This is a genomic window from Bradyrhizobium sp. SZCCHNGR1005 (genome assembly GCF_032489995.1).
In the GTDB taxonomy this organism is placed as follows: Bacteria; Pseudomonadota; Alphaproteobacteria; order Rhizobiales; family Xanthobacteraceae; genus Bradyrhizobium.
On record NZ_JAUEZC010000002.1, the window covers coordinates 460452 to 515897 of the forward strand.

Consider the following 55446-nt stretch of genomic DNA (forward strand, 5'->3'; position numbering starts at 1 on the left):
GAACACGGCATCAACGCTTGCGATGTCCTCGACATCGCAGGGCAGCACGAGATCCGATCCGAGCGTCTGAGCCAGCGGCCGCAGCCGCCGCGCCTGCGCGTCACCCTGATAGGTGAAGGCCATCTCGGCGCCATGGGCGGCGAGCGTCTTCGCAATGCCCCAGGCGATCGAATGATCATTGGCGATGCCCATGATCAGCCCGCGCTTGCCCTTCATCAGCTCGTGCATGGTGCAGTGCTTCCTAGTTTGCTGGAGGACGTCTCGGCCACGTCGAGGCGGCACGTGCCTGCACCTCGCCAGCAGTCGCCCGAGCCGTCAAGGGCTTGCTGGCCTGGACATGTCCGATGTCCTCACCAACGAGAGCCCGGTCCGATCCCTCGGATCGCCCAGGCCGTGCGATGGGGTTAGGCGTCGAGGTGCTTGAAGACCAGCGTGGCGTTGGTACCACCGAAGCCGAACGAGTTGGACAGCACCGTGCCGAGCTTGGCGTTGTCGATGCGCTTGCGTACGATCGGCATGTCCGCGAAGATCGGATCGAGCTCGGTGATGTTGGCGCTTTCACAGATGAAACCGTTCTTCATCATCAGAAGCGAATAGATCGCTTCCTGCACGCCGGTCGCACCGAGCGAATGCCCCGTCAGCGCCTTGGTCGCCGAGATCGGCGGACATTTCTCGCCCCTGCCGAACACCTTGCGGATCGCCTCGATTTCCGGCGGATCGCCGGCCGGCGTCGACGTGGCGTGCGGGTTGATATAGTCGATCTTGGTCTTGACCGTAGATAGCGCCATCTGCATGCAGCGCTCCGCGCCCTCGCCCGACGGTGCGACCATGTCATAGCCGTCGGAGGTAGCGCCATAGCCGACGAGCTCGGCATAGATCTTGGCGCCGCGCGCCTTGGCGTGCTCGAGTTCCTCCAGCACCACCACACCGGCACCGCCGGCGATCACGAAGCCATCGCGCGTGACGTCGTAGGGACGCGAGGCGGTGGCGGGCGTGTCATTGTGCTTGGAGGACATCGCGCCCATGGCGTCGAACAGCACCGACAGGGTCCAGTCAAGCTCCTCGCAGCCGCCGGCGAACATCACGTCCTGCTTGCCGTACTGGATCATCTCGTAGGCATTGCCGATGCAATGATTCGAGGTCGCACAGGCCGAGGAGATCGAGTAGTTCACGCCCTTGATCTTGAACCAGGTCGCAAGCGTGGCGGATGCGGTCGACGACATCGCCTTCGGCACTGCGAAAGGTCCGACCCGCTTCGGGCCCTTGGTGCGGGTGATATCCGCCGCTTCGACCACGGTGCGCGTCGACGGACCGCCGGAGCCCATGATGATGCCGGTCTTGATGTTGGAGACCTCGTTCGGCTCCAGCCCCGAGTCCTGGATCGCCTGCTCCATCGCGACGTGATTCCAGGCTGCGCCCTCACCGAGAAAGCGCATGGCCCGGCGGTCGACGACCTCGGCCGGATTCAGGGTCGGCGCACCTTGCACCTGCGAACGAAAGCCGAGCTCGGCATATTTCTCGGCGCGGGAGATGCCCGACTTCGCCTCATGGAGGCTCGCCAGCACTTCCTGGGTGTTGTTGCCGATCGATGAGACGATGCCCATCCCGGTGATGACAACCCGCCTCATGTCCGCCTCGCCTTACCCTTGTGTCCTTGCGCAATCACGGTTGCTACAATGTCTGTGTTTGGATGCGACCGGTTCAAGACGGCGCAGTCCCTTGTTTGAACAAGCCGACCTTCAGATCCTTGGCGCGATAGATAATCTCGCCGTCCATGGAAAGCCACCCATCGGCAATACCAAGTACCAGCTTTGAGCGCATCACGCGTTTGATGTCGACGTTGTACTCGACCTTGCGAACGTGCGGCAGCACCTGGCCGGAGAACTTCAACTCGCCGAGGCCGAGAGCCCTCCCGCGGCCTTCGCCGCCGATCCAGCCGAGGTAGAAACCCACCATCTGCCACAGCGCATCCAGGCCGAGGCAGCCCGGCATGACCGGGTCGTTCTTGAAATGGCAGGCAAAGAACCAGAGATCCGGCTTCACGTCGAGTTCGGCGCGGACCAGGCCCTTGCCGAATTCGCCGCCCGTATCGGTAATTTGCGTGATGCGATCGAACATCAGCATCGGCGGCAGCGGCAGCTGGGCATTACCCGGACCGAACAGCTCTCCGCGCCCGCAGGCCAGCAAGTCCTCATATTCATAACCGCTGCGCCGATCCAGCATGCTCAAATAGCCTCCTCAACATCTCCGATGGAGATTTTCGCGCGAAATCGGACCTGCCTCGCTGCCCAAGCGCCCGTTCACCAACCGTGTCGGAGGCAGCTTGAGCCAGGCCTCCTGGAGGTAAAAACCTGCAGTCGAACACCTGATGACGACGCCGGACGGCAAGCTCAAGGCAAAATGGCGATCACCATTGCCAAACGGGCCGTTCCGGTCCGGCCGCTCTCTAACATAGGGGCGTTCGGCGGCAAAGCACCGAGACCGGTTAAATCGCCGCATCTTTTTCCGGTCGTTTCCGAGGCGCTCGCGCGATTTAGGAGCGTTCTAGATAGGCTCAGTTGCGAAGAGCTTGCATCTGTACCGCTTTCTCTCCATATATCTTTTTAAGAGTATCAACTTGCGGTGTTTGAAGTGGACGCGACCGACAACGCATCGATCGTGAGTGACGACCGGACGAGCCGTGACAGGCTCGGAACCGGGCGCCAACCTGCGCTCAACGGCTGCCCCTGGCACGACGTCAACGAAATGCTGCAGGCGGCGGGCCTGCGTCCGACACGGCAACGCATGGCGTTGGGCTGGCTCTTGTTCGGGAAGGGCGCGCGGCATCTGACGGCCGAAATGCTCTATGAGGAAGCGACGCTGGCCAAAGTTCCGGTCTCGCTCGCCACCGTCTACAATACGCTCAACCAGCTCACCGATGCGGGGCTGCTGCGCCAGGTCAGCGTCGACGGCACGAAAACCTATTTCGACACCAACGTCACCACGCATCATCATTTTTATCTCGAGAACAACCACGAGCTGGTCGACATTCCCGATCAGCATCTGGCCTTGACCAAGCTTCCAGAGGTCCCGGACGGTTACGAGATTTCCCGCGTCGACATGGTGGTGCGCCTGCGCAAGAAGCGCTGAGCCGCTGGCACACTCTGCGGCGCTCGGACTTGTCGTCATGGCCGGATTGTTCCGGCCATTTTGCGTTTCAGGGCAAGACGAAGATCGGAATCGAGCCGCCGGTGATCGGCGCGGCGACACGGGCGCTTAGTTCACCTGCTCGTCGGCGTAGACGCCCCACAGCCTCTGCTGCTCGATCCAGCCATCAAAGCCGTTGCCGGAGACGTGGCACCAGGAGCCGTTGCACTTCTTGACCTGAGCGATCACGCCGGCCTGCAGGCGCGCGGTGACTGAGCTTGTCGCATCGGCGCTGTCGTAGAGCGAGGCGAGGTCATCCTTGTTCTTCATCGTCACGACAGCGGTGCGGCGGCCCGACAAAAGCGAATGATACACCCACCCCTCCGCGCCTTCGGAATCGCGCACCCGGCGCCAATTCTCATATTCGGCGGTGATCTCCACCGGCAGGCCCGAGCGGGTGTAGACCCAGGCGACATCGTTGTCCTTGGTCGGACCGGCCCGCACATTCACATGGTCCGATTTCAGGCTGACGTAGCGCGGCACGGGCAGGCCGCTGGTGGTCGGTGTGGAGTCCTTGGCCGAGGCAGGCGGGTTGAGCGCAAATCCCAGAAAGGCCGCGACCAGCATCACGAACGAAGAAAAACGCCCCAACGCCATCAAACGCAACTCACTCTCCCTCGCCGAATCGACGCCTCGACCGATTTCGCACGTGCAATCGTTCGCCCGCTCCCACCGACCCCGCCGGATCCCCCTGTGCGGGCGGGGACCTTCCGGCGGGCGTCCTGCGCCTTGTCTTGGGCCTGCCTTCTGCTACAGAGGACCGAACACAACGGCCAGGACGCGCCTCAACGTCCGGCGAATCCTTGCAAGGGACGGATCGGGAACCCCAAAACAGATCCGAGAGACCATCCCCTGGGAACGCCGGCATAGGCTGCGACGGTAGTTTCGGCGAACCCGGTTAATGAGGTCTGAAGGATCTCATGAGAGCAAGACATGTCGGTTAGGAAAAAGCCCCTGGTCGTGGTGACGCGCAAGTTGCCGGACTCGATCGAGACCCGGATGCGCGAGCTGTTCGACGCCCGGCTCAATCTCGACGACGAACCGATGAGCGCGGAGCAGTTGGCCGAGGCTGTGCGGACTGCCGACGTCCTGGTTCCGACGGTCACCGACCACATCACCGCCGACATCCTGAACACGCCCGAGAGCAAGCTGCGGCTGATCGCGAATTTCGGCAACGGCGTCGACAATATCGACGTGGCCGCAGCGATCGCGCGCGGCATCACCGTGACCAACACGCCGAAAGTGCTCACCGAGGATACCGCCGACATGACCATGGCGCTGATCCTTGCCGTGCCACGACGGCTGATCGAGGGCGCTTCGATCCTGACCGAGGGCAAGAACTGGGCGGGCTGGTCGCCGACCTGGATGCTCGGCCACCGTATCGGCGGCAAGCGGCTCGGCATCATCGGCATGGGCAGGATCGGTCAGGCGGTGGCGCGCCGCGCCCGCGCCTTCGGCCTGCAGATTCACTATCACAACCGCCGTCCGGTGGCCCCTGTCATCGCCGAGCAGCTGGGCGCGACCTATTGGGAAAGCCTGGACCAGATGCTGGCGCGGATGGACATCATCTCGGTGAACTGTCCGCACACGCCGGCCACGTTCCATCTGTTGTCGGCGCGGCGGCTGAAGCTGATCCGCAAGGACGCCTACATCGTCAACACCGCGCGCGGCGAGGTGATCGACGAAGAGACGATGACCAAGCTGATCGAATCCGGCGATATCGCCGGCGCCGGGCTCGACGTGTTCGAACATGAGCCTGCAGTCAGCCCGCGCCTGGTGCGGCTTGCCAAAGCCGGCAAGGTCACGCTGCTCCCGCACATGGGCTCGGCCACGATCGAAGGCCGGGTCGAAATGGGCGAGAAGGTCATCATCAACATCAAGACCTTCCTCGACAGCCATAAGCCACCGGATCGGGTGCTACCCAGCATGCTGTGAGCTTGCCCTGCCGTGCAGGGCGGGGGCGATCTTGCGTCGCTCCGAAGCCGCGGCCACGCTGATTGTTCGGCATTCCGAACGGTCCGTTCGGAATTGTCCGGCTTATCGAACCGAGGAAAACGATCGATATCCGCGTTGTCCAGTCGGCCCCAGCGGCCGCTGTCCCAGCGAAGGAGAACGATCATGGAAATCCGTCAACTCGGCGCGACCGGCCCACGCGTATCCGCCATTGGTCTTGGCTGCATGGGCATGTCGGACTTCTACGGTCCGGCCGACCGCTCCGAGAGCATCGCCACGATTCATGCCGCGCTCGATGCGGGCATCACGCTGCTCGACACCGGCGACTTCTACGGCATGGGCCATAACGAGACGCTGATCCGCGAGGCGCTTGCCTCGGCCGGGCCTCGCAACCTGCAGATCTCGGTCAAGTTCGGCGCGCTGCGCGATCCCGCCAAGGGTTGGCACGGCTACGATAGCCGGCCGGCTGCCGTGCGCAATTTCCTCGCCTACTCGCTGCAGCGGCTCGGCGTCGAAGCGATCGACATCTATCGTCCTGCCCGGCTCGATCCGTCGGTGCCGATCGAAGAGACCATCGGCGCCATGGCAGAGCTGAAGCAGGCCGGCTACATCAAGCATATCGGCCTGTCGGAAGTGGGTTCGGAGTCCATTCGCCGCGCCCACAAGGTGCATCCGATCAGCGACCTGCAGATCGAATATTCGCTCGTCTCGCGCGGCATCGAGGGCGACATCCTGAAGACCTGCCGCGAGCTCGGCATCGGCATCACCGCTTACGGCGTGCTCTCGCGCGGCCTGATCAGCGGCCACTGGTCGAAGGACCGGGCCGTGAAGGATTTCCGTAGCAGCGCGCCACGGTTTCAGGGCGACAATCTCGACAAGAATCTCGCGCTGGTCGAGACCTTGCGCGGAATCGCCGATGATATCGGCGCCTCTCCGGCACAGGTGGCGATCGCTTGGGTCGCGGCCCAAGGCAAGGATATCGTGCCGCTGGTCGGTGCAAGGCACCGCGACCGCCTGTCGGAAGCTCTCGGTGCGCTCGCGCTGAAGCTGACCGAGGCGCATCTCTCCGCGCTCGACAAGGCTTTCCCGCCGGGTGTTGCCGCCGGCGCCCGCTATCAGGAATCGCAGCTTGTCCATATGGACAGCGAGCGCCGACTGACGGCGTGATCGTCGCTGCCTCTCCCGCGTGCGGGAGAGGTCGATCTCACCGATGCGCGCTCAGATCGGCGATGACAGGCCCATCGCCATTCAGGGGATTGGTCGGATCGCGGCTGTAGCGCAGGGTCTCGAAGCGCATGGTGCGCGCGTCCAGCATCAGCAGCCGGCCGACCAGGCCGTCACCGAAACCGACGACCTCCCGGATCGCTTCCAGCGCCATCATCGAACCGAGGACGCCGGCGAGCGCGCCCATGACGCCGGCCTCCGCGCAGGCCGGCACGGTGCCGGGCGGCGGCGGTTCGGGAAACAGGCAGCGATAGGTCGGATTGAAAATGCCTTGCGCATTCGTCTCATGCGCGCGGATCGTGGTCAGCGAGGCATCGAAGGTGCCGAGCGCGCCGGTAATCAACGGCTTCCTCGCCAGGAAACAGGCATCCGACACCAGATATCGCGTGTCGAAATTGTCGGAGCCGTCGAGCACGAGATCATAAGCACCGACCACATCGAGCACGTTGTCGGCGTTCAGCCAGGTCCGATGCGCAACGACATTGACGTGCGGGTTGAGCGCCTGGATGCGCTCGGCCGCGCTCTCGACCTTGGGCCGGCCGATATCGGGCGTCGTATGAATCACCTGACGCTGCAGGTTGGAGAGCGACACGACATCATCATCGACCACACCGAGCGTGCCGACACCGGCCGCGGCGAGATACATCAAGGCCGGCGCGCCGAGCCCGCCGGCGCCAACCACCAGCACCGAGGCTCGCTTCAGCGCCGCCTGCCCGGGGCCGCCGACGTCGCGCAACACGATGTGGCGGGCATAACGCTCGAGTTCTTCCTCGCTCAGCATCGTCTCACACGTCCTTCCGCGAACTCTGACGGAGCCATCGGCCTTTCGGCAGCCTGAACCCGCGCCCGATTCGACCGACCAAGCAGATGGGTTTATTTATTTGCGCCGCAAGAGTTTGGGATTTGTCATGAGACCATTGGCCTGGGCAACATCGATCTCGGCGACCTTGCTGCTTGGCGTCAGTCCTGCGCTGGCCCAGCTGAGCACGCCCCCCTCCTCCGGCGTCCAACCCAAAACGGGAGCTGCCGCGCCGGCGCGCCCGGCGGCCCAGCCGCCGGCAGACCCGGCCAACGCGATGACGGCGGCCCAGCGGCTGGCGCTGCAATCCGATCTCGCCTGGGTCGGGCAATATAACGGCGCGATCACCGGCGAGGCCAGCGCGCGCATGGTGAATGCGATCAAGGCGTATCAGAAACTCAAAGGCGGCGAGCCGACCGGCGTCCTCAATCCGCAGGAGCGCAGCGCGCTGGCCGATGCCGCCCGGCGCAAGCAAGAGGCGGTCGGCTGGAAGATCGTCACCGATCCCGTGACCGGCGCGAAAATCGGACTCCCGACCAAGCTGGTGCCGCAACAGGCGAGCGATGCCGGGGGCTCCAAATGGAGCTCGCCGACCGGAACGGTGCAGATCCTCCTGGCACGGCGCAAGGAAGCCAATCCGACCACCGCAGCACTCGCCGAACGCGAGAAGAAGGAGCCGGCCGGGCGCACGGTCGGCTACACCGCAGTCAAACCCGATTTCTTCGTGCTCTCCGGCACGCAGGAGCAGAAGAAGTTCTATGTCCGCGGCACCTTCAGGGGTGACGAGGTGCGCACCCTCACCATCCTCTATGATCAGGCGATGGAAAGTACCCTGGACCCGGTGGTGATCGCCATGTCGAGCGCATTTGCCGCGTTCCCGACCGCGGCCGCAGCGCCGCCGCCGCGGCGCACGGTCGATTACGGCACCGGCCTCGTCGTCAGCGAGGACGGGGCCGTCGTGACCGATCGCGAGATCGTCGACGGTTGTCTCGCGATCACGATCGGCGGCTTCGGCCATGCCGATCGCGTGGCCGACGACAAGGCGCATGGCCTGGCACTGCTGCGCATCTACGGTGCCCGCGGCTTGAGGCCGCTCAACCTGGCCCCCGGCAGCGCGAAATCCAGCCTCGACATCGTCGGCATTGCCGATCCGCAAAATCAGGGTGGCGGGTCCGCGGTCAGCGCGGTCAAGGCGCAGGCGACGGCGCAGGGAACGTCTGCCGGAAGCGGCGAACTTTCATTGACGCCCTCGCTCGGTCTCGGTTTCTCCGGCGCGCCCGCGATGGATGCCGACAGCCGCTTTACAGGGCTTGCGCTGGCGAAACAGGCGGTGGTCGCGGGGGCAACGTCGGCCGTGCCGGGCACCCAGGCGGTGCTCGTATCGGCCGCAGTCGTGCGCGACTTTCTCACCGGGAACGGCGTCGGTCTCGATGGCAAATCGGCGGACGCGAAGGCCGCGACGGTGCGCGTGATCTGTGTTCGGAAGTAGCCGCGAACAGACGAACGCCGCGACGTGCGGCGGTCTCGCCTTGCCGCCTCAATCGCCAGTTGCCGGGGCCGGGAGCGGCACGCTCACTGCCTTCGTTTACCCAAAATTAAGCAAACCATTTTACACAAAATTAGGAAGCTCTTTGGCCGCAGAGCCCGCATCCTGCAGATGACGCCATCATCGCAGAACGGCTTTTAAGTCCCGAGCGGCCGATCGACGGCCCTTCAAGCCGTTGGATTCCGACGCACCTTGCTATCAACTCAGAACGAGTCCTGCCGTAGTCGAACGGGATGTGGTGACACCTGCGGCGTGACATAGTTCGATCAGATTTGTCGGCGTGCTGATTCGGACCACCGCGATTCCAAGTGCCTGTTGCAAGTGCCTTTGGGTCGGACCGGACCGTCCTGAGCGAGAATAGCTCCGCATCGCAGGTTGCGCGGTGCAACTCAGCTGGCGTTCCATCAAGTTCCGTCAACAGCCGAAGGACTACTGACCGATGTATACGATCGTTCTGGCCACCCAGAAAGGCGGAAGCGGCAAGAGCACGCTGGCCATCGGCCTTGCAGTGGCTGCCCAACAGGCCGGACACAATGTGCGCGTGATCGAGACCGACCGGCAGGGCACGTTGTCGAAATGGCAGGCCAGGCGTCATCAGGCCGAGCCCATCGTCGAGGCCGTATACGACGCCAAGATGATCGAACAGCGCCTGGAGGCACTCGCGCGCGGCGGCGTGACGGTCTGTATCATCGATACCGCAAGCGGCGTCAACGCGGCGTCGACCGCGGCCATCCGCCACTGCGACCTCTGCCTGATCCCGGCGCGTCCGAGCGTTGCCGACATCGAAGCCACCGCGCCGACCTTGAGCGTGGTGCGCGCCTGGCGCAAGCCGTTCGCCTTCGTGCTCAACCAGACGCCGATCCGCGGCGGCCATCGTGTCACCGACGCCACCACGGCGCTCGACAATGACGCACCGCGCGACATCGCCGAAGTACTGGCGCAGCCCTTCATCATGATGCGCAACGACCATCAGGATGCGCTCGCCGCCGGCCTCGGCGTCTGCGAATTCGCGCCCGAGGGCAAGTGCGCGCAGGAAATCAGCAGCCTGTGGCGCTGGACCATCGGCAAGATCGCCGGTGACCAGGTGGTGCAGGAAGCGAACGAATTGATGGACGTGGAATTTCCGATCCTGCTGCGGCCGACCGCCGAAGAACGCGAGGCAACCGCAGCCCGCGCCTATCCGACCTGGGCCGACAGCAACATCACCTGGGAGACCGGATTCTAGAACGGCAGGTGTACTTTACCTGCACTTCACCGAGCCAATCGCGCGGTCGACGCCCAGCCCCGGCCGCGGTCGGGCGCTTACTTCTGGCACTTCGGACACCAGAAGGTCGAGCGTCCGTTCTGGGTGAACCTCTTGACGACGCCGTCGCATCCCTTGCTGCGGCAGGGCTGACCTTCCCGGTCATAGACCTGGAACGAATGCTGGAAGTAGCCGAGCTCGCCCGAGGTCTGGCGGTGGTCGCGCAATGACGATCCCCCCGCCTTGATCGCCTCGTTCAGCACCGCGTGGATCGCCTCGACCAGCTTCTCGGCACGGTCGGTCGGCTCCGCCCCGGCAACGCCCTTGCGTTGTCCGGCCTTCGTGGCCAGGGTGGCCGCCAGCCGGCGTGGCGACAGATGCGCGCGGAACAACGCTTCGCAGACATAGATGTTGCCCAGTCCCGCCACGACCCGCTGGTCGAGCAGCGCCGCCTTCAGGCTGGTCTTCTTGTTGGCGCATGAGCGCGCCAGCATCGCCGCGTCGAACTCATTGCCGAGCGGCTCGGGCCCGAGGTCCTTCAGGAGGGGCTCCTCGTCCAGCGCGTTACGCGGAATCACTTTCATGTAGCCGAAGCGGCGCGGATCGTTGAACACAACGTCGGCGCCGGAGGACATGTGAAACACGACATGGTCGTGATTCTCGTCCTTGCCGCGCGGGTGATGAAAGGCGCCGGGCGCAGTGGCCTCGTCCGGCTTCAGCACGCGAAACGAGCCGGACATGCCGAGATGCATCAGAAGCACGTCGCCGGAGCCGAGATCGGCGAGCAGGTATTTGGCGCGGCGGCCGAGCCCGGTCACGGTCTGGCCGTTGAGGCGCGCCACGAAATCCTTCTGGAATGGAAACCGCAGATCCTTGCGCCGCGCCTCGGCCGCCACGATCCTGGCGCCCTCCATCACCGGCTGCAGGCCGCGGCGGACCGTCTCGACTTCGGGCAGTTCAGGCAATCAATTCACCTCTGTCGCCATTCACCTTATCGAAGTGACGTGATAGCGCCATTGCGACGGGCACGCTATGGTCCCGTATCGGAGTAGGGTGATGGATCGGCCGGACCAAACCACGCATTTCGGCTTCAGGGATGTGCCCCTGGGCGAGAAGCAGACGCTGGTAAACGACGTGTTTCACAGCGTGGCGTCCCGCTACGACCTGATGAACGACCTGATGTCGGGCGGGCTGCACCGCGTCTGGAAGGACATCATGATCAATACGCTGAACCCGCCGAAGGGCGATCAGCCATTTGCCCTGCTCGATGTCGCCGGCGGCACCGGCGACATCGCCTTCCGGGCGGCGAAGGCGGCCGGAGCCGGCTTCCATGCCACCGTCTGCGACATCAATGGCGACATGCTCGAGGTCGGGCGCCAGCGCGCCATCAAGCAATATCTCGAAGACAAGGTCTCCTTCGTCGAGGGCAATGCCGAGGCGCTGGCTTTCCCCGACCGCTCCTTCGACGCCTATACGATCGCCTTCGGCATCCGCAACGTGCCGCAAATCGATCTCGCCTTGCGCGAAGCCCATCGTGTGCTCAAGCATGGCGGCCGCTTCCTGTGCCTCGAGTTCTCCACGGTTCAGGTCCCCGGCCTCGACAAGCTCTACGACATGTTCTCCTTCAACGTGATCCCGCAGCTCGGCCGCGCGGTCACCGGCGACGCCGAGTCCTACCGTTACCTGGTCGAGTCCATCCGCAAGTTTCCGACCCCCAGCGCATTCGGCGAGATGATCTCCGACGCTGGCTTCGCCCGCGTTTCCTGGCAAATCCTCTCCGGCGGCATCGTCGCGCTCCATTCCGGCTGGCGTTTGTGATCTCGGCACTGACCCATATCGTGCGGCTCACCCGGGCCGCTTTCGTCTTCGCGCGCGAGGGCGTGTTCGGTGCCGTCGACCCGGCTCTCGTGCCGCCTTCCGGTCAGATACCGCTGAAGCTGGCGCGCCTGATCGAACGCCCGGGCGCCAAGTCCGGCCCGCGGCTGTCGCGCGCCTTGGAACGAATGGGCCCGGCCTATCTCAAGCTCGGCCAGTTCCTGGCGACGCGTCCCGACGTGGTCGGCGTCATCATGGCGCGCGACCTGGAGTCGCTGCAGGACCGGCTGCCGCCGTTCTCGCAGGCCGAAGCGGAAGCCGTGATCGCCACCGCGCTCGAACGCCCGATCAACCAGGTGTTCTGTCAGCTCGGTCCGCCGGTCGCTGCAGCCTCGATTGCTCAAGTCCATCGTGGCGACGTCGAACGCGACGGCATCCATACTCCCGTTGCCGTCAAGGTGCTCAGGCCGAACGTCGCGTCGCGCTTCCGCCGCGACCTCTCCGATTTCTTCTTCGTCGCCGAAAAAGCCGAGGCGCATTCGGCGGAAGCGCGGCGGCTGCGGCTGGTCGAGGTGATCAACACGATGTCGCGCTCGGTCGCGATGGAGATGGATCTCCGTCTCGAAGCGGCCGCGCTCTCGGAGATGGCCGAGAACACCAAGGACGATCCCGACTTCCGCGTGCCGGTCGTCGACTGGGACCGCACGGCGCACAACGTGCTCACCATGGAGTGGATCGACGGCATCGCGCTGAACGACAGGGCGCGGCTGGAGGCCGCCCATGTCGATCTGCCCGATCTCGGCCGCAAGGTGATCCAGAGTTTCCTGCGCCACGCACTGCGGGACGGCTTCTTCCATGCCGACATGCACCCGGGCAACCTGTTCCTCGACAAGGAGGGACGGCTGGTCGCGGTGGATTTCGGCATCATGGGCCGGCTCGGCATGAAAGAGCGCCGCTTCCTGGCCGAGATCCTGCTCGGCTTCATCACCCGCAACTACCGCCGCGTCGCCGAGGTGCATTTCGAGGCCGGCTATGTGCCGCCGCATCACTCGGTGGAGAATTTCGCGCAAGCGATCCGCGCCATCGGCGAGCCGATCCATAATCGCACGGCCGAAGAGATCTCCATGGCCAAGCTGCTGACGCTGCTGCTCGAGGTCACCGGCCTGTTCGACATGCGCACCCGTCCGGAGCTGATCCTGCTGCAGAAAACCATGGTCGTGGTCGAGGGCGTGGCGCGCGGCTTCGATCCCAAGCTCGACATCTGGAAGATCGCCGACCCCGTGGTGCGCGAATGGATCGAACGCAATCTTGGGCCGATCGGGCGCATCCAGAGCGCAGCATCCGGCGTCGGCGATCTGGCGCGGCTGGCCGTGACCTTGCCGGAGCTGGCCTACCGCGCCGCTTCCGTGCTGGAGCATCTCGAGGTGATGACGCGCGACGGCCTGCGGCTCTCCCCCGAATCGATCGCCGCCATGGGCCGCACCGAGGGCAGGAAGAGCCGGTGGCGCGCCATCGCGCTGTGGATCATCGCCGCCACGTTCATCGGCATCCTGATCGCGGTGTTGCGGCTGGCCTAAGGTCCGGGAGGGCGACCACTGCTGATTGCAACGCAATCAAAATATGATAGCATTGCAATCACAACAATGATGCCCGGGAGGCCGCGATGGCCAGCCTGACCATCCGCAAGCTCGACGACGCGCTGAAGAGCTATCTTCGGCTACGCTCGGCGCAGAATGGCCGCTCGCTCGAGGAAGAGGTTCGCGTCATCCTGCGCGGCCTGATCGAACCGGCCGAGCCGCGCGCGGCCCCGCCGACCGGCGAGCCGGAGACGGCCATTTCTCCCCTGCCCGCCTCCACGCGCGAGCCGCGCGTCACGCTGATCATCGGCGGCGGCATCGCCGCCTATAAGTCGCTCGATCTGGTCCGCCGGCTGAAAGAGCGGCACATCAAGGTGCGCTGCGTCCTCACCAAGGCGGCGACGCAATTCGTCACCGAGCTGTCGGCCAGCGCGCTCTCCGGCGAACGCGTGTTCACCGACCTGTTCGATCCCCGCAGCGAATTCGATGCCGGGCACATCCGCCTGGCGCGCGACTGCGACCTGATCGTGGTGGCACCGGCCACCGCCGACCTGATGGCGAAGATGGCGCAGGGACATGCAGACGACCTCGCCAGCGCGATCCTGCTGGCTGCGAGCCGCCCGATCCTGCTCGCGCCGGCGATGAACCCGATGATGTGGAGCAATCCGGCCACGCGCCGCAACGCCGCGACCCTCCAGCGCGACGGCATTCAGATGGTGGGGCCGAATGCCGGCGAGATGGCGGAGGCGCGCGAGGCCGGCGTCGGCCGGATGGCCGAGCCGCTCGAAATCGTCGACGTCGTTCAGCGCATGCTCAAGCCGGTCCCGCCGCGGCCGCTCGCCGGCCGGCGCGTGCTGGTTACCGCCGGCCCGACCCACGAGCCGATCGACCCGGTGCGCTATATCGCCAACCGTTCCTCCGGCAAGCAGGGCTATGCGATCGCAGCCGCAGCCCACGCTGCGGGCGCCGATGTGCAGCTGATCTCGGGGCCGGTGGAACTCGATGCACCGAAGGGCGTCACGATCACGCATGTCGAATCGGCGCGGCAGATGCTGCAGGCGGTCGAGGCCTCGCTGCCGGCCGACGTTGCGATCTTCGCCGCTGCCGTTGCGGATTGGCGCGTGGCCAGCGAAGGCGGCCAGAAGCTGAAGAAGACCGACGCGGCGATACCGCCGCTGCAGCTGGTCGAAAATCCCGACATCCTTGCCACCATCTCCAAGCTGAAGGAGAACCGGCCGCCGCTGGTGATCGGCTTCGCTGCGGAGACCGAGCATCTGATCGAGAACGCCAAGGCCAAATTCGCGCGCAAGGGCTGCGACTGGATCGTTGCCAATGACGTGTCGCCGGCGACCGGCGTGATGGGCGGCGATCGCAATACGGTGCATCTCTTGACCCGCGAGGGCGAGCGCGTTCACGTCGACTCCTGGCCGATCATGACCAAGGATGAGGTCGCGACCGCGCTGGTTGCCCATATCGCCAAAGCCGTAGGAACAACGCCACCGTGACCAGCACCATCGCCATCGACGTCCAGATCCTGCCGCACGGCGAAGGCCTGCCGCTGCCGGCCTATCAGACCGCGCAGGCCGCCGGGCTCGATCTGCTGGCCGCGATTCCCGAGGCCGAACCTGTCGTGCTCGCGGCGGGCCGCCACGCGATGGTGCCGACCGGCCTGTGCATTGCACTGCCTGTGGGCTACGAGGCGCAAGTGCGGCCGCGCTCGGGCCTCGCCGCCCGGCACGGCGTCACCGTGCTGAATTCGCCGGGCACGATCGATGCCGATTATCGCGGCGAGATCTGCGTGCTCCTGATCAATCACGGCGAGGCACCGTTCACGATCCGCCGCGGCGAGCGGATCGCGCAAATGGTGATCGCGCCGGTCACGCGCGCCGAGTTCGTCGTTGCGACCTCGCTGTCGACGACTGCGCGGGGCGAGGGCGGTTTCGGTTCGACAGGCCGTTGAATCACGGGCATCGCACGCGCCGATTCGTTCGCGTGCAAACACATCCGGTGCATTTTCCTCAGGCACTGTCCGCGTTCACGGTCTGGACTCTTACCGCTGGAGTCCCGAAGCGGTTATTGTTGATTGATTCGCGCAACGGCACGATCGACGCGATCGGCGCCGCGCGAAACTTCGTGCGGTTTTGGGGCAAAGATGTCAGGCGTGATCGTGGTGATGCGTCGGACGCTGCTGTCATGCACGTCTCTCGCGCGCGTAGGCCGATTAAGCCTGGCCGCAACTGTGCTTGCGCCGGTGGACGCGGCCTTTGCGGGCGACGGCATGCCGGCCGATGTCATCGCCAATCTCATCGAACTGAGCCGGCAGGACGTCGCGGCGATGACTGCGGCGCTTGCGTTGCTCGGCTTTTCCGTGGTCGCGGCGATCGCGCTGGTGCGCACGCGGATCCGCGCCGGGCGCAAGGAGGCACGGCTGCGCACCGACATTGCCGAGCTGCAGCTGCAGGCCGATCGCTATCGCGCATTGCTGTTCGCGGAACCGCAGATCCTGATCGCATGGCCGGCCGGCGGACACCGCCCGCAGATTTCCGGCGATACCTCCTTGCTGGTTCCGGCCGACCAGCCGCAGCGCATTCTCGCCTTCGGCACTTGGCTGCCGTCGGAGCCGGCGCTGCAGCTCGACCGCGCGATCGATTCGCTGCGCGAGATCGGCGAGGGCTTCCTGATGCAGCTCATCACCTCGCACGGCCACGCCGTCGAAGTGATGGGGCGTGCCATCGGTGGTCAGGCCATCGTGCGCATCCGCGAGCTCTCCGGTGTCCGCCGCGAATTGGCCGAGACGCAGCTGCGGCTGAGGGCCCTGTTCGAAGAGACCGAGCTGCTCCGTGGGCTGACCTCGGCCTTGCCCTGGCCGATCTGGGCCAAGCAGACGGGTGGCGCGCTGCTCTATGCCAATCCCGCCTACGCGCACGCCGCCGAGGCGCGGGACGTTCACGACGCGATCAGCCGGAACGTCGAACTGCTCGACAGCGACGATCGCAGCGAGATGCAGCGCGCACTCGGAAATTCCGGCAGCTTCGCCGCGCGCTTGCCGATCGTCGCCGGCGGCGAGCGGCGCATCTATGACGTGCGCGCCTTCAGCCTGTCCGGCGGCAGCGCCGGCGTCGCGGTCGATGCCAGCGAGGCGGACGAGCTGCGCGCCGCGCTGGTGCGCATGGCCGAGGCGCACCGGCGGACGCTGGATCAGCTCTCCTCCGGGGTTGCGGTGTTCGACGGCCAGCGCCGGCTCGCCTTCTACAACGATTCCTATCGCCGGCTGTGGGACCTCGAGACCAGCTTTCTCGACGGCCAGCCGGACGATTCCAGCGTGCTCGACCGGCTGCGCGCCGCGCGCAAGCTGCCGGAACAGGCCGATTTTCGCGCCTGGAAGGCCAAGCTGCACGAGGCCTATCGCGCGGTCGAGACTGCCAAGGACACTTGGTTCCTGCCCAATGGCCGCGCGCTCTCCGTCGTCACCACGCCCAATCCCGAAGGTGGCGTGACGTACCTGTTCGACGACGTCACCGAGAGCTTCAACCTCGCCCGCCGCTATGACGGCCTGATCCGGGTTCAGCGCGAGACGCTCGACAGCCTCGCCGAGGGCGTCGCCGTGTTCGGCAGCAACGGCCGTATCGAGCTGTTCAACCCGGCTTTCGCCAGGATGTGGCGGCTTGCCTCCGACGCCTTGCGCGAACGGCCGCACATCGACACGGTGGAGGCTTGGTGCCGGCCGCTCTATGACGACCCCTCGCATTGGCGCAGCCTGCGCGAGGCCGTCACCGGGATCGAGAACCGGCGCGACCTCGCGCTCAAGCTCGAGCGCAAGGACGGCAGCGTGCTGGACTGCATGAGCCGCCCCTTGCCGGACGGCGCCACCATGCTAACGTTCCAGGACATTACCGATACCGAGAATGTCGAGCGGGCGCTGCGCGAGAGCAACGAGGCGCTGGAAGCCGCCGGCCAGATGAAGATCGACTTCGTGCACCACGTCTCCTACGAGCTGCGCGCCCCGCTGACCACGATCATCGGCTTTGCGCATTTCCTGTCCGATCCCTCGACCGGCCCGCTGACCGACAAGCAGGCCGAATATCTCGACTACGTCACCAAATCGACCAACGCGCTGCTCGCGCTCACCAACAACATTCTCGACCTCGCCACCATCGACGCGGGCGCGATGAAGCTCGAACTCGGCCCGGTCGATGCCACCCAGGCGATCGCGGCCGCCGCGGAGGGCGTTCAGGACCGGCTCGCCACCGACCGCATCCACCTCACCGTCGAGGTCGCTGCCGATGTCGGCACGTTCGTCGGCGACGAGCGGCGCGTCGTGCAAGTGCTCTATAACCTGCTCGCCAATGCAGTCGGCTTCTCGCCGCCGGACACCCTGGTCGTCGTCAGCGCTCGCCGCACCGACCACAGCGTCAGCTTCTCGGTCACGGACTCCGGCCCGGGCATCCCGCCCGAGGTGAAGGACAAGGTGTTCGAATGGTTCGAAAGCCATTCGCAGGGCTCGCGCCATCGCGGCGCCGGGCTCGGCCTGTCGCTGGTGCGCTCCTTCGTCGAACTGCACGGCGGCAAGGTGCGGATGGATTCGGTGGTCGGGCGCGGCACCACCGTGACCTGCGAATTCCCGACCGACCACATCGCGCAGCGTAACGCCGCGGAATGACGGAGCCCACCACATTCACCGTTGCGCTCGCGGACGAGGCCGCGACCGCGAACCTGATGGCCGACCTTGCGCTGCTGATCGGTCCCGGCGACCTGATCACGCTCTCGGGCGACCTCGGCGCCGGCAAGACCGCCGCAGCGCGCGCGATGATCCGCTATCTCGCCGGCAGCGCCGAGCTCGAAGTGCCGAGCCCGACCTTCACGCTGGCGCAGAGCTACGACCTGCCGAGCTTTCCGCTCGTTCACGCCGACCTCTACCGGATCGGCGATCCGTCCGAGCTGGAGGAGATCGGGCTTTCGCCGCTGCCCGAGGCCACCGTCGTGCTGATCGAATGGCCGGAGCGCGCCGGCAGCACGTTGCCAATGGACCGGATCGACATCACCTTTCGGCACGACGGCGCGAAGGGCGACGACGCCCGCATTGCCGAAGTCACAGGCTCCGGCAAGGCCGCTGCGATCGTCGCCCGCTTGCGAGCTTTGCGGCAATTCCTGACCGAAGCCGGGCACGCCGGTTCGCGACGCCAGCGCATGGCGGGCGACGCCTCGATCCGCTCCTATGCGCGGCTGTTCAAGGGCGAACGCGCCTATATCCTGATGAATTCGCCGAAGCGACCCGACGGTCCCGCGATCTACGGCGGCAAGTCCTACAGCGCCGCCGTGCATCTGGCCGAAGACGTCCGCCCCTTCGTCGCCATCGCCGGGAGCTTGCGCGCCCGCGGCATCTCCGCCCCCAAGATCAACGATGCCGATCTCGAGCATGGATTTCTGATCACCGAGGATCTCGGCAACGAAGGCGTGATCGAAGGCGATCCGCCGCGCCCCATCGTTGAGCGCTATGAAGCCGCCACCGACCTGCTGGCCAAGCTGCACGACGAGACAACTCCCGACGTGCTGCCCTTGGCGCCGCATGTCAGCTACGCGGTTCCGGCGTTCGATGCGGATGCGATGCTGATCGAAATCGGCCTGATGCTGGAATGGTATCTGCCCGATCGCGGTGTGCAGCCGAGCCAAGCGCTTCGCGCCGAGTTCATGGCGATGTGGCGCGAGCTTCTGGCCGAGCCGCTGGCGACAAAGCCGACCTGGGTGCTGCGCGACTATCATTCGCCCAATCTGCTCTGGCTGCCGGGGCGCGAAGGCATGGCACGGGTCGGCGTGATCGACTTCCAGGACGCGGTGATGGGGCCGCCGGCCTATGACGTCGTCTCGCTGCTGCAGGATGCGCGCATCGATGTGCCGGAGGAGATCGAGCAGGCGCTGCTGACGCGCTATATCACGGCCCGCGAGGCCGCCGATGCGGGCTTCGACCAGGAAGCCTTCCGCGCGCATTACGCCGTGATGTCGGCGCAGCGTAATACGCGGCTGCTCGGCACCTTCGCCCGGCTCAACCGCCGCGACGGCAAGCCGCATTACCTGAAACACCAGCCGCGGATCTGGGCCTATCTGTCGCGCGCGCTGGCGCATCCGGCGCTGGGCTCGATCAGCGATTGGTATGCGGCCAACGTGCCGCCGCCGGTGGCGAGTTAAACAGCCGGCGCGGGCAAGCTGGCGATCGCGCAGGCCGCGCGCAGCGTGTTGACCAGGAGACAAGCCACCGTCATCTGGCCGACGCCGCCCGGCACCGGCGTGATCGCGCCGGCGACTTCGGACACTTCCGCGAAAGCCACGTCGCCGACCAGCTTCGTCTTGCCGTCAGATGTTGGAATGCGGTTGATCCCGACATCGATCACGGTCGCGCCCGGCTTGATCCAGTCGCGCCGGACCATCTCGGGCCGGCCGACCGCGGCATAGACGAGGTCGGCGCGCGCGACGAGCTGCGGCAGGTCGCGCGAGCGCGAATGCGCGATCGTCACCGTGGCGTTCTCGTTGAGCAGCAATTGCACCAGCGGCCGTCCCACCAAATTGGAGCGGCCGATCACGATCGCATTCATGCCCTCGAGCGAAGCATGCACGCTCTTGGTCAGGATGATACAGCCGAGCGGCGTGCAGGGCGACAGCGCCGGAAGACCGCCGGCGAGCCGCCCGGCATTGTGCGGATGCAGGCCGTCGACATCCTTGGCCGGATCGATCGCGTTGATGACGGCCTCGGTGACGAGGCCCTTGGGCAGTGGCAGCTGCACCAGGATGCCGTGCACGGCGGGATCGCGGTTGAGCTTCGCAATCAGCGCCAGGAGCTCATCCTGGGAGACATCGGCCGGCAGCTTGTGCTCGAACGAGGCCATGCCGGCGGCTTGCGTCTGGGTGTGCTTGCTACGGACATAGACTTCGCTCGCGGGATCGTTGCCGACCAGCACCACGGCGAGCCCGGGCGTCAGGCCGTGATCGCGCTTGACACGTTCGACCTCGCTCGCGACGCGCGCGCGCAAATCCGCCGCGATCGCCTTTCCGTCAATGATCCGCGCGGTCATGTCTCGTCCTCTGCGGTTAGGGCTTGCGCGTCGGCTTAGTCACCGAAGCGAGGCCGCGCAAGGCCTCTTCGAGATGCGCCGGATCGCCCGAGATCGCGACCTGTTTCAGCCGTGAGGTTGCCCCGGAGGTCAGCCGCACGCTGGCCTTGGGCACGCCGAGCGATTTCGCCAGAAGCTCGGTCACGGCGCGATTGGCCTCGCCGCCGTCGGCGATCGCGCGCACCCGCACCTTCAGCACGCTGCGGCCATCGGACAAAGTCTCGATCCCGTCGACGGCGTCGCGGCCGCCGCGCGGCGTCACCCGCAGCGCGACGCTCAGCCCGTCACCGCTTGCACGCCAGGGAGTCATGCCTCCGGCGGCCGGCATCACAGGTCAGAACACGACCGGGTAGATGTAGTACTGGATCACCCGTTCGATGAACATGATGATCAGGATCACGATGATCGGCGAGATATCGAGGCCGCCGAGATTGGGCAGCATGGACCGGATCGGCGCCAGCACGGGCTCGGTGATCCGGTACAGGAACTCGGCGACCGCCGACACGAACTGGTTGCGCGTGTTGACGACGTTGAATGCGATCAACCAGGATAGGATGGCCGACGCGATCAGAAGCCAGACATAGAGATCCAGAACGATCAGGATGATGTCGAGAACGGCGCGCATGCAGGGCTACTCGGGGGCTCGGTCGCGAATTCGACCTTGGATATCCGCTAGATATCGGTTCCGCCGCACGCAAACAAGGGAAGCCGCCCGTCAAGGCTAATGAGGCATGTGACGTTCTTGACTTGGCCTCAGCAGGGACTGTAAATGACGCGACTTGCCGGTCGCCATCCCAATCATCTGCAGCGACCGGGCGTATGTTCCGAGCCGTCAAGGCCGGTTGTCATGCAAAAGCTCAAGGGGCCATAGCTCAGCTGGGAGAGCGCATCGTTCGCAATGATGAGGTCGGCGGTTCGATCCCGCCTGGCTCCACCACGCTTCGCCCTTCGGGCTACGCGTGGCACCGCCACGCAAGAGCCTGAAGGGCGAGGCGTGGTGCCCGGCGAAGCCTCTTGGCGAAGCCGGGCTGTCCATCGACATCCAAAGCAATATGGCGAAGGGCGAGCGCTATTGCCCCCTACTCCGCCGCCTCCGCCAGCATCGGCATCGGCTCGCGCTTCAGCCAGCCGTCGATGAAATGCTTCAGCCAGGCGCGCTCGGCGGCATCATGCACGGCGCGGCCCTCGAAATGGCAGTGCCGCGGCCGGGCGCCGGGTGCATCCAGCCGGTCGTGGCCGCGTGTGGTCCAGCGGCACATCATGGCGAAGGTCACATCGGGGTGAAATTGCAGCCCGAAGGCATTTTCGTACCGGAACGCCTGGATCGGGAAGTCATCGCCCTCGGCGAGCAGGTCGGCCCCGCAGGGCAGCGCGAAACCCTCGCGGTGCCAGTGATAGACGTGGTCGGGCCAATGCGGGCAGAGCTTCCGGCCGTCCGGGGTCGGGCGCACCGGATAATAGCCGATCTCGGCCCGGCCGTGCGGATGCGGGGCCACCGCGGCACCCAACTGCTTCGCCAGCATCTGCGCACCCAGACAGATGCCGAGAAACGGCCGCTGCTCCCGCAACGGCACGTCGATCCAATCGATTTCGCGACGGATGAAATCGTCGGCATCATTTGCGCTCATCGGCCCGCCGAAAATAACGGCACCGGCGTGCCCATCCAGCGTCTCCGGCAGCGCATCGCCGAAGCGCGGCCGGCGGATATCCAGCGGATGGCCAAGCGCGCGCAGCGCGTTGCCGACCCGTCCGGGGCTCGAGCTTTCCTGATGAAGCACCACGAGGACCGGCCGTTTCGGCCCGCGTGCGGCGCCGGCGGTCGGGAGAAGTTGCCGAATGTCGGCCTCTGCGGCCCCTTTCGGTCCAAGCGAGGGGTTTTGCCTGAGCATCACCTGCTGATCTTAGCTAAGCGAAGGTTAACGGCGCGTGAGCGTGCCCCTCTCACAAAGCAAGCGGCGGGCCAGAGGCGATCAACTTCGCTTCAGCTGCAGGCGGCCGACCGCGGCCAGGATGAAGCCGCGCGGAAACCAGCGCAGCAGGAACGGCACGACCTTGATGCCGATCCCAGGCAGCACCACACGCTTGTCCGACATCAGGCCGCGATAGGCGGCCGCCGCCACCGCCCGCGGCGACACATTGAGGATCATCGAATCGATCCCAGGCTTGAAGCCGGCGCGCGCCTGAAACTCCGACGGCACCGGACCCGGGCAAAGCACGGTGACGCGCACGCCGTGGGGGCTGAGCTCCTGGTGCAGAGCCTCGGTGAAGGAAATGACATAGGCCTTGGAGGCGTAATAGACCGCCATCCCCGGCCCCGGCAGATAGCCCGCGACGGAGCCGACATTGAGAATTCCGCCGCGGTTCTTGATCAGCTGGTCGGCAAAGCGCAGCGAGAGGTCGGTCAGCGCCCGAATATTGACGGCGATCATGTCGAGCTGCTCGGCCCGATCGAGCTGGACGGCCTTGCCGAACAGACCGAATCCGGCGTTGTTGACGAGATGGTCGAGTTCGACACCGGCCTCCGCCAGCGTCGCCGCGATGTGGTCGCCCGCGTCGGGCGCCGTCAGGTCGCACGGAATGACGATGGGCGCTGGGCCGCCCTTTGCGGTGATCTCGCGCGCCAGCGCCGTGAGCCGGTCCTCGCGCCGCGCCGCCAGGGCCAACCGATGCCCTTTCGCGGCGAAAACGCGGGCCAATTCAGCGCCAATCCCTGCGGAGGCGCCGGTCACGAGCGTCACACGTTCACTCACGGTACAGTCTCTCGGAACAACTTTCGAACATCATTTAACCGGGAGAGAGAGCATAAGCGCGCAGGAACTTGCAAGCGGTCCGGAACTGGCTGCGGGCCGCAAAGAGGGTCCGTAATGCCTGGAATCCTACGGGCTTAACCGCCCCGCCCGATTCCGCGCCACATTAAACTTTATCCATGAACACCGTCTCCGGCGTTCCTGGGCGCGGATCTATGCTTCCGGCGATACGCCCTGCCGCCTGGCGGCAACGCGGTGTTTCAGATCGACACGATCGCGCGAGGAGATGCCGAGCAGTTCGGAGGCGCGCCACACCACATTGTCCTCGAATTCCGTCACCTTGCCGTCGGCGTAGACGAGCTCCCACATCATCTCGACGATGCGCAGCCGTCCGGCTTCGTCGACCTCGCGCATGATCACGCTGGTGAAACGGTAGAGATCGACGGCCTCGCCTTCGGCCAGCATGGCCGAGCTGATCAGCCGGTCGGCGGCGCCGGGAGCGAGCCCGAAACGCAGCTCGAGCAGGCTGTGCAGCTTGTGCTTCTCGACCTCGCTCGGCCCGCCATCGAGCGAGATGACGTGGATCAGCAGTGCCGTCGCGGCGAGCTGATAGCCATTGTCGTCGAAGGCCGGCGTCTCCTGGGGCGAGACCACATCGGCGATGAATTGGCGCAATCCGTCCAGCATGGCGTCCTTTGAGGTCTCTGTTGTCTCGCTCTCGCCGGTCACCGTCGGAGCGGCGTTCTCATCTCAGATATGCGGTTCATCGGCTGCCCTGGCAATCCGCCGCGGCATTTCGCCCGCATGACATTTCGGTAAGTGTTTGCGCCCCGACTTCGTTTCCGGGGCACTCGCCCGCTCAAGGAATCTCGTACACCATCATCTTGTCGGCGACGCCGCGCAGGGCGGCGTGCTTCTGGATCGGCGTGATGTGCGCCTTCTGCAGGATGTCGACGACGCCGGGCGCCTCGATGACAGGCGCGGTGAGGTGGATCTCCTGCGCGGTCGACAGGCTCTGCACGCGCGCGGCGATGTTGACGGTCTGGCCGAAATAATCCTGACGATCGTTCAGCATCACCGCCAGGCACGGCCCCTCATGGATACCGATCTTGACGACGAGATCCTCGGTGCCGCGCTCTTGGTTCAGCTCCTTCATCGCCGCGCGCATCCGCAAGCCGGCGGCAAGCGCATTCTCGGGCCTGATGAAGGTCGCCATCACCGCATCGCCGATCGTCTTCACTACCGCACCCTTTTCGGCATTGATGATCTCCAGCAGCGCGCGGAAATGCGCCCGCACCAGATCGAACGCCGCGAGATCGCCGACCCGCTCGTACAGCGCAGTGGAACTCTTGAGGTCGGTGAACAGAAAGGTCAGCGAGGTGATCTTCAGCCGCTGATCGATGTTGAGCTGGTCGGCCTTGAACACGTCGCGAAAGGTCTGGTTCGACAGCATCCGCTTGGCGGTCAGGAACGGCTTGCGCCTGCCGGTCAGATGATGCAACGCCTCGGCCGCGACCATCACGGTCGGCAGCACGCGCAATCCCGACTTGTTGTCCAGCGCGAGTTGCAGCGGACCAGGACGCAGCACCGTGGTCTCGACCGGCGCGCGCACGCCGTCATATTTCAGCGCGAGCTGCTGCAGCTCGCCGGTCGGCTCGCCCTGCACGTCGATGAAGCGGGCAGCATGGGTCACCGGCTCGAACACGATGATGAATTGGTGCGGCAGGCTCAGCGACACGGTGTCGTGATCGCCGGCCGCCAGCTCCCGCGCATCGAGCACGACGTCGTTGGAGAGCGAAGCCATCGACGCCTCGTCGAAGTCGACGCCCGAACTCCAAAACACCTGCTTGAAATAGTCCCAGATCGGCAGCGAATGCGGATTATGCGCCGCGATCGACCTGATCCGCGGGCTGACGGTGAAGGCCGCCTCGACCTGCTGATCGACGGTCGCCTCATAGCCGCAGGCGCACAGGCCGCAGTGATATTCGTCCGAGCGCAGCGATTTCAGCGTGCCGTGCGCATCGAGCACCCCGCCACAACCGGGACACAGCACATTCCAGGTCAGATCGAACAGCCCGATCCGCGCGGCGTGAATGAAACCGGAGATCACGCGCTCCTCGTCGAGCCCGGTACGTTTGGAGAAATCCAGCGCATTGACGCGGTTGAGCTCGTGATCGGCACCATCGGCGATCAGCTGCGCGATCGCATCCGCGACCGCGGGATCGGCGGATTCCTGCAGGGCCGAAAACTGGACTGCCGTGGCGTTCATGGATTGACCGATGTCCCTGGGTGCGCGCGAAGATGTGGGCATGTACCAGCTGAAATGCGAGGGGGAACGTTCTCGTTGCCTCATCCTGGAACCGCACCACTGTCTCAATCACCTGACGCAGGCGGTCAAGCCACCCGCTTACCGCGGCGTGATCCGGAACATCGGCGAGCGATCCGGCTGCGTGGTCACCACGCCGACCGGGGTCACCGGCACGGTGTCGATCAGCTCGATCCGGAACGCGGCGACCAGCCGGGCCAGCGCGAGCACGGCCTCGACCAGCGCAAAGTGTGCGCCGATGCAGACGCGCGCGCCGGCGCCGAACGGCAGATAGGAGAACCGCTCGGGCGGCGGCGCATTCGACAGGAAGCGCTCGGGCATGAACGCGTTCGGCGCCCGCCACAGTTTCTCATGCCGATGCAACAGCCACGGTGCAATCAGGATGACGTCGCCGCGCTTGACCGGAAAGCCCGCAACCGCATCCGGTCCCAATGCCGCGCGTGCGATCAGGAAGGCCGGCGGATAAAGCCTGAGCGTTTCGTCGACGACTGCACGGGTAAACGGCAAGCGCTCCGGATCATCCGTCGCCGGATTGTCCTTCGCTTCCCGGGCCAGCCTGTCCTGCGTGAGCGGATCGAGCGCGAGCAGATACAGCGCCCAGAACAGAGCGGTCGCAGTGGTCTCATGTCCCGCGAGGATCATGGTCGCGACCTCGTCGGCGAGTTGCGCATCGGTGAAGGCCGCGCCGGTCTCGGGATCGCGCGCGGCGCCCATCAGATCGAACAGGTCGCGCGGCGGTGCATCCTCGCTTTTTCCCCGCGCCCGCCGCTCCGCCATCAGCATCGCGACGAAGGCGGTCCAGCGCTTGCGAAACCGGGCGCGCGCGAAATCGCGCGGCGTCGGCCAGGACAGCGGCAGCACGATGTCGAGCAGATGCGGGCTCGCCAGCCGCGTGCCATATTCGAACACGAAGTCGCGCAAGGTGCTGCCATGGCGGCCCATCTCGAACGAGAACATCGTGCGCCCAGCGATGTCGAGCGTCATCAGCTGCATGATCTCACGCAGATCGACCGGCGCGTTGCCCTGTTGCGTGAGCCGAGCCACGGCCTCGTCGACGACCGCCACCATGTGCGGGATCAGGCCGGAGACCGCGCGCGGCGTGAAGGCCGGAGCCAGCGTGCGCCTTTGATGCTTCCAGGCCTTGCCTTCCGCAGTCAGCAGACCATCGCCGAGTATCGGCCGCAAGACGCGGATGCCGCCGGGCGTGCGGGCGTAGTTCTCGTAATTGTCGACCAGCACATGCTTGATCGGATCGGGCGTATTGAGGATGAAGCTGGAGCGGCCGAAGAAGCGGCCGGCGACGACCTCGTCCTCATAGGCGCGCTGCCCCCAGGTCGCGATCGCGTTCTCGCCCATCTTCAACACGCGCCGGAACGTACCCATGCTGTCCGGTGCCCGCGGCGGCATCGGCGGCACCAGCGGCGAGCGGGACTGCGGCAGATAGTGGACTTCGGCGACGCTCATTGGTGAACTCACAATCATCGCCCCCGCGATCCCAGCGGCTCACGTCCACGGGGCCCCCTTCAGAGCTTGAACAGCGCTGGCGACAGGAGATCTGCAGGCTGCCCCGTCCGAACAGCTATGTCGTCAGCTCGATCACCGCAATCCTGCCCTCGGATACGGGCCAAAGCCGGGCAGCGATGCGTTGCTCATTGAACTCACCGATGATGGTGCGTCCGGCCTCGCCCGCGGGCAATCGCAACGTGGTCGCCGCGTCGGTCGGCACCCCCTTCTGCACGTCGGTCGGCTCCTTGCCGTCTAGCAAAACGATATCGCGCGGCAGACCGAAATAGCCGCGCGGCCGTGACATGATGATGATGGCGCCAGCTCCCGCGTCCGCCGGTCCGATCGGACGCGCTGCACGCAAATGCACGACGTCTGACGAACGCGGAAAAGGCGCGCGGTAGAAATGCGTCGTCGGTGCGCCGGCCGAGGTGAGCACGATCTCGAGACAGGATGCCGGATCCACCTCCGCAGGCCCCCAGCGTCCGTCGGCCTCGGTCTGCCCGCGATAGACGATGTCGCCGATCCGTTCCCCGGTCTCCGGCGAGATGCGGTAGACTTCGACCGTCGCTCCGGACACCGGACGATTGGTCGGCACCCCGGCGGGCGTGCCGCTCACCAGCCCACTGAGACGAACCCGCTTCTCCGGCACGATCGCGATCCGGTCGGGCTCGCGGCCTGCAATCGACTTGTAGATCTCGCGGAAGGCGCGCGGATGAAAGGCGACCTCGCGGTGATCGAGTGCGCCGAGCACGAGGTTGGTCGCGCCCTTCAACGCTGGTCCTTCCGCAGTGATCCCGGTCGGCACGCCGGGCTTGCCGATCAGGCGGCCGTCTGCTTGCGCATATTTGTCCAGACCATCGCTGCGCAAGGTGAGGAATGCGACGCCGTCCGTCACCTCGCTCTCGCCGGCATTCAACCCGCGCAGGAATGCTCCGCGACCGTTGAACTCGCTGCCGGGATTTTCATCGGAGTCGAACACGCCGTGATTGGGCGTTCCGCACAAGACGGCGTGGCTGATATCCGCTGCGCCGCCGTTCTTGATGACGTTGCGGATCGCATAGCCGCCGCGCGAGCTGCCGACCAATGCGATGCGTGCTGCGCCGGTCTCGCCCTTCAGCGCCTTGATCGCAGCAGCGAGCTCGCGGCGCTGATCCTCGGTCGAGGATCGGTTCGGCTGGGCCACGCCGTCATCGTTGCGCGCCAAGGGATCCGTGAAGTTGAGCGCAGCCATTCGGCCGCGGGGCACGCCGTTCGACTCCATCCGCCACAACGTCGTCATCCATAGTGCGGCGTGATCACCATTGCCGTGGACAAACAGGACCGGCGGAATCTCGCCGCCGGGCGCAGCCGCGGATTGCGCAGATGCACGGACCGAAAAAGCGGCGGAGAGCAATGGCAGCGAGCCCATGCCCTGCAGGATGGTGCGTCGGCTCAAGCTCATTGGCGTCTCCCGGTCATGGATTGATTGTACGCATCGTTTCCACGCGTAAGACTTCCGTCACGAATGGGTCCGAACAGCGGCGGATCGCGGCGGGCATTCACCTCACCGGCGGCAGGAATCAGCCAAGCACCGGGAGCGCCGCGATCGCGCAAAGTGGCGTGCGGCAATCACGCGAAGCTCGAAGCTGCCGAACCACGAGCCCGGAAATCATGCCGTAAAGAATCCGACCTTGCCGACGCGACCGGCGAACTCACTGACCGTGCTCGGTCAGGGTCTTTTCACAGGGCTTGGACAGCCGGGCTCGATGCTGCTTCAGGCAGGCGAGCACGGCCTGATCGCCATCGTTCATGACCGAGCGGCACAATCGCGACACGTCGCGCGCACAGGCGTCGTGACCGACCTGCTGCGCGGAGGCAGCGGATGCCAAGAGAACGAGAGGTATGACGAAGAGAATTCTGCTCATGGCTGACGCCTCGCTCCCGGACCTTCATGCGTTGGAGGCGTTCTAAAGCGCACCACGGCCGGCCGCAAGCCGATGGAATCGGCCGGCATGCCGTGCACTCCGATACCGCTTTCTACATCGCTCGATCGGCATCGGCGACCTTGCCGGCCTTCCTCCCGATCTCCCGGTCGAGCACGGCGCGGCAGCCCGCGGTCAGGTCGGAGCGGTGCATGACCATGCAGGCGGTGATCGCGGGGATGTTGGGGATCTCGCTGCTGCAGAGACGAAAGGCATCGCCGCTGCACATCTGCTGCGCCTCGGCGCTGAAGGCGAAGCTCTCGCGAGAGGTCATGATCGTCAGGGCACAGATGACGAAGGCGACAGCGACTGAAGTGCACAGGCTCGAGGCGGACAAGGTCATGATCGGCTCCCATCGCCACCCGGTTGCGGCGCTCGTTGTCGATGCCGCCATCATGGCCGCGAACGCCTGGAACCACCGTGATTGCGGTCACATCACGAGCTTGTGCAGACCATCCCATTCCGGAGCGCTGGAAATGGCAGCTCGGCCGGCGCGCGTTGGGACCGCGTTAAGGTTTCATTGGCATTAATCGAATCTGATCAATTGCGCAGGACGGCCGCGCGTCCCCGTAGATCGAGTGTGGTGTTTTCGGGAAGAGTAACATGCGTAATGCGTTGGGCTTGATGTTGGCCGCCATTGTCGCGGCAGTCGCAATCACTGGGGTGTGGCGTTACGTGTCCGCCCCGCATGCGGTGCTGGCCGCGCCGCAAACCACGGCCGCCCGCGTCGCGGAACCGGCAAGCGCGTCACCGAAACTGGCCGCGAAGGACGACGTCGAGTTCACAGCCGCCGTGCCGGCCAAACCTGCCGCGATGCCGCCTGCACAGTCGCTGCCGACCTCGGCTTGTGCCAATCCGGATGCGCTCGGCATTTCCCGCACCGTCGTGGTCGACACCACCGGCGGCCCCGGCTTCGGCCTCGATCACTTCAAGCAGTTCGACTTCCTCACCGATCACGAGGTCGTCCTGACCTTCGACGACGGTCCGTGGCCGAACAATACGCCTGCGGTGCTGAAGGCGCTGGCCGACGAATGCACCACCGGCGTGTTCTTCCCGATCGGCAAGCACGCGACCTATCATCCGGAGATCCTGCGCCAAGTCCTGGCGGCCGGCCACACCGTCGGCGCACACACCTGGGGGCACGCCAATCTGAACGGCAAGAAGATGACCGATCAGACCGCGAAGGACGAACTGGAGAAGGGCTTCAGCGCGGTGAAGTTCGCGCTCGGCACCAACCCGTCGCCGTTCTTCCGCTTCCCGCAGCTGCAGCACCGGCCGTCGGCGGTGGCCTATCTCGGCACGCGCAACGTCGCGATGTTCTCCTGCGACGTCGATTCCTTCGACTTCCGTTCCAAGGACGCCGATCAGGTCGTCAACACCGTGATGGCCGGGCTCGAGAAGAAGGGCAAAGGCATCATCCTGATGCACGACTTCCAGAAGCACACCGCCGAAGCGTTGCCGACGCTACTGCGGCGACTGAAGGCCGGCGGCTTCAAGGTCGTCGCGATGAAGGCAAAGGCGTCGCTGGAGACCCTGCCGGAATATGACGCGATGATCGGCCAGGATCCGAAACTGCCGACCACCATGACCAGTGCGCGGCCCATCTCGAGCGTGATTCAGACCATTTCCCAGTAGCGAGCACGCCGGTCCGTCCTGAGCTGTGGCGAAAGGCCGGGCTTTGCCCGGCCTACTGCTTTGGCCTCGATGCTCGGCGTCTTCCGATTAGACAATCGCTCCTGCAGAAGTATGGTGGTGTGAAAGAATACAAGGTGCCGGCGAGTTCAGCTGTTGGCACCAATGGGCCAGGAAGCCGCCAGTAAACAGGAGGGAAGCATGCGCCGCGCCGTAGCAGCGATGTCCTTGATCGCCAGCGCCTTGTGGTTCGGACAGGCGTTCGAACAGGCTTGGGCGCAGAGCGGCGAGAACGAGGTCGAGGAGGTCTATGTCGCGCGGTCTGTGCGCCGTTCGCGCGTCGTGCCCTCGGATTTTTGCGCGCCGACCAAAACCGGCTTTGCACCTGCGCTCGAGGATCAGCTGAGCATCAAATCGGTCAACACGCGGCCGTCCGACGGCCGCATGACCGGCACCGGTGACAAGGATATCGGCGACATGCGGGTCTGCGTCGGGCAGGCGATGGACCCGACCGTTCTCGGCACCTATGCCGAAGGCCACCTGAATGGCATCGCCTTCACAGGCGTCGGCGATTGCCGGCTGGTGCGGGGCAATCTGCCGGAAGACGGCCTGCTCACGCACCGCTGCTTCATGCTGCTGTCGGGGCTTCCAGAGCCCTATGTCGGCGGATTCCTGGTCTCCAGCTCGATGTATTCGCGGACGCCCTTCGGCGAGGAGAGCTCGCCGAAGGGCTATGCGCAGGCCGGCCTCATGATCATCCGCCTGTTCAAGCGCCGCCAGCCGTGAGGCGGCTTCTTTCGACTCAAGCCGCCGAGAACATCTCGACGAAAGCCCTGATGGTGCCGTTCACCTTGTCTTCCGAGACGTGCCAGGCGGCGCCGTCATCGGCCGCGAAGTAGTTGCTGGCGTTCGAGCCCGCCCACCGGAACACCTCGAACGAGGGCCAGTAGAAAATGTTCGACAGGTTCGAATTGTTCACGACCTCGTGGGCGACCAGCCGCATCGTGCTTTTCGACAGGCAATCGGCCTGAACCGCGGATTCATATTCGAACGAGGCCAGCAGCGGCACCGGCGAGACGGTGACGATGATCTTGATATCCGGCACCACGCTCCGGATGAATTCGATCAGATAGAGCACGTTGTCGACGTTCTCCTGAACGCTCGCGGTCCGGAACTGATACTTCTCCGCCAGCGCCCGCGAATTCAGCGCGGTCGGCCGCGGCAGCACGAAGGCGCCCGTGGTCCGGTCGAAGAACGCCGCGGCGACCCCGAGCGTCAGGATGAAGACGTTGCTCGACTTGATGACCTCGAGCGTCTTTTCCTTGCTCCAGCCGGGTGGCAGCAGCTCGACGATCCGCTCGCGAACGCTGTCGTCGATCGCGGCCCCGCGCAGCCAGTCGACGAAGACGCGGTTCGCGAAGGTGGTGTTGATGTATTCCGAAATCTCCATGTGATGGGCCGCATAGCCGTTCTCATGCAGGCTTTTCGCGAGATTGCGGGCGAAGCAGGAGCCCATGGTGAAGAACCGGGTCTGCTTGGTCAGGAATTTGGGTCCCGCTTTCAGATTGACCGCGATGTGATCGCCGATCAGCTTCTGGAAATCGCCGAGGAAATCCGCGGTCTCGGGGTAGCGCCCGACCTTGCTCTTATTAGTCTTGGCGCCGGGGTCGTTCTTGCGCGTCCGCGCGACCTCCAGGGTCTCGCGATTGGCGGGCGTATCATAGGCCGGGTCGAGCGCGATGGCCTTTTCGAGCGAAGCGATCGACTCTTCGAACAGGTTGCCTTGGGTCAGGATTTCGCTCAGCCGGAAGTAGTCGTCGGCCAGGTTCGAGGCGCGGGCCAGCTTGCGGTAGAGTTCGATCGCCTTTGCGAACGGCCCGACATGGCTGCAGCGCAGGGCCGCGCTCCTGATCAGGTGCAGGTTGCCTTCCGTAGGCGTGTTGAAGATCTCGGGGTGCTCGTCGAGGATCGCGAGCATCATGTCGCGCGCTTCGGCGTGGGTCTTGTGCGTGCCGTCCTCGATCAGCTGCGCATAGATGAAGCGGGCGCTGAGATCCTTGCCGTCCAGCTCGAGCAGCTTCTGGAACGCCAGCCGCGCGCTGACGAAGTCCTTGTCCTCAAGGTATTTGTAGCCGAGCGCCTTGATCTGGGCGATCAGCGACTGGAACTCTGCGTGATTGTCGAGTGCGGAGGTTGCGGTGGTCATGTCGAGATTGCGCCCTTGAATTCGCCTGAACATGCGTTGGCTGCCCGCACGCCTGATTGGCGTTGCGAGTTGGGGCTGCATTCTGCAGTTACTGGATACCGATCTCCGGCTGCCGTGTGCGGCCACGGAGTACGCAAGCGAACGGGCTTCGGCCCGCGCTGATTCGATGCTGTGAGGAGGTTAGCCGGGATTTCCGGAGCTTGCTAGCCGGGGAACACCACGGAGTGGTGCCGCAAGAGGGATTCGAACCCCCGACCCCGTCATTACGAATGACGTGCTCTACCAGCTGAGCTATTGCGGCGACCGTGTCATTCCGCGGCTTGCGACGGCGCAGCCGGCCACGGACGCGCCTCTGATATCGGGCGGGCGGGCGATTGGCAAGGACAAGCCGGCCGCAAGCCGCCGGCGCGGTAATTTTTGTGGCGGACCGCGCGTGAGCGGGCGAAACGCCCGCTTCAGCCCCCGAACCGGGACAGGAAGCCGCGCCAGCCGCCGGCCTGCTGCTTCGGCGCGATCTGCTCGGCGAATTCGTCCCGCGCCGCTTCGTCCTCCTCGATCCCGGGATCGTCGGGCGGCCGGATGATCGGCACGATCGCCGGGATCGGCGGTTCCGCCGGCTTACCGAGATCGCTGCGCGCACGGTACAGGGGCGCCGGCCCAAGAGGCGCGGAACTCGCGGGCGCCGATGCTGCCGGAGCGGCGCGCTCGGCCGGGGCAGAATTGCGCGTCGCCGCGGACGCCGGGGGGCCTCCGGACGCATCCTCCGGTGCTGCTGCCTGCAGGGGCGGCGCCGGTTCTGGCGCCTCGACCGGCGCTGCGGCCACGGACTTATCCTCAGCGCGTTCCACAGGCTTATCCGCAGGCTTGTCCACAGCGTCATCCACCGGCGTCGAAGCCGGGAGATTGTCCTGCAGGGTCGGCCCGGTCACGGCGGGCTCGGATGCGACCTCGCGCGGCGGCTCGGCAAGGCCCTGGGCAATCGTCGGCCGTTCCGGAACGGGCAGCATCGCTTCGTCGAAGGGCTGCGGTTCGATGGCGGCGCCGCGCTCCGACGGCAGGCTGGCCACCGGCGTCTGCCACTGGAAGGCGTCGAGCCGGCCGGTGACCGGCGACACCGGGTGCCAGCGGTGGCTGACATAGCCGTCGGCGGTCCAGGCCGGATCGTGGCGGGCCCGCACCGCGCGCAGCGTCCATTCGCGCGCCTTGCCGGCATCGCCGTGCTCGGTGCGCTCCAGCTCCGCCATCAGCATCGCCACCCGCTGCGTGGGATCGGCGATGAACGGCGCCAGCGCGTCCCGCGCCCGCTTGAACTCGGCGGCATCGATCGCGGCGCGCGCGATCGCCAGCGCCCCTTCGATCTGGCCCGGCGTCCGGCCTGCGAGGTTCTCGACCCGCGACAGCCGCTGCCGGGCGGAATCGCCGAGCCGCACATGGGCATAGGCCTCGGCAAGCTCGGGATGCGGCTGCGCGATCCAGGCCGCCTCGATGATCTTCATGGCACGGCGCACCTGGTGCGCCTCGCTCTCGAATTTCGCCGCCAGCACCGCGGCCGGCACCAGGGTCGGCGCCAGCTTCACCGCCTCCATGACGCTCGTGCGCGACAGATCGCGGTTCTTGCTTTCCAGCTCGATGGCGCGGGCCGTGAGCAGCACGCCGCGCTGGCGGCGGTAGGTCGGCTTGTCGACCAGCCCGGCGGTGTAGTTGCTGTCGAGAATCGCGAGCGCGCCGTTCCAGTCGCCTTGCGCGCAGCGGAAGCCGAGCACCGCCTGCGAGGCCCAGGTCGCCTGCGGCGCGACCTTCAAGGCTTCGTCCGCGATCATGACCGCGGCGATCGCATCGTCGGAGCGCTGCGCCTCGATGAACAGGCCGCGCAGACCGAGCAGCCGCGTGTCCTGGCGCTCGGCCATGACGCGGAAGGCGCGCCGCGCCGCCTCGGGGTCGCCTTCGAGCTGCGCGGCTTGCGCATGCAGCAGCAGGGTCAAGGGATCGTCGCCGGCGAGCCGCCGCGCGACATCGGCGTGCCGCCGGGCCGCGGTCGGGTCGCCATGGCCGATCGCGAGCAGGCCGTGGGTGATGGCATGGCGGCCACGGGCATGGCGCCGCGCATGATGGTGGCGGCGGATGCGGCCGGGCGCACGCAACAGCGCGCTCAGGATGCTCCACAGCAGCATGATCGCGACGATGGCGATGCCGAGCAGCAGCACGAACACCGGAAGGCCCATCTCGGCCTTCCACGGGCCCCAGGTCAGCACGACGTTGCCGGTTTGCTCGGCGACCCAGGCAGCGCCTGCCGCAGCGAGTCCAACCAGGACGAGGAAGAAGACGATCCGGATCATGGCCTTCACTGCCCGGCTTTGGCTGGAGGGGTGGCAAGCGCGGTCATGGCATCGTCGGCGAAATGACGGGACGCCGCCAGCGCGGCATCGCGGGCATTGACCTTGTCGAGCCAGGCTTGCGCCGGCGTACGGTCGGCCTCCGGCAACAGCTCGAGCTCCCGCCGCGCGTCGGCGACATCGTTGCGCACGGCGGCCGCGGTGATGCGCGCCACCACCGCGCCGCGGTCATTGCCCGTCGCATCGCTGCGTTCGATCCGCACCAGCTTGGCCGCGCCGGCCTGCAGGCGATCGACGATCGAGGTCCCGGTGGGCGCGGTCTCCGGCTGCTGCGGCGCCAGCGTCGGCACGATGGTCAGGAGATCGCGCGCCAGCGCCGGCGGACTCGGCACGCCGGTCTTGGCGAACGGCTCCAGCGGCTTCAGCGCATCAGCATTGGGCGCAAACGATTTTGCCGTCGCCAGCGCCGCGGCGTAGGGATCGCCATGACGCACGGCGACATCGAGCAGAGCGGCCGCAACGACACGCCGCAGCGGCATGTCATCGGTCGGCTTGGCCTCCGCGATCTTCCCGCTCGCCTGCGCCAGCGCCGCGCTCTGGCTGCGGCTGGCGCGCTCGAGCTGGTCGATCCGCGCGGTCAGGCCGGAGAGATCGACCGCGGCCGCGCCGTCGCGCGGCGCCGCCTTGAGGTCGCCAATCGCGGCAGCCGTCTTGTCGGATTGCGCGCGCAGCGCTGCGACGTCGTTGCGCACCGAGGCGACAGCCTTGTCCAGCGCATCGATGCGCCCGGCGAGCGCACTGTCCGGCTTGCCGATCCGCCCCTCGAGGCTTTTGACGCGGCCGCTGAGATCGTCGACCACGGACGACAGCTGCGGCGCGGCGGTGGGCGCCGTGACCTCCGGCCAGCCCAGCATCCAGCCGACGCCGATGACCAGCGCCGCCGCCACGGCACCGGAAAACGGCGCGACGATCCAAGGCGAGATCGGCCGCGCCGGGCGCGGCGGCGGCTCGCTTGCGGCAATCGCCTCGTCGGCAGGCGTCTCCACGCCGGCCGGTTCGGCCGCCTCCAATTCGGGCTCAGGCGCGCCATGCGGATGCGCTTCGCTCGCCGCGTCGGACGAGCCCTCCGCGACCGCCTCGGCCGGGGCCGGGTGGGTCTCGCTCGAAGTCGGTTCGAGATCGATGGTCGGCGGCGAACGCTTCGGCCGTCCGGTCTCGGCAGCCGGACCAGCGGTATCGGACGGATCATCGACCATGGCGGCAGTTCCCTTGACTAGAGATTGGGCAGGCCCTCTTACGCCATTCACGGCCGCAACGCACGGGCCAGGCCCTCCAACAAATTTTGTTCATCGGGATGCGCCGCGAACGTCACGCGGGCGGCGCCGGCCTCGCGCAACACCCCCGCCACCGAATCGGAGATGCAGTATTGCGGCACCGAGAGCGCCGAGATTTCGACGCCTTCGGCGCGCGCCGCCGCCACAAAGGCCTCGGCGCTCCGGCGCGAGTAATGCACCACGGCCTCGACGCGGTCGGCGGCAAAGGCATCGCAGACCTCCCGCGGCAGCGCGCTGACCTGCGCCATCCGATAGACCGTCGCCGTCACCACATCGAAGCCGCGCTCGATCAGCTCGGAGGCGAGATCGCGCGAGATGTCGCTGCCGGCGAGATAAAGCAGGGTCCTGCTCGCCTCGAACACGCGCGCGGCGGCGCTGTCGACGACCAGCTCCCGCAGGCGCGCCGCATCGCCATCGGCCGAGATGACCTCCGTAAATCCAGCCTCGCGCGCCGCCGACGCAGTCTGCGCACCGACGGTGAACAGCGGCAACGCGATGAGCGGCGAGCCGGACAATTGCGGCGCGGCGGCGCGCAGCGCATTGGCCGAGGTGGCGATGACGGCGCCGACATCGCCGCCCAGATCGGCCGGAAGCGGCAACGGCTCGAAGCGCAGCATCGGCGCCAACAGCACGTCGAAGCCGCGCGCGCGCAAGGCGTCCGCAGTGCGGAGATTATCGGGGGATGGGCGGGTCACCAGCACAGCCATGTGCTATGCTCTCGCTGGGCAGCGCGCCGCCGGGTCGCAATTGACAAAGTCGCAATTGACAGACGATTGCACCTTGCGACCTCGTGGTGTTAGGCGGTCCCATGGCGGGAGATCGCGCCACATAATAACCGAAGGGTTGAGATTGGGTAACGATTCACAAGCGCTGGTGCTGGGCATCGAGACCACCTGCGACGAGACCGCCGCGGCGGTGGTCGCGCGTGCTTCGGACGGCAAGGGGCGGATCCTTTCCAATGTGGTGCGCTCTCAGACCGAAGAACACGCGCGCTATGGCGGGGTGGTTCCTGAGATTGCCGCTCGTGCCCATGTCGATCTGCTGGACGGCATTATCAAGGCGGCGATGCGTGAAGCCGGCGTCGCGTTCGCGGAGCTCAACGCCGTCGCGGCCGCTGCCGGCCCCGGCCTGATCGGCGGCGTCATTGTCGGCCTTACCACGGCAAAAGCGATCGCGCTGGTGCATGGCACGCCGCTCGTCGCGGTGAACCATCTCGAAGCGCATGCGCTGACGCCGCGCCTCACCGACAACATCGACTTCCCTTATTGCCTGTTCCTGGCCTCCGGCGGCCACACCCAGATCGTCGCGGTCGCGGGTGTCGGCGACTATGTCCGGCTCGGCACCACGGTCGATGACGCCATGGGCGAGGCCTTCGACAAGGTCGCGAAAATGCTGGGCCTGCCCTATCCCGGCGGGCCGCAGGTCGAAGAAGCGGCGCGCAGCGGCGACGCCGCGCGGTTCGCCTTGCCACGGCCGATGCTGGGACGCAGCGATGCCAATTTCTCACTGTCGGGATTGAAGACGGCGGTGCGCAACGAGATCGGCCGGATCGGAGAGGTGACGCCGCAGGACGTCAGCGACCTCTGCGCCAGCTTCCAGGCGGCGGTGCTGGACTCGACCGCCGACCGGCTGCGTGTCGGCCTGAAGCTGTTCAGGCAGCGCTTCGGCGCGCCGACCGCGCTGGTCGCCGCCGGCGGCGTCGCGGCGAACCAGGCGATCCGCGCCGCGCTCGACTCCGTGGCGCAGGAGGCCGGGACCACGCTGATCGTGCCGCCGCCCGCGCTGTGCACCGACAATGGCGCCATGATCGCCTGGGCCGGCGCCGAGCGGCTTGCGCTCGGCCTGACCGACGGCATGGACAGCGCGCCCCGCGCCCGCTGGCTGCTCGATGCCAATGTCAGCGTGCCCGAGAAATTCTCCAACACCCGCGCGGGGTTTTGAGGAGGGTGCGTTGGTCCTCTATGTCCACAGAGCCGGTGCGCTGCCCTCCCCCTTGCGGCAGGGCGATCGCATATGGAGAAAAACTCGGCCGACGAGCTCTCCCGCGGCCGTCCTTCGAGACGCTCGCCTCCGGCGAGCTCCTCAGGACGAGGGCTCGTTTGCGGCAAAATGGCAGACCTTCATGGTGAGGAGCGCCGCATGCGGCGCTCCTCCGGACGATGCTACGCATCGCCGGGAGAACCATGAGGCCCGATCCAGTTTGCGCCATATGCGATCGCCCTGCCCCTGGCGGGGAGCGCATAGGCCGCATTTGGCGGCCGCCTTAAGAGAACGCCGAAGCCAAGCTTCGGGTGGGGGCGGCCCCATAAAGACTCTCGCACGTGGCACCCCCCTCCCCGACCCTCCACCGCAAGGGGGGAGGGAGCACTGAGACCGCCCGTGATGTCGCGCTTCCGATCCATCAGCATCATCGGCGCCGGGGCCTGGGGCACGGCACTGGCAGCCGTCGCCGCGCGCGCCGGGCGAGATGTCACGCTCTACGCCCGCGATGCCGCGCACGCCGCGGAGATCGCCGCGCGGCGCGAGAACCCGCGTCTCGCCGGCATTCCGCTCGCACCTGAGATTTCGATCACCAGCGAGCTCGCGCAGGCGGCGGACGCCGAGATCGCGCTCGTCGCCGTGCCCGCGCAGCATCTGCGCGGCGCCATCCTGCATCTTGCGCCGTACTTGAAACCCGCCACGCCACTCATCGCCTGCGCCAAGGGCATCGAGCACGGCACCCACAAATTCATGACCGAAGTGATCGCGGCAGCCGCGCCGCACGCACACCCGGCCATCCTCTCCGGCCCGAGCTTTGCCGACGATGTCGCACGCGGCCTGCCGACGGCGGTCACGCTGGCCGCGCATGACGAGGCGCTCGCGGCAGATCTCGTCCACGCGCTGGGCTCCGCCACGTTCCGCCCCTATCACAGCACGGACGTGCGCGGCGTCGAGATCGGCGGCGCCGCCAAGAATGTGCTCGCGATCGCCGCCGGCATCGTAGCCGGGCGCAGGCTGGGCGCATCGGCGCTCGCAGCACTGACCACGCGCGGCTTTGCCGAGCTCGCCCGCTTCGGCCGCGCCTGCGGCGCGCGCAGCGAGACGCTGACGGGCCTGTCCGGCCTCGGCGATCTCATTCTCACCTGCGCCGGTCCCCAATCGCGCAATTTCGCCGCGGGCCTGGCGCTCGGGCGCGGCGAGCCGCTGCCCGCCGGCAAGCTGGCGGAAGGGCAATACACGGCGCCGGTGCTGGTCGAGCTGGCGGCATCGCTCGGCATCGAGATGCCGGTGTCGAACGCTGTGGTAGGCATCCTGAACGGGGACTTGACGATCGAGGCGGCGATCGAGGCGCTGCTGACGCGCCCGTTCAAGGCGGAGGAATGAGAATGGCGTACTGGCTGGTGAAATCCGAGCCTTCGGTGTGGTCGTGGGAACAGCAGGTGGCCAAAGGCGCCAAAGGCGAGGCCTGGACCGGCGTGCGCAACTTCACGGCGCGGCAGAACCTCGTGGCCATGAAGAAGGGCGACCTCGCCTTCTTCTATCATTCCAACGAGGGCAAGGAGATCGTCGGCATCGCCGAGGTGATCAAGGAGGCCTATCCCGACCCGACCGACAAGACCGGCAAATTCGTCTGCGTCGACATCAAGGCCGACAAGCCGTTGCAGACACCGGTGACGTTGGTCGCGATCAAGGCAGAGAAGAAGCTGTCCGAGATGGCGCTGGTGAAGCAGTCGCGGCTCTCGGTGCAGCCGGTGACGCCGGAGGAATGGAAGCTCGTCTGCAAGATGGGCGGGATGTAGCTGCGCAAGGTCTGGTAAGCCACGCCGTGCGCAAGCGCCATTCATGGTAGCACCAGGGCCTGTGGCTGGCCGATCCAGGCAGCGTTCTTTCGGGCACGGCATCGTGGTGCTACGTTCGCCTGTGGCAGGAAGCACCTGCTTCCTGCTCATACCGAACAGGAGAACGACATGCCTGACAGTGTCTACAAAGTCATCGAGCTGATCGGTACCAGCAGGGAATCCTGGGAAAAGGCGGCCGCGAACGCAGTCGAACAGGCCGCGAAAACCCTCCGAGACCTGCGCGTCGCAGAAGTCGTCCAACTCGACATGCAGCTCGACGCCAAGGGGAAAGTCGAGTCCTATCGGGCCAAGCTCAACGTGTCGTTCAAGTTCGAAGGCTCATGAGCTGAGCATATCCCGGTTGCGGATCGCTGAACCGGCCTATCGATTTGGGACCGAACCGATTGCGCCTGTCGGTCCAGCTGGTGATAGCCGAGGATGAAAGCTCGTCTGCGAGATTGAACCGGATATCGCGAAGGTCTTCGACCGGGACGCATCGCCAGAGCCAGGGCACGGCCGGTGCCGTGCCCTGGCTCAAAGATCCACGCCGCTCTTGCGCAAGTCCTCGATCATTCGCTTCTTCATTTCCTCGCCGACTGCCTGGCCGAATTGCTTTCCGACGGCCATCGATTCCTGTGCGAGCAGCGGCATCTTCTGCAGGAACCGCTGGCCGGCAGGGGTCTTGTAGAAGGCGGTCAGGACCTTGAGATCCTCCGCCGAGAAGTTCCTGGCGTAGATCATCGCGGTCGCATCCGAGAACTCAGAAGCCTTACTCTGAAATGCCTCGAGCAGCTTGGGGGTCATCGCATCATATTGGCGATCCACCTCGGGGCGTCCCTGGACGATTGCCGATTTCATACCCTTCACGATGATCGGCATCACGGCCGCGAACTGATCCTTCAGATGCATCACTGCGATCAGCTCCTTCGCCGCCGCCAGCGATTCGGGCGTCGGGTCCTGTGCTCTTGCGGCAGGAGACGTTGATGCAGCGAGCAGAATGGACAACCCGACGACCAAATACCGGCACCAGCGCATTTATTCCCCCTTGGACCACAGTCGCGATCCCGCCGAAGATCCACTTGCATTCTACCAGAAAGTTTGTGGCGCGCATCACTCGGCGATAGGCGTCGGCAACTTGCTTAGTTAGCGGTCACCGACGGAGCTCGCGATTGAGGATTTTTCGCTACGGCTCGTAAACCGCGTGTTTGCCTGTCGTGCCAATCTGCCGCAATGCCGCGCGCTTGCCATGTCGGGCAAATCACCACCATCATTCCGCACGTCCCGCCGCCGCATGAGGGGCGTTTCGCGACCGTCACGAACCGTTGGCTGTGGGATGCGATGGGCGTGTGTTGCTGCAGCGCGAGTCTCTCGCGCGGACGAACAGCGATGCGCGCACGGTCAAGTCGCGCGGTCCTGGCATCCCGACGCTGATGCCAAGTTCGCGACGAGGCTTCGCCTCGCGCGGACGACGGTGGCCAGAAAGCCCGGCGCACCGGGGAGAACGCGCAGCAGCCGTTAAAACCATTCGCGCAGGGAAGGCCGGTCGTTCCGGCTCGTACCTGTGGTGACTGCCGCCTGCATTTCTTTCTGCAGGCGGGCCATGGGTGCGGCCAGCGCCCGGCCTTCCCTGCGCCCTCATGATTGGAGGGTGACGAATTCAGCACAGCTCGGACGCATCGTGTCGCGAGGACGTTTCCGCATATCCAGCTGTCATGCCCCGCGAAGGCGGGGCATCCAGTACGCCGCGGCTTCTCGGTCGATCGCGACCGACAGTGAGTACTGGATCGCCCGGTCAAGCCGGGCGATGACAGCGGGGGAGACAGGAGATCCGTCGCCATCACATCAGCCCTTCGACTCAAAAAAGAAAGGGGCCCCAGCTTGCGCTGGAGCCCCTCAACGGTCAGGGCATTGCCGGGTATCTGCCCGAACCGAAGTTTTGGCCCGGTCCCTCGGGAGGTGTCTTGGGACCGAGCCCCGGGAGAACTCAGTAGTTGTAGGCCCGCTCGCCGTGATCGGTGATGTCGAGACCCTCGCGCTCCTGCTCCACGGTGGGACGCAGGCCGATGATCACGTCGACGACCTTGTAGAGGATCGCCGAACCGACGCCCGACCACACCAGCGTCGCCAGCACCGCCTTGCCCTGCGCCAGCATCTGCGTGGCGAAGTCGTAGGTGCCGGCGTTGTTGCCGGTGATGTTGGTGTAGTCGGTGATGCCGACGCCACCCAGCGCGGGGTTGACCAGGATGCCGGTGCCGAGCGCGCCGATGATGCCGCCGACGCAGTGCACGCCGAACACGTCGAGTGCGTCGTCATAGCCGAGCGCGTTCTTCACGGTGGAGACGAAGAACAGGCAGACCGGCGAGACGATGAGGCCGAGCACCAGCGCACCGACCGGGCCGGCATAGCCGGACGCCGGGGTGACGGCGACGAGGCCGGCGACCGCACCCGAGCAGATGCCGAGCAGCGAGGGCTTGCCCTTCACGGCCCATTCGCACAGCAGCCAGGACAGCGCCGCACCGGCGGTCGCGACCATGGTGTTGACGAAGGCGAGCGCGGTGGTGCCGTTGGCTTCGAGGTTGGAGCCGGCGTTGAAGCCGAACCAGCCGACCCACAGCAGCGAGGCGCCGATCATGGTCATGGTCAGCGAGTGCGGAGCCATCAGGTCCTTGCCGTAGCCGGTGCGCTTGCCGATCACGAGCGCGCCGACGAGGCCCGCAATGCCGGCATTGATGTGCACCACGGTGCCGCCCGCGAAGTCGAGGGCGCCAGCCTGGAAGAGCCAACCGGCGTTGGCGTTGACTTCATCGAGCTTGGCCTGAGCGGCAGTCTTGGCGGCCGCGTCAGTCGCCGCAGCGAGCGCCTTGGCCGCAGCGGCGATGTCATCCGGCGCCGGGACGTACCAGACCCAGTGCGCGATCGGGAAGTAGATGAAAGTCACCCAGAGCAGGATGAACAGCATCACCGACGAGAACTTGATGCGCTCGGCGAAGGCGCCGACGATCAGGGCCGGGGTGATCATGGCGAAGGTCATCTGGAACACGAAATAAGCGAGTTCGGGGATCACCACGCCGTTCGAGAAGGTCGCCGCCGTCGAGTTGGCGTCGATGCCGTGCATGAAGGCCTTGGAGAAACCGCCGACCCACGAGGTCATGCTGCCGCCGTCGCTGAAGGCCATCGAGTAGCCGTACAGTGTCCAGATCACGCCGACCATGGCGACGATCGCGAACACCTGGGTCAGGACCGAGGCCATGTTCTTGGTGCGGACCAGGCCGCCGTAGAACAGGGCGAGACCGGGCACCGACATCATCAGAACGAGCGCGCTGGACACGAGCATCCAGGCGACGTCGCCCTTGTTGGGAACGGGGGCGGCTGCAGCGGCTGCGGCAGGTGCGTCTTCGGCGAACGCCAGATCCGCAAATCCTGCAACGCAGAGCCCTGCGATGGCGAGCGTTATCCATCCCGCGCTGGTTGGACGCTTAAACGTCATTTTCTTCTACTCCGTAAGTGTTTCAATTTGAGCGGGAAATCAAAGGGCCGCGGCATCAGCCTCGCCGGTGCGGATGCGCACGGCGTGGTCGAGATTGATGACGAAGATCTTGCCGTCGCCGATCTGTCCGGTTTTCGCCGCCGAGCTGATGGCGTCGATGGTCTTGTCGACCTGGTCGGCCGGGATCGCGACTTCGATTTTGATCTTTGGCAGGAAGCTCACCGCATACTCAGCGCCGCGGTAGATTTCCGTATGGCCCTTCTGCCGGCCATAACCTTTGACTTCCGTCACAGTGAGACCATGAACGCCAATGGCGGTCAGGGCATCACGGACTTCTTCCAGCTTGAATGGCTTAATGATCGCCATAACAATTTTCATGAGTCCTATCCCCGCTTGGGCCCGGCACGGACGTTACCGAGCACTTCTTTGCGACTGAGGTCCCCAGCGCGGAGAAATCTTCACAACGCGGGCACAGCCGGGAGGCCTAGAATCAAATGCCGTGCCAGACGGGCAACGACGCCTAACGAACTATGAATGCGGACCTTTTCCGCCTTTGGCCGGATAGCCCTGACCTGCGCTATTCGGTCGCGCCTAAACAATGGGCAATTATGCGCGATTTTTGCGCAGACAGGCAACCTCCGGACGAACTGCCCACGCAAAGGGCAACATTCGCCGGCTGCTATGAGATCAAATGGCGCCGATTACTGCAGCGCTTCGCCGTGCTGCGAAATATCGAGGCCTTCGAGTTCCTGGGAACGGGACACCCGCAGCGGCACGATGGCGCTGACGAGCTTCAGCAGGCCGTAGCTGACGCCGGCCGACCAGACCAGGGTGACGGCGACGCCATAGAGCTGGACCAGGAGCTGCCGGGGATGGCCCTCGAGCAGCCCCGCCGTGCCGCCGATCGAGGCTGTCGCAAACACGCCAGCCAGCAGGGTTCCCGTCAGCCCCCCGATGCCGTGGACCCCGAACACGTCGAGCGAATCGTCGTATTTGAACCGGTGCTTCAGCGAGGTGCAGGCCCAGTAACACACCGCGCCGGCGATCACGCCGATGACGATGCCATGCCAGGGCGCGACGAAGCCCGAGGCCGGCGTGATGGTGCCGAGGCCCGCGACCGCGCCCGAGATCATGCCGAGCACGGACGGCTTGCGCCGGGCCGACCATTCGATCGCGCCCCAGGTGATCGCGCCCGCGCAGGCCGCGAGATGCGTCGCCAGGATCGCCATCACGGCATGCGAGTTGGCGGCGAGCGCCGAGCCGCCGTTGAAGCCGAACCAGCCGACCCACAGCAGGCCGGTGCCGATCACCGCAAGCGACAGGTCGAACGGCGCCAGATTCTCGGCACCATAGCCCTGTCGCTGGCCCATCACCAAAGCTGCGACCAGCCCGCCGGTGCCGGCCGAGAGGTGGACGACGAGCCCGCCGGCGAAATCGATCACGCCCATGCTGGCGAGAAAACCGCCGCCCCAGATCCAATGCGCGAGCGGCACATAGACCAGGATGAACCAGCCGATGGAGAACACCAGATAGGCCGAGAAGCGCATGCGGTCCGCCACCGAGCCCGCCACCAGCGCGACCGTGATGATCGCAAAGGTCATCTGGTAAAGCATGAACAGCGATTCCGGGATGGTCTTGGCCGCGGGATGCACGCTGTCGAGGGTCAGCCCCGCCAGGAAGGCGCGGTTGAGCGAGCCGAGCCAGGGACCGTCGCCGACGAAGGCCAGCGAGTAGCCGAACGCGACCCAGAGGATCGAGATGACCATCACCGCCGCGAGGCTCTGCGCCATGGTCGCGAGCACGTTCTTCTTCCGGACCATGCCGGAATAGAACAAGGCGAGGCCCGGCGTCGTCATCATCAGCACCAGCGCGGTCGCAACGATCATCCAGGCGGTGTCGGCCGCGTCGATCCCGGGCGCTGCGGCCAAGGCGGGCGATGCGCTTACGATGGCAGCGAGCGCGGTCGCCGCAAGCACGCGGATAACGCGAGACGAGAATGCCCCCATGACAGTCCTCAGCATATCGAGATGAACGCGAAGGCGCGGCTGCGCTGCCGCGCGCGAGCAAGTGGTTGCGGCCTACAGCGCGTCGGCGTCGGTCTCGCCGGTCCGGATGCGGCGGGCATGATCGATCGGCGTCACGAAGATCTTGCCGTCACCGATCTGCCCCGTGCGCGCGCTCGTCGTGATGACCTCGACCGCCTTGTCCGCGACGTCGGAGGCGACCGCGATCTCGATCCGCAGCTTGGGCAGGAAGTTCACGACATATTCGGCGCCGCGGTAGATTTCGGTGTGGCCCTTCTGCCGGCCGTAGCCCTTCACCTCGGTGACGGTCATGCCGTGGACCCCGATGGCGGTGAGGCCCTGCCGCACCTCGTCAAGCTTGAAAGGTTTGATGATCGCGACAACGAGCTTCATGGCGATGCCTTGGGTCCCTCAAGATCAGGCAGCCTGGTTCTGAGGCAGAGCATGGTCCCCTCGGCTGGCTGGTTGATAGGCACATGGCACAAAAATTCCGCAGGGTTAAGCAAAAAACGTCCGGCATCGCTGCTGTTCACTGAACGGAAAGCCCCGACGGCCGACAGATGGGGAGGACGCGCCGCCGCGCCGGCTCCCCCTCCTTGAGGATGCAAGATGTCGAATCGTCCCTGGTATTATGCGTTACAAGGCCAGCAGCAGGGTCCGGTGTCCGAAAGCGCACTCCGCGACCTCGTCGCCAAGGGCGTCGTCACGGCCGACACGCTGGTCTGGACCGAGGGCATGGCAGGCTGGGAGAGGGCCGATCATATCCCAGGATTGGTCTCCGACATCGCCGACCATCCCGCAGGATCGGTCCCGAGCTCCGGCGCGGCCGGGATTGCCGAGGGACCGCTATCGGCCGAGCTCGAACTCTGGCCGTTTCTCGGCCGCGCGCTGCTGTTCGTGATCGGCACGGCTTTCGTCATTCCGGCGCCGTGGACCGCAACCTACTTCTATCGTTACGTGATCGAACGGATCCGAGCGCCGAGCCGCTCCGCGCTGGGCTTCACAGGCCAGCCGCTCGACATCTGGTATGTCTTCATCGGCATGGGCGTGCTGATCTATGTCGGCCCGAGCAACAGGCCCGTCGTGGAATTGCTCGTCATGGTCGCCCAGGTTTTGCTGTCCTGGCTGGTGGTCCGTTGGATGGTCAGCAATATCATCGTCGATGGCCAACCTATCGGACGCTTCGAAGGCAGCGTGCTCACCTATGTCGGCTGGCATGTGCTGATGATCATCTCCGCAATCACGATCATCGGCTGGGCCTGGGTCATCACGGCCTGGATGCGCTGGATCTGTCGCAACATCCAGGGCACCCGGCGCGAGATCATCTTCACCGCGAGCGGGCTCGAGATGCTGTGGCGGACGGTGTTGTTCGCCATCGGCTGCGTGCTGATCATCCCGATCCCATGGGTGCTGCGCTGGTACACCCAATGGTATGTGTCACAGTTCGCCCTGGTGTCGCGCGCTTCGATACCCGCCTCAGGGCACTAAGTGGGCGACCTGCGCTCGCGCACCGAGCCTTCCTGCGCCACAGAGGCGACGAGCGTGCCGTCGGGCTTGAAGATCAGGCCGCGCGTCAGGCCGCGGCCGGCTTGCGCGCTCGGCGAATCCTGCGAATAGAGCAGCCATTCGTCGGCGCGGAACGGCCGGTGAAACCACATCGCGTGATCGAGGCTCGCCGGCATCATCCGCTTGTCGAACAGCGTGCGGCCGTAGCGCGCCATGACCGCGTCGAGCAGCGAGAAGTCCGAGGCATAGGCGAGCGCGCACATATGCAGCGCCGGGTCGTCCGGCAGCTTGGCCGCAGTCCTGATCCAGACATGGATGCGGCCGTCATCGATCTTCTGGCCGAAATAACGGCCGAGCTCGACCGGACGCAGTTCGATCGGACGATCGGATTCGTAGTAGCGGCGGATGAAGTCCGGCATCTCCCGGAACATCGGCTGCTTGGAGACTTCTTCGGCAGTCAGTTTTTCCGGCGGCGGCACATCCGGCATCTTGTCCTGATGGTCGAACGCGCTCTCCTCGTCGGTGTGGAACGACACCATGACCGAGAAGATCGCGTTGCCGTGCTGGATCGCGGTGACGCGCCGGGTCGCATAGCTCTTGCCGTCGCGCAGCCGCTCGACCTGGTAGATGATCGGCACCTGCGGATCGCCCGGCAGGATGAAATAGCAATGCAGCGAATGCGGCAGCCGTCCTTCGACCGTGCGGCAGGCAGCCATCATCGCCTGGCCGATGACCTGGCCGCCGAACACGCGCTGCCAGCTCGTCTTCGGGCTGTTGCCGCGAAACAGGTTCACCTCGATCGGCTCGAGGTCGAGGATCGAGATCAGGTCGATCAGGCCCTTGGACATGGGTTAAGCCTTCGCTTGGTCAGACCAATCGGTCGCGACAATTGGCGACGGCATGGTTCACCGCCCTGTTTCGCCCAGCTATACTCCCGCCGCAAGAGCATAAGGGTAAGCGGGTTGGCATGACACAGCGGAGCATCGTGATCGGCGGCGGCGCCTTTGCCGGTTTGGCGCTGGCCTTGGCGCTGCGGCAGGGCCTCGGGCCGGACGTCCCGGTGATCGTGGCCGACCCGGCACTGGGGGCGCGGCCGAGCCGCGATCCCCGCGCCAGCGCCATCGTGGCGGCCTGTCGGAAGCTGTTCGACGCGATCGGGGTCTGGGCCGATGTGGCCGAGCAGGCACAGCCGATCCTGGACATGGTGATTACCGATTCCAGGCTCGAGGACGCCACCCGGCCCGCCTTCCTGACCTTTGCCGGCCAGGTCGAACCCGGCGAACCCTTCGCCCATATGGTCGAGAACCGGCATCTGATCGACGCCCTGGTGGCCCATGCGGAAGCTGCGGGCATCGTGCTGAAGCCGACCGCGGTGACGAATTTTGCGACCCAGGCCGACGGCATCGAGGTGACGCTCGCCGATGGCAGCCGTATCGCGGCCGGCCTCCTGGTCGCCGCCGACGGCGCCCGCTCAAAGCTGCGCGAGCGCGCCGGCATCGTCACCCATGGCTGGGACTACAACCAATCCGGCATCGTCGTCACCGTCGGCCATGAACGCGATCACGAGGGGCGCGCCGAAGAGCATTTCCTGCCCCCCGGGCCGTTTGCGATTCTGCCGCTTACCGGCAAGCGCTCCTCGCTGGTGTGGACCGAGACCCGCGCGGAGGCGCAACGCCTTGTCGCCCTGAGCGCGGATGAATTCCATGCCGAGCTGGAAAAGCGCGCCGGCCTGCATCTCGGCGAACTCAAGGTGCTGGATCAGCCGCGGGCCTTTCCGCTGTCCTATTTCGTGGCGCGCTCCTTCATCGCCCCGCGGCTCGCCCTGGTCGGCGACGCCGCCCATGTGATCCATCCGATCGCGGGCCAGGGTCTCAATATGGGGCTGAAGGATGTCGCAGCGCTCGCCGAAGTCGTGGTCGATGCCGCCAGGCTCGGGGCCGATCCGGGCCAGATCGACGTGCTCGAGCGCTACCAGCGCTGGCGGCGCTTCGACACGATGGCGATGGGGCTTGCCACCAACTCGCTCAACTTCCTGTTCTCCAACAAATCGACACTGCTGCGTACCGTGCGCGACATCGGGCTTGGCCTGGTCGACCGCACCCCGCCCTTGAAGGAGCTGTTCATCCGTCAGGCCGCGGGGCTGACCGGCGAGATTCCGCGGCTTCTGAAGGGCGAGGCGCTGTGAGGTTCAGCGTGCCTCGGCACCGCTGATGAAGGCGGCAACGGCGTCCAACATGTCTGGGTCGAGCGGAAGATCGGGATCGCCATAGGATTTCAGATTGGCATCGTCGTCCGTGACGTCGACCAGCACATGGTTCATATCGGGCAGCCACAGCGTCTTAGCGGCCGGAGCGGCGGCCGAGAGCGCCAGCAGGTCGACCCGCGCGAGCTGCAGATCGCGGCCACCGCCGACAATCAGCGTGGGCATGATGATCTGCTTCAACGGATCGATCGGATCCTCGGTGAACGCGGACGCGATGCTGGGCTGCATGGCGGGGGGAATCGGCAGCGCCGTGGGCGGCGGATCGACGACCTGGCCGGCCATGATGCTGTCGATCGCTTTCGCGGCCTCGGCGAACTTGTCGGGCGGCAGCTTTCTCTCCAGCTGCGCCTTGAGGAGGTCGCCCTGCCGCCGCGCCGTCGTCGCCAGCAGCACCAGCCGGTCGACCGGCGCGCGGCGTGCGGTCAGGATCGCGACCAGGCCGCCCTCGCTGTGGCCGACCAGCACGACGCGGGCAAACTTACCGCGCAGGAACGCCACCAGCGACGCCGCGTCGTCGACATAATCCTTGAAGCGGAAATCCTCCGGCCTGCCGAACTCCCGTTTCCAGCCCCGCGCCCCGCGCTTGTCGTAGCGCAGGCTGGCGATGCCGCGCGCAGCCAGTTGCTCGGCGAGCTTCTTCAGCGTCGCGGGCTTGAGCTGCGGACCGTTGCCGTCGCGATCGGTCGAACCGGAGCCTGCGATCAAAAGCGCGACCGGGGGCCGCTCGACGCCGGCCGGCGTCGTCAGCACCGCGTCCAGCGCGCCGACCCGGACATTGCTCTCCTCGGCGCGGGCGATGGACGTCAGCGTCGCGGCCAGGAGCAGCGCGAACACCGGGAGGCAGGCCCGAAGCCGCATGGTCAGTCGATCTTCCGCGCTTCTTCGGGCAGCATGATCGGAATACCGTCCCGGATCGGATAAGCGAGCTTGGCGGATCGCGAAATCAGCTCCTGCTTGGCCGCATCGTATTCCAGCGGCCCCTTGGTCATCGGGCACACCAGGATCTCCAGAAGCTTGGGATCGACCGTGGTCTCGGGGCGCTCTGACGGTGTCATGCGGAGAATCTCTTCAGGCTGGTGTTGCGACATGTCTAGCACATGCCCCAGGCTGCTGTCGTCTTTCACCGCCCGGCGAGCGCGACGCGAATCAGCTCCGCGACGATCGCATCGTGCCGCGCCTTCGGGATCCGCTGGTCCGCAAGCGCGAAGCCGAGAAACGCCCAATACAGGATCTGCGCCCGCGTCTGCGCGAGTTCGGGCGCGAGGCCCTCCGAAACGAGCAGGCTCGTGACATAGTCGAGGCGGCGTCGGTCGATCGCTTGGACCGCATTAAGGGCAAGCGCGTCGGAGGCGGCCCAGCTTCGCACCGCCCGCTCCAGCGCCGGCCTGGTCGAGAACGTGCGGCGCAGCAGCACCGCGATGAGAGGCTCGTCGGTGACGCTCGCCTCGACGCCAAGGATGATCCGCTCGGCCGCGATCTCGCGCCAGTAGTTCAAGAGCTCGGCGCGGAAGGCGCCGACATCGACGAAATGCCAATAGAAGCTGCCCCGCGACACCCCGAGCGCTTTGGCCAGCGGCTCGGCCTTGAGCGCCATGAATCCTTTGGCGGTCAGGACTTTCAGGCCCTGATCGAGCCAATCCCGGGCGGACAACTGATCGGTCATCCGCCCTCCATACACCACTGTATTGACATGCACCACCTCGTTCGGGCACCCTCCATACACCATTGTATGGTCAGAGGCTACCGGAGAGAAGCGATGCGGGATGTGATGCTGCAATGTGCCGGGGTCGGCGCGATTCTCGCTGCATTGATCCACGGCGTCCTCGGCGAGACCAGAGTCTTCCCTCGCCTCACGATCACGCCGGAGCGCTTGCGCATCTTGCTTCGCGTGGTCTGGCAGGCGAGCACGGTGGCCTGGATCGGCGGCGGAGTGCTGCTTGTCACGGCACCAACGATGGCCTCGGATACGGCACGCCACTGGATCGTCGTCACGCTGGCCATCGTGTTCGCCCTTGCCGCATTTGGCAACGCACTTGCCACGCGCGGCCGACACTTCGGCTGGATCGCACTTGCCGGCGTCGTTGTTCTCGCTGCTGCCGGCTATTGATGGACAATCGCCGACGGTGCAGCAGGGCTTCCCACCGAATGGAATCGCTCCAGTTTGGAACAAGTCTTATTGCGCCCCGGAGACCTCGTTGTTAGCTGCAACTGCGAGGCCGAGGCGGCGGAAGCGCTAGGCTAACCTGCGCGACGCACCATGTTCTCGGCTCGAGAAGGGGAGAGCTTGATCGATGTCGACTGTGAGCTTGCGGAAACTTGCCTTCGCTGTTGCGGCCTGGAGCGCTGTCCTGACGCTCGCATCTGCCCATGCCGCGGACACGGAAATTCGGCTCACCTATGCCAACGGGCAGTTCGAGCCAAAGGAAGCTGCGGCGCCGGCCGACAAACCGTTCATGATCCGCGTTAAGAACATGGAAGCCAAGGCGATGGAGTTCGAGAGCAAGACGCTGAAGGTCGAGAAGGTGATCGCGGCCAAGAGCGAGGCCATCCTCAAGGTGCGCGCCATGAAGCCCGGCCGCTACGAGTTCTTCGACGAGTTCAACGAGAAGGCCCGCGGCACGGTCAACGTCCAATAGGAAACGAAGATGCTCGCCGCGCTGATCATCGTCTTCCGCGAAGTGTTCGAGGCCGGATTGATCGTCGGCATCGTGCTGGCAGTAACGAGCGCCGTACCGCACCGGCTGCGCTGGATCGGCGGCGGCCTCCTTGCCGGCCTCGCGGGCGCCTGCACCGTGGCCGCTTTTGCAGGTGCCCTGTCGCAGCTGTTCGAGGGCATGGGGCAGGAATTGTTCAACGCAGCCATCCTGTCGACCGCAGTCGTCATGCTGATCTGGCACAATGTCTGGATGGCGCGCCACGGCCGCGAGATGGCCAACGACCTGCGTGCGGTCGGACAGGCGGTTGCAGAGGGATCCAAGTCGCTGCTCGCGCTCGCGGTGGTGGTCGCGGTGGCCGTGCTGCGCGAAGGCAGCGAGGTCGTTCTGTTCCTCTATGGTGTCGCGGCGTCCGGAGACAATTCCGGGTTGGCGCTACTCGGCGGTGGCGTGCTCGGCTTGGGACTGGGCGTTGCCGTGTGTCTTGCGACCTATCTCGGCTTGATGCGGATTCCGCCGCGCGCGCTGTTCGCCACCACGACGGTGCTGATCACTCTGCTTGCCGCCGGCATGGCCGCGCAGGCGGTCGCCTTCCTGGCACGGGCCAGCTGGCTGACGAGCCTCGACCAGGTCGTGTGGGATTCGAGTTCGGTTCTGTCCGAGGACAGCCCGCTTGGCCGGACCTTGCACACCTTGATCGGCTACACCGATCAGCCGACTGCGATGCAGCTCGCGGTCTATCTCGGCGTGATCGTCCTGACGTTCATACTGATGCGGCTGACGGCTCCGCTTCCGTCTGCGCCTGTCGTAGCGGCGGAATGATCACTGCAGCGGCGGATCGCCTGAGGTTCGCTTCTTGGCGAGGTCCATCTCGGTGACGGCGATCAGGATCTCGGCGCGCGTCTTAAGGTCGGGCGCTTCCAGCATCGCCTGCTTCTCCGCCGGTCCGTAGGGCGACATCATCGCCAGCGCATTCACCAGCGCCTCGTTCGGCGCCGCTTCGATTCCTTCCCAATCAGCCTTGAGATTGTTCGCCTTCAGGAAGTCGGTCAGTACCGAAAGCAGCGCCTCGCGGTCGACCTCGTCCTCGCCCTTGCGCGCGGTGAAATCATCGATGAATGGGAAGTAGTCCACCTTGCATTGGCGGTATGGCGTCAGCACGGTCATTTCCTCGACCACCTTGAAGCGCGAGACGCCGGTGAGCTCGAGGATATAGCGGCCATCTCCGGTTTCCGCCATTTGCGTGATGCGACCGACGCAGCCGACCTGGAACAGCACCGGCACCGCTTCGTTCGACGAATGGGTCACGTCCGGCTGGATCATGCCGATCAAGCGATGGCCGTCGCGGAACGCATCGTCGACCATGGCGAGATACCGTCGCTCGAAAATGTTGAGCGGCATCTGGCCGCGCGGCAACAGCAGCGCGCCGGCGAGCGGGAATACGGGAATGACTTCCGGCAGCTCGGCGGGACCGCGATATTCCGCATTGATCGGCATGGGCTGCCCCGTGTGGTCGGCTGCGCCTTCGTTACGAAAACAGGATGGTCGACAGCCGCTTGCGGCCCTCGACCGTGGCCTCATCCGCACCGCCCCAGGCCTCGAAGAACTGTACCAGCTGCTTGCGCGCACCGTCATCGTTCCATTTGCGGTCGCGCTTGACGATTTCGAGCAGCTGGTCCGTGGCTTCCTTGCGCTTGCCTGCGGCATTCAACGCGGTCGCGAGGTCGAAGCGGGCCTGATGGTCGAGCGGATCAGCAGCAACCTTCTGTTCGAGCTCGCCGATCGGCCCTAGCGACTGGGCCTGCTCAGCCAGATCGATCGCCGCCTGCACGGCGGAGACTGCAGCATCGTTGCGCTTGGACTCCGGCACCATCGCCAGCGTCTGCTTGGCCTGCTCGATCGCTCCGGTCTGGACGTAGCACTTGGCCAATCCGGCCAGCGCCTGAATATTGGTCGAATCGACCGACAAGGCTTCGGCATAGATTTGCGCCGCGGCAGCCGCATCGCCCTCGGCAAGAACCGCCTCCGCTTCCTTGATGATCTCGGCAATATCGGGTTCGCCGATTCCCGGCACATCCTTGGTGAGCTTCTCGATGAAGGCGGCGACCTGGCCTTCGGGGAGGGCACCCATGAATCCGTCAGCCGGGCGGCCGCCGACAAACGCGATCACGGCCGGGATCGACTGAATGCCCATCTGCCCCGGGATCGCCGGATGCTCATCGATATTCATCTTGACCAGCTTGACCTTGCCCTTGGCGGCGCGGACAGCCTTTTCAAGGATCGGGGTCAGCTGCCGACAGGGACCGCACCATGGCGCCCAGAAGTCGATCAGCACGGGCTGCCGTTTCGACTCCTCGATGACATCCTTCACGAAGGTCTGAGTGGTGGTCTCCTTGATCAGATCCGGCACCTGCGGCGTCGCGCCGCCCTGCTCTACAATCGTCACGGGGTCCTCGTCTGAAATGCTGAATGGCCGCAGGCCAGACCGGCCTGCCGCGGCGCCTCAATACACGGTTTCGTCTGTTTTAAGTGGCGGTCACCCGCGAAATTTCAACCGGTTCCCGTTCATACCGCCGGGAGCGGGCTTTTCCGACTGTTTTCGGCCATTTTGCGCCAGGGACCTTCGCCAAACGGTGACGAAAGGTGTCGCAGACCTGTTGCATTCCGCGGCGGCATTTGGCATAGGTCTCCCCGTTGCCGCCGCGACTGGGCGCAACATTACGGATGCGGGTGTAGCTCAGTGGTAGAGCACGACCTTGCCAAGGTCGGGGTCGAGGGTTCGAACCCCTTCGCCCGCTCCAAAGCCCGCTGCGATCCATCGCGCTTTATCCATCAAAAACGTCCGCTCAGTGCCTCTCCGGGCCTTAAGAGCCTTGGCGAAGCCGCCGTCCTCCTGATCCGCCCTTGCTGATGGCGAGGATCGCCCGCCGATCGGGCGACATCGGACATGCCTACCGGAAAGCATCCCCGGCGACCTTCACGTGGCGTGCGGGCCGATGAAACCGCGACAGCTCCTGTACCATATACATCCATCGCGTGAGCGAACGCGCATGCGCCGGCCCACATCCAAAGTCCGGTGACATTGTTGGATGATGCAGCCTTGGCGCAATCACACCGAGCTATCGCGACCTATACGTAGACCGGCATGCGGACCCGGCCGGCATCGCCGAACACGCGCAGGTAACGGGCGATCTCGGCAGGAT

At 65.7% G+C, this 55446-nt stretch carries 55 protein-coding genes and 3 tRNA genes (2 of these 58 running past the window's edge); 24 read left to right on the top strand and 34 right to left on the bottom strand.

Annotated elements, in window-relative coordinates:
* From fabI to fabA, 3 genes are all read right to left on the bottom strand, one after another.
* On the bottom strand, window positions 1-228 hold the 5' end (the start) of the coding sequence (gene fabI, locus QXZ85_RS08225) for an enoyl-ACP reductase FabI (RefSeq protein ID WP_315702360.1). It extends 570 nt beyond the left edge of the window; 228 of the gene's 798 nt are visible here — the first part of the coding sequence; it begins with the start codon at window positions 226-228; the stop codon falls past the left edge of the window.
* A gap of 176 nt (window positions 229-404) precedes the next feature.
* Window positions 405-1628, bottom strand: coding sequence for a beta-ketoacyl-ACP synthase I (gene fabB / locus QXZ85_RS08230; RefSeq protein WP_315702359.1), 1224 nt, complete (start codon window positions 1626-1628; stop codon window positions 405-407).
* A 73-nt stretch (window positions 1629-1701) separates the two neighbouring features.
* Window positions 1702-2223, bottom strand: coding sequence for a 3-hydroxyacyl-[acyl-carrier-protein] dehydratase FabA (gene fabA / locus QXZ85_RS08235; RefSeq protein ID WP_315703148.1), 522 nt, complete (start codon window positions 2221-2223; stop codon window positions 1702-1704).
* A 432-nt stretch (window positions 2224-2655) separates the two neighbouring features.
* On the opposite strand from fabA, the gene irrA reads away from it, so the two are divergent.
* Window positions 2656-3129: an iron response transcriptional regulator IrrA gene (irrA, locus tag QXZ85_RS08240; protein WP_409977480.1), complete on the top strand. Its 474-nt coding sequence runs from the start codon at window positions 2656-2658 to the stop codon at window positions 3127-3129.
* A 126-nt stretch (window positions 3130-3255) separates the two neighbouring features.
* Here the strand turns inward: irrA and QXZ85_RS08245 are convergent, their stop codons facing one another.
* The gene (locus tag QXZ85_RS08245) at window positions 3256-3783 is read right to left on the bottom strand and encodes an SH3 domain-containing protein (RefSeq protein ID WP_315702358.1); all 528 of its coding nucleotides are present in this window, start codon (window positions 3781-3783) and stop codon (window positions 3256-3258) included.
* Between the two features lie 336 nt (window positions 3784-4119).
* On the opposite strand from QXZ85_RS08245, the gene QXZ85_RS08250 reads away from it, so the two are divergent.
* Both QXZ85_RS08250 and QXZ85_RS08255 read left to right on the top strand, forming a co-directional pair.
* A complete protein-coding gene (locus QXZ85_RS08250; protein WP_315702357.1) occupies window positions 4120-5121 on the top strand; it encodes a D-glycerate dehydrogenase in 1002 nt (333 codons plus the stop codon).
* A gap of 183 nt (window positions 5122-5304) precedes the next feature.
* Complete coding sequence (locus QXZ85_RS08255; protein WP_315743539.1) at window positions 5305-6306, top strand: aldo/keto reductase; 1002 nt, start codon at window positions 5305-5307, stop codon at window positions 6304-6306.
* A 37-nt stretch (window positions 6307-6343) separates the two neighbouring features.
* Here QXZ85_RS08255 and QXZ85_RS08260 read toward each other — a convergent pair whose 3' ends face one another.
* Complete coding sequence (locus QXZ85_RS08260; RefSeq protein WP_315767731.1) at window positions 6344-7144, bottom strand: molybdopterin-synthase adenylyltransferase MoeB; 801 nt, start codon at window positions 7142-7144, stop codon at window positions 6344-6346.
* A gap of 127 nt (window positions 7145-7271) precedes the next feature.
* Between QXZ85_RS08260 and QXZ85_RS08265 the strand changes: the two genes are divergently transcribed.
* Together QXZ85_RS08265 and QXZ85_RS08270 are read left to right on the top strand one after the other, a co-directional pair.
* Window positions 7272-8651, top strand: a complete 1380-nt coding sequence (locus tag QXZ85_RS08265) for a serine protease (RefSeq protein WP_315767730.1) — start codon at window positions 7272-7274, stop codon at window positions 8649-8651.
* Window positions 8652-9147: 496 nt separating this feature from the next.
* Window positions 9148-9933: a ParA family protein gene (locus QXZ85_RS08270; protein ID WP_315702353.1), complete on the top strand. Its 786-nt coding sequence runs from the start codon at window positions 9148-9150 to the stop codon at window positions 9931-9933.
* Between the two features lie 77 nt (window positions 9934-10010).
* Here QXZ85_RS08270 and mutM read toward each other — a convergent pair whose 3' ends face one another.
* Window positions 10011-10916 carry a bifunctional DNA-formamidopyrimidine glycosylase/DNA-(apurinic or apyrimidinic site) lyase gene (gene mutM / locus QXZ85_RS08275; protein ID WP_315702352.1) on the bottom strand — a complete coding sequence of 302 codons (906 nt, stop codon included), beginning with the start codon at window positions 10914-10916 and terminating at the stop codon, window positions 10011-10013.
* A gap of 91 nt (window positions 10917-11007) precedes the next feature.
* Between mutM and ubiE the strand changes: the two genes are divergently transcribed.
* The 6 genes from ubiE (at window position 11008) to tsaE (ending at window position 19526) form a co-directional block, all read left to right on the top strand.
* Complete coding sequence (gene ubiE / locus QXZ85_RS08280) at window positions 11008-11769, top strand: bifunctional demethylmenaquinone methyltransferase/2-methoxy-6-polyprenyl-1,4-benzoquinol methylase UbiE (protein ID WP_315702351.1); 762 nt, start codon at window positions 11008-11010, stop codon at window positions 11767-11769.
* Complete coding sequence (ubiB, locus tag QXZ85_RS08285) at window positions 11766-13343, top strand: 2-polyprenylphenol 6-hydroxylase (protein ID WP_316173915.1); 1578 nt, start codon at window positions 11766-11768, stop codon at window positions 13341-13343. The genes ubiE and ubiB overlap by 4 nt, the downstream gene beginning before the upstream one ends.
* 86 nt (window positions 13344-13429) lie before the next feature.
* Window positions 13430-14848, top strand: a complete 1419-nt coding sequence (coaBC, locus tag QXZ85_RS08290; RefSeq protein ID WP_315702349.1) for a bifunctional phosphopantothenoylcysteine decarboxylase/phosphopantothenate--cysteine ligase CoaBC — start codon at window positions 13430-13432, stop codon at window positions 14846-14848.
* Window positions 14845-15303, top strand: a complete 459-nt coding sequence (gene dut / locus QXZ85_RS08295) for a dUTP diphosphatase (protein ID WP_315702348.1) — start codon at window positions 14845-14847, stop codon at window positions 15301-15303. The genes coaBC and dut overlap by 4 nt, the downstream gene beginning before the upstream one ends.
* 192 nt (window positions 15304-15495) lie before the next feature.
* The gene (locus QXZ85_RS08300; protein WP_315702347.1) at window positions 15496-18003 is read left to right on the top strand and encodes a sensor histidine kinase; all 2508 of its coding nucleotides are present in this window, start codon (window positions 15496-15498) and stop codon (window positions 18001-18003) included.
* Window positions 18000-19526 (top strand): tRNA (adenosine(37)-N6)-threonylcarbamoyltransferase complex ATPase subunit type 1 TsaE, encoded by a 1527-nt coding sequence (gene tsaE / locus QXZ85_RS08305; RefSeq protein WP_315702346.1) that lies wholly within the window; start codon window positions 18000-18002, stop codon window positions 19524-19526. Before QXZ85_RS08300 ends, tsaE begins: the two co-directional genes overlap by 4 nt.
* Here tsaE and folD read toward each other — a convergent pair.
* The 3 genes from folD to QXZ85_RS08320 are packed head-to-tail and all read right to left on the bottom strand — an operon-like array spanning window position 19523 to window position 21071.
* The gene (folD, locus tag QXZ85_RS08310; protein WP_315702345.1) at window positions 19523-20407 is read right to left on the bottom strand and encodes a bifunctional methylenetetrahydrofolate dehydrogenase/methenyltetrahydrofolate cyclohydrolase FolD; all 885 of its coding nucleotides are present in this window, start codon (window positions 20405-20407) and stop codon (window positions 19523-19525) included. The two genes, tsaE and folD, sit on opposite strands and share 4 nt — an antisense overlap.
* A gap of 16 nt (window positions 20408-20423) precedes the next feature.
* A complete protein-coding gene (locus QXZ85_RS08315; protein ID WP_315702344.1) occupies window positions 20424-20756 on the bottom strand; it encodes a DUF167 domain-containing protein in 333 nt (110 codons plus the stop codon).
* A gap of 24 nt (window positions 20757-20780) precedes the next feature.
* A complete protein-coding gene (locus QXZ85_RS08320; protein WP_315702343.1) occupies window positions 20781-21071 on the bottom strand; it encodes a YggT family protein in 291 nt (96 codons plus the stop codon).
* Between the two features lie 236 nt (window positions 21072-21307).
* Between QXZ85_RS08320 and QXZ85_RS08325 the strand changes: the two genes are divergently transcribed.
* Window positions 21308-21383 (top strand) — tRNA-Ala (locus QXZ85_RS08325).
* A gap of 142 nt (window positions 21384-21525) precedes the next feature.
* On the opposite strand, the gene QXZ85_RS08330 is transcribed toward QXZ85_RS08325, so the two are convergent.
* From QXZ85_RS08330 to QXZ85_RS08365, 8 genes are all read right to left on the bottom strand, one after another.
* The gene (locus QXZ85_RS08330; protein ID WP_315702342.1) at window positions 21526-22335 is read right to left on the bottom strand and encodes a glutamine amidotransferase; all 810 of its coding nucleotides are present in this window, start codon (window positions 22333-22335) and stop codon (window positions 21526-21528) included.
* A gap of 81 nt (window positions 22336-22416) precedes the next feature.
* Complete coding sequence (locus tag QXZ85_RS08335) at window positions 22417-23196, bottom strand: SDR family oxidoreductase (RefSeq protein WP_315702341.1); 780 nt, start codon at window positions 23194-23196, stop codon at window positions 22417-22419.
* A gap of 210 nt (window positions 23197-23406) precedes the next feature.
* Window positions 23407-23880 carry a TerB family tellurite resistance protein gene (locus tag QXZ85_RS08340; RefSeq protein ID WP_315702340.1) on the bottom strand — a complete coding sequence of 158 codons (474 nt, stop codon included), beginning with the start codon at window positions 23878-23880 and terminating at the stop codon, window positions 23407-23409.
* Window positions 23881-24052: 172 nt separating this feature from the next.
* Entirely contained in the window at window positions 24053-25462 is a 1410-nt protein-coding gene (locus tag QXZ85_RS08345; protein WP_315702339.1) for an adenylate/guanylate cyclase domain-containing protein, read from the bottom strand.
* A 138-nt stretch (window positions 25463-25600) separates the two neighbouring features.
* A complete protein-coding gene (locus QXZ85_RS08350; protein WP_315767728.1) occupies window positions 25601-26983 on the bottom strand; it encodes a cytochrome P450 in 1383 nt (460 codons plus the stop codon).
* Between the two features lie 115 nt (window positions 26984-27098).
* Window positions 27099-28466 (bottom strand): hydrolase, encoded by a 1368-nt coding sequence (locus QXZ85_RS08355; protein WP_316173918.1) that lies wholly within the window; start codon window positions 28464-28466, stop codon window positions 27099-27101.
* Window positions 28467-28716: 250 nt separating this feature from the next.
* Entirely contained in the window at window positions 28717-28929 is a 213-nt protein-coding gene (locus tag QXZ85_RS08360; RefSeq protein ID WP_315743553.1) for a hypothetical protein, read from the bottom strand.
* 112 nt (window positions 28930-29041) lie between these two features.
* Window positions 29042-29329 carry a hypothetical protein gene (locus QXZ85_RS08365; RefSeq protein ID WP_315743555.1) on the bottom strand — a complete coding sequence of 96 codons (288 nt, stop codon included), beginning with the start codon at window positions 29327-29329 and terminating at the stop codon, window positions 29042-29044.
* 260 nt (window positions 29330-29589) lie between these two features.
* Here QXZ85_RS08365 and QXZ85_RS08370 point away from each other — a divergent pair, with 260 nt between their 5' ends.
* Complete coding sequence (locus QXZ85_RS08370) at window positions 29590-30621, top strand: polysaccharide deacetylase family protein (RefSeq protein WP_315743556.1); 1032 nt, start codon at window positions 29590-29592, stop codon at window positions 30619-30621.
* Window positions 30622-30819: 198 nt separating this feature from the next.
* Entirely contained in the window at window positions 30820-31404 is a 585-nt protein-coding gene (locus QXZ85_RS08375) for a hypothetical protein (protein ID WP_315702333.1), read from the top strand.
* A 16-nt stretch (window positions 31405-31420) separates the two neighbouring features.
* On the opposite strand, the gene QXZ85_RS08380 is transcribed toward QXZ85_RS08375, so the two are convergent.
* The 5 genes from QXZ85_RS08380 to QXZ85_RS08400 form a co-directional block, all read right to left on the bottom strand.
* Window positions 31421-32857, bottom strand: coding sequence for a GSCFA domain-containing protein (locus tag QXZ85_RS08380; protein WP_315761596.1), 1437 nt, complete (start codon window positions 32855-32857; stop codon window positions 31421-31423).
* Window positions 32858-33049: 192 nt separating this feature from the next.
* Window positions 33050-33125: transfer RNA gene (locus tag QXZ85_RS08385), tRNA-Thr, on the bottom strand.
* Between the two features lie 154 nt (window positions 33126-33279).
* Window positions 33280-35160 carry a heme biosynthesis protein HemY gene (locus QXZ85_RS08390; RefSeq protein ID WP_315806853.1) on the bottom strand — a complete coding sequence of 627 codons (1881 nt, stop codon included), beginning with the start codon at window positions 35158-35160 and terminating at the stop codon, window positions 33280-33282.
* A 5-nt stretch (window positions 35161-35165) separates the two neighbouring features.
* The gene (locus QXZ85_RS08395) at window positions 35166-36413 is read right to left on the bottom strand and encodes a hypothetical protein (RefSeq protein WP_315806854.1); all 1248 of its coding nucleotides are present in this window, start codon (window positions 36411-36413) and stop codon (window positions 35166-35168) included.
* Window positions 36414-36460: 47 nt separating this feature from the next.
* Complete coding sequence (locus QXZ85_RS08400) at window positions 36461-37198, bottom strand: uroporphyrinogen-III synthase (protein ID WP_315761592.1); 738 nt, start codon at window positions 37196-37198, stop codon at window positions 36461-36463.
* 166 nt (window positions 37199-37364) lie between these two features.
* Between QXZ85_RS08400 and tsaD the strand changes: the two genes are divergently transcribed.
* From tsaD to QXZ85_RS08420, 4 genes are all read left to right on the top strand, one after another.
* Window positions 37365-38432 (top strand): tRNA (adenosine(37)-N6)-threonylcarbamoyltransferase complex transferase subunit TsaD, encoded by a 1068-nt coding sequence (tsaD, locus tag QXZ85_RS08405; protein ID WP_315761774.1) that lies wholly within the window; start codon window positions 37365-37367, stop codon window positions 38430-38432.
* A 441-nt stretch (window positions 38433-38873) separates the two neighbouring features.
* The gene (locus QXZ85_RS08410; RefSeq protein ID WP_315702328.1) at window positions 38874-39854 is read left to right on the top strand and encodes an NAD(P)H-dependent glycerol-3-phosphate dehydrogenase; all 981 of its coding nucleotides are present in this window, start codon (window positions 38874-38876) and stop codon (window positions 39852-39854) included.
* A gap of 2 nt (window positions 39855-39856) precedes the next feature.
* Entirely contained in the window at window positions 39857-40270 is a 414-nt protein-coding gene (locus QXZ85_RS08415) for an EVE domain-containing protein (RefSeq protein WP_315743564.1), read from the top strand.
* A 168-nt stretch (window positions 40271-40438) separates the two neighbouring features.
* Window positions 40439-40654, top strand: coding sequence for a dodecin family protein (locus QXZ85_RS08420; RefSeq protein ID WP_315702326.1), 216 nt, complete (start codon window positions 40439-40441; stop codon window positions 40652-40654).
* 189 nt (window positions 40655-40843) lie between these two features.
* Here the strand turns inward: QXZ85_RS08420 and QXZ85_RS08425 are convergent, their stop codons facing one another.
* The 5 genes from QXZ85_RS08425 to QXZ85_RS08445 all read right to left on the bottom strand — a co-directional run bounded on the left by QXZ85_RS08425 (window position 40844) and on the right by QXZ85_RS08445 (window position 46213).
* Window positions 40844-41344 carry a DUF2059 domain-containing protein gene (locus tag QXZ85_RS08425; RefSeq protein ID WP_315761590.1) on the bottom strand — a complete coding sequence of 167 codons (501 nt, stop codon included), beginning with the start codon at window positions 41342-41344 and terminating at the stop codon, window positions 40844-40846.
* Window positions 41345-42293: 949 nt separating this feature from the next.
* Window positions 42294-43796, bottom strand: a complete 1503-nt coding sequence (locus QXZ85_RS08430; RefSeq protein ID WP_315702325.1) for an ammonium transporter — start codon at window positions 43794-43796, stop codon at window positions 42294-42296.
* 39 nt (window positions 43797-43835) lie between these two features.
* On the bottom strand, window positions 43836-44174 hold the full coding sequence (locus QXZ85_RS08435) for a P-II family nitrogen regulator (protein WP_315702324.1): 339 nt from the start codon (window positions 44172-44174) through the stop codon (window positions 43836-43838).
* A gap of 323 nt (window positions 44175-44497) precedes the next feature.
* A complete protein-coding gene (locus QXZ85_RS08440) occupies window positions 44498-45817 on the bottom strand; it encodes an ammonium transporter (RefSeq protein WP_409998203.1) in 1320 nt (439 codons plus the stop codon).
* Between the two features lie 57 nt (window positions 45818-45874).
* Window positions 45875-46213 (bottom strand): P-II family nitrogen regulator, encoded by a 339-nt coding sequence (locus tag QXZ85_RS08445; RefSeq protein ID WP_315702322.1) that lies wholly within the window; start codon window positions 46211-46213, stop codon window positions 45875-45877.
* Between the two features lie 216 nt (window positions 46214-46429).
* Between QXZ85_RS08445 and QXZ85_RS08450 the strand changes: the two genes are divergently transcribed.
* On the top strand, window positions 46430-47308 hold the full coding sequence (locus tag QXZ85_RS08450; protein WP_315702321.1) for a DUF4339 domain-containing protein: 879 nt from the start codon (window positions 46430-46432) through the stop codon (window positions 47306-47308).
* Here the strand turns inward: QXZ85_RS08450 and tesB are convergent.
* Window positions 47305-48174 carry an acyl-CoA thioesterase II gene (gene tesB / locus QXZ85_RS08455; RefSeq protein WP_315702320.1) on the bottom strand — a complete coding sequence of 290 codons (870 nt, stop codon included), beginning with the start codon at window positions 48172-48174 and terminating at the stop codon, window positions 47305-47307. The genes QXZ85_RS08450 and tesB overlap by 4 nt on opposite strands.
* Before the next feature lie 119 nt (window positions 48175-48293).
* Between tesB and QXZ85_RS08460 the strand changes: the two genes are divergently transcribed.
* Window positions 48294-49511, top strand: coding sequence for a ubiquinone biosynthesis hydroxylase (locus QXZ85_RS08460; protein ID WP_315806125.1), 1218 nt, complete (start codon window positions 48294-48296; stop codon window positions 49509-49511).
* A 3-nt stretch (window positions 49512-49514) separates the two neighbouring features.
* Here the strand turns inward: QXZ85_RS08460 and QXZ85_RS08465 are convergent, their stop codons facing one another.
* The 3 genes from QXZ85_RS08465 to QXZ85_RS08475 form a co-directional block, all read right to left on the bottom strand.
* Window positions 49515-50447 carry an alpha/beta hydrolase gene (locus tag QXZ85_RS08465; protein ID WP_316173924.1) on the bottom strand — a complete coding sequence of 311 codons (933 nt, stop codon included), beginning with the start codon at window positions 50445-50447 and terminating at the stop codon, window positions 49515-49517.
* 2 nt (window positions 50448-50449) lie between these two features.
* Entirely contained in the window at window positions 50450-50644 is a 195-nt protein-coding gene (locus QXZ85_RS08470; protein WP_315702317.1) for a Trm112 family protein, read from the bottom strand.
* Window positions 50645-50709: 65 nt separating this feature from the next.
* Window positions 50710-51252 (bottom strand): TetR/AcrR family transcriptional regulator, encoded by a 543-nt coding sequence (locus QXZ85_RS08475; RefSeq protein ID WP_315743572.1) that lies wholly within the window; start codon window positions 51250-51252, stop codon window positions 50710-50712.
* 93 nt (window positions 51253-51345) lie between these two features.
* On the opposite strand from QXZ85_RS08475, the gene QXZ85_RS08480 reads away from it, so the two are divergent.
* The 3 genes from QXZ85_RS08480 to QXZ85_RS08490 all read left to right on the top strand — a co-directional run bounded on the left by QXZ85_RS08480 (window position 51346) and on the right by QXZ85_RS08490 (window position 53065).
* Window positions 51346-51696, top strand: coding sequence for a hypothetical protein (locus tag QXZ85_RS08480; protein ID WP_315743574.1), 351 nt, complete (start codon window positions 51346-51348; stop codon window positions 51694-51696).
* Between the two features lie 184 nt (window positions 51697-51880).
* Window positions 51881-52225 (top strand): cupredoxin domain-containing protein, encoded by a 345-nt coding sequence (locus QXZ85_RS08485; protein ID WP_315743576.1) that lies wholly within the window; start codon window positions 51881-51883, stop codon window positions 52223-52225.
* 9 nt (window positions 52226-52234) lie between these two features.
* Entirely contained in the window at window positions 52235-53065 is an 831-nt protein-coding gene (locus QXZ85_RS08490) for an FTR1 family protein (RefSeq protein WP_315702315.1), read from the top strand.
* Here the strand turns inward: QXZ85_RS08490 and QXZ85_RS08495 are convergent, their stop codons facing one another.
* Window positions 53066-53740: an LON peptidase substrate-binding domain-containing protein gene (locus QXZ85_RS08495; protein ID WP_315761581.1), complete on the bottom strand. Its 675-nt coding sequence runs from the start codon at window positions 53738-53740 to the stop codon at window positions 53066-53068.
* Between the two features lie 31 nt (window positions 53741-53771).
* Complete coding sequence (locus QXZ85_RS08500) at window positions 53772-54689, bottom strand: co-chaperone YbbN (protein WP_315702313.1); 918 nt, start codon at window positions 54687-54689, stop codon at window positions 53772-53774.
* Between the two features lie 280 nt (window positions 54690-54969).
* Here QXZ85_RS08500 and QXZ85_RS08505 point away from each other — a divergent pair.
* Window positions 54970-55044 (top strand) — tRNA-Gly (locus tag QXZ85_RS08505).
* A 328-nt stretch (window positions 55045-55372) separates the two neighbouring features.
* On the opposite strand, the gene pncB is transcribed toward QXZ85_RS08505, so the two are convergent.
* Window positions 55373-55446 carry the end of a nicotinate phosphoribosyltransferase gene (pncB, locus tag QXZ85_RS08510; RefSeq protein WP_315702312.1) on the bottom strand. The gene runs 1231 nt beyond the window's last position, so the window shows 74 of its 1305 coding nt (coding positions 1232-1305); the start codon falls outside the window, past its right edge; its stop codon occupies window positions 55373-55375.

What these genes read in the sequence shown, in the direction of transcription:
- fabB (WP_315702359.1), bottom strand. Translation starts at nt 1,628, where the DNA reads ATGAGGCGGGTTGTCATCACCGGGATGGGCATCGTCTCATCGATCGGC.
- fabA (WP_315703148.1), bottom strand. Translation starts at nt 2,223, where the DNA reads ATGCTGGATCGGCGCAGCGGTTATGAATATGAGGACTTGCTGGCCTGC.
- QXZ85_RS08245 (WP_315702358.1), bottom strand. Translation starts at nt 3,783, where the DNA reads ATGGCGTTGGGGCGTTTTTCTTCGTTCGTGATGCTGGTCGCGGCCTTT.
- QXZ85_RS08250 (WP_315702357.1), top strand. Translation starts at nt 4,120, where the DNA reads ATGTCGGTTAGGAAAAAGCCCCTGGTCGTGGTGACGCGCAAGTTGCCG.
- QXZ85_RS08255 (WP_315743539.1), top strand. Translation starts at nt 5,305, where the DNA reads ATGGAAATCCGTCAACTCGGCGCGACCGGCCCACGCGTATCCGCCATT.
- QXZ85_RS08260 (WP_315767731.1), bottom strand. Translation starts at nt 7,144, where the DNA reads ATGCTGAGCGAGGAAGAACTCGAGCGTTATGCCCGCCACATCGTGTTG.
- QXZ85_RS08265 (WP_315767730.1), top strand. Translation starts at nt 7,272, where the DNA reads ATGAGACCATTGGCCTGGGCAACATCGATCTCGGCGACCTTGCTGCTT.
- QXZ85_RS08270 (WP_315702353.1), top strand. Translation starts at nt 9,148, where the DNA reads ATGTATACGATCGTTCTGGCCACCCAGAAAGGCGGAAGCGGCAAGAGC.
- ubiE (WP_315702351.1), top strand. Translation starts at nt 11,008, where the DNA reads ATGGATCGGCCGGACCAAACCACGCATTTCGGCTTCAGGGATGTGCCC.
- coaBC (WP_315702349.1), top strand. Translation starts at nt 13,430, where the DNA reads ATGGCCAGCCTGACCATCCGCAAGCTCGACGACGCGCTGAAGAGCTAT.
- QXZ85_RS08300 (WP_315702347.1), top strand. Translation starts at nt 15,496, where the DNA reads ATGTCAGGCGTGATCGTGGTGATGCGTCGGACGCTGCTGTCATGCACG.
- tsaE (WP_315702346.1), top strand. Translation starts at nt 18,000, where the DNA reads ATGACGGAGCCCACCACATTCACCGTTGCGCTCGCGGACGAGGCCGCG.
- folD (WP_315702345.1), bottom strand. Translation starts at nt 20,407, where the DNA reads ATGACCGCGCGGATCATTGACGGAAAGGCGATCGCGGCGGATTTGCGC.
- QXZ85_RS08315 (WP_315702344.1), bottom strand. Translation starts at nt 20,756, where the DNA reads ATGACTCCCTGGCGTGCAAGCGGTGACGGGCTGAGCGTCGCGCTGCGG.
- QXZ85_RS08320 (WP_315702343.1), bottom strand. Translation starts at nt 21,071, where the DNA reads ATGCGCGCCGTTCTCGACATCATCCTGATCGTTCTGGATCTCTATGTC.
- QXZ85_RS08330 (WP_315702342.1), bottom strand. Translation starts at nt 22,335, where the DNA reads ATGCTCAGGCAAAACCCCTCGCTTGGACCGAAAGGGGCCGCAGAGGCC.
- QXZ85_RS08340 (WP_315702340.1), bottom strand. Translation starts at nt 23,880, where the DNA reads ATGCTGGACGGATTGCGCCAATTCATCGCCGATGTGGTCTCGCCCCAG.
- QXZ85_RS08345 (WP_315702339.1), bottom strand. Translation starts at nt 25,462, where the DNA reads ATGAACGCCACGGCAGTCCAGTTTTCGGCCCTGCAGGAATCCGCCGAT.
- QXZ85_RS08350 (WP_315767728.1), bottom strand. Translation starts at nt 26,983, where the DNA reads ATGAGCGTCGCCGAAGTCCACTATCTGCCGCAGTCCCGCTCGCCGCTG.
- QXZ85_RS08355 (WP_316173918.1), bottom strand. Translation starts at nt 28,466, where the DNA reads ATGAGCTTGAGCCGACGCACCATCCTGCAGGGCATGGGCTCGCTGCCA.
- QXZ85_RS08360 (WP_315743553.1), bottom strand. Translation starts at nt 28,929, where the DNA reads ATGAGCAGAATTCTCTTCGTCATACCTCTCGTTCTCTTGGCATCCGCT.
- QXZ85_RS08365 (WP_315743555.1), bottom strand. Translation starts at nt 29,329, where the DNA reads ATGACCTTGTCCGCCTCGAGCCTGTGCACTTCAGTCGCTGTCGCCTTC.
- QXZ85_RS08370 (WP_315743556.1), top strand. Translation starts at nt 29,590, where the DNA reads ATGCGTAATGCGTTGGGCTTGATGTTGGCCGCCATTGTCGCGGCAGTC.
- QXZ85_RS08375 (WP_315702333.1), top strand. Translation starts at nt 30,820, where the DNA reads ATGCGCCGCGCCGTAGCAGCGATGTCCTTGATCGCCAGCGCCTTGTGG.
- QXZ85_RS08380 (WP_315761596.1), bottom strand. Translation starts at nt 32,857, where the DNA reads ATGTTCAGGCGAATTCAAGGGCGCAATCTCGACATGACCACCGCAACC.
- QXZ85_RS08390 (WP_315806853.1), bottom strand. Translation starts at nt 35,160, where the DNA reads ATGATCCGGATCGTCTTCTTCCTCGTCCTGGTTGGACTCGCTGCGGCA.
- QXZ85_RS08395 (WP_315806854.1), bottom strand. Translation starts at nt 36,413, where the DNA reads ATGGTCGATGATCCGTCCGATACCGCTGGTCCGGCTGCCGAGACCGGA.
- QXZ85_RS08400 (WP_315761592.1), bottom strand. Translation starts at nt 37,198, where the DNA reads ATGGCTGTGCTGGTGACCCGCCCATCCCCCGATAATCTCCGCACTGCG.
- QXZ85_RS08410 (WP_315702328.1), top strand. Translation starts at nt 38,874, where the DNA reads ATGTCGCGCTTCCGATCCATCAGCATCATCGGCGCCGGGGCCTGGGGC.
- QXZ85_RS08415 (WP_315743564.1), top strand. Translation starts at nt 39,857, where the DNA reads ATGGCGTACTGGCTGGTGAAATCCGAGCCTTCGGTGTGGTCGTGGGAA.
- QXZ85_RS08420 (WP_315702326.1), top strand. Translation starts at nt 40,439, where the DNA reads ATGCCTGACAGTGTCTACAAAGTCATCGAGCTGATCGGTACCAGCAGG.
- QXZ85_RS08425 (WP_315761590.1), bottom strand. Translation starts at nt 41,344, where the DNA reads ATGCGCTGGTGCCGGTATTTGGTCGTCGGGTTGTCCATTCTGCTCGCT.
- QXZ85_RS08430 (WP_315702325.1), bottom strand. Translation starts at nt 43,796, where the DNA reads ATGACGTTTAAGCGTCCAACCAGCGCGGGATGGATAACGCTCGCCATC.
- QXZ85_RS08435 (WP_315702324.1), bottom strand. Translation starts at nt 44,174, where the DNA reads ATGAAAATTGTTATGGCGATCATTAAGCCATTCAAGCTGGAAGAAGTC.
- QXZ85_RS08440 (WP_409998203.1), bottom strand. Translation starts at nt 45,817, where the DNA reads ATGCTGAGGACTGTCATGGGGGCATTCTCGTCTCGCGTTATCCGCGTG.
- QXZ85_RS08445 (WP_315702322.1), bottom strand. Translation starts at nt 46,213, where the DNA reads ATGAAGCTCGTTGTCGCGATCATCAAACCTTTCAAGCTTGACGAGGTG.
- QXZ85_RS08450 (WP_315702321.1), top strand. Translation starts at nt 46,430, where the DNA reads ATGTCGAATCGTCCCTGGTATTATGCGTTACAAGGCCAGCAGCAGGGT.
- tesB (WP_315702320.1), bottom strand. Translation starts at nt 48,174, where the DNA reads ATGTCCAAGGGCCTGATCGACCTGATCTCGATCCTCGACCTCGAGCCG.
- QXZ85_RS08460 (WP_315806125.1), top strand. Translation starts at nt 48,294, where the DNA reads ATGACACAGCGGAGCATCGTGATCGGCGGCGGCGCCTTTGCCGGTTTG.
- QXZ85_RS08465 (WP_316173924.1), bottom strand. Translation starts at nt 50,447, where the DNA reads ATGCGGCTTCGGGCCTGCCTCCCGGTGTTCGCGCTGCTCCTGGCCGCG.
- QXZ85_RS08470 (WP_315702317.1), bottom strand. Translation starts at nt 50,644, where the DNA reads ATGACACCGTCAGAGCGCCCCGAGACCACGGTCGATCCCAAGCTTCTG.
- QXZ85_RS08475 (WP_315743572.1), bottom strand. Translation starts at nt 51,252, where the DNA reads ATGACCGATCAGTTGTCCGCCCGGGATTGGCTCGATCAGGGCCTGAAA.
- QXZ85_RS08480 (WP_315743574.1), top strand. Translation starts at nt 51,346, where the DNA reads ATGCGGGATGTGATGCTGCAATGTGCCGGGGTCGGCGCGATTCTCGCT.
- QXZ85_RS08485 (WP_315743576.1), top strand. Translation starts at nt 51,881, where the DNA reads ATGTCGACTGTGAGCTTGCGGAAACTTGCCTTCGCTGTTGCGGCCTGG.
- QXZ85_RS08490 (WP_315702315.1), top strand. Translation starts at nt 52,235, where the DNA reads ATGCTCGCCGCGCTGATCATCGTCTTCCGCGAAGTGTTCGAGGCCGGA.
- QXZ85_RS08495 (WP_315761581.1), bottom strand. Translation starts at nt 53,740, where the DNA reads ATGCCGATCAATGCGGAATATCGCGGTCCCGCCGAGCTGCCGGAAGTC.